Source organism: Nocardia sp. NPDC127606 (genome assembly GCF_042671725.1).
Lineage (GTDB): Bacteria > Actinomycetota > Actinomycetes > Mycobacteriales > Mycobacteriaceae > Nocardia.
Genome location: NZ_JBHXWQ010000001.1, coordinates 1110150 through 1165588, shown reverse-complemented (window position 1 = coordinate 1165588; position 55439 = coordinate 1110150). Strand labels below are relative to the sequence as shown.

General features: G+C 66.5%; 56 protein-coding genes (2 of these 56 cut by a window edge). 39 read left to right on the top strand and 17 right to left on the bottom strand.

Features of this window, described 5'->3' with window-relative positions; translation table 11 throughout:
* Positions 1–436, bottom strand: partial view of a TetR/AcrR family transcriptional regulator gene (locus ACFVJ5_RS05535; RefSeq protein WP_379218669.1) — the 5' portion only. The gene continues 233 nt to the left of window position 1, outside the view; the window shows 436 of its 669 coding nt (coding positions 1–436); it begins with the start codon at positions 434–436; the stop codon falls past the left edge of the window.
* A gap of 64 nt (positions 437–500) precedes the next feature.
* Between ACFVJ5_RS05535 and ACFVJ5_RS05530 the strand changes: the two genes are divergently transcribed.
* The 3 genes from ACFVJ5_RS05530 to ACFVJ5_RS05520 all read left to right on the top strand — a co-directional run bounded on the left by ACFVJ5_RS05530 (position 501) and on the right by ACFVJ5_RS05520 (position 1757).
* Positions 501–803 carry a hypothetical protein gene (locus tag ACFVJ5_RS05530; protein ID WP_379218668.1) on the top strand — a complete coding sequence of 101 codons (303 nt, stop codon included), beginning with the start codon at positions 501–503 and terminating at the stop codon, positions 801–803.
* Positions 800–1201: a hypothetical protein gene (locus ACFVJ5_RS05525; RefSeq protein WP_379218667.1), complete on the top strand. Its 402-nt coding sequence runs from the start codon at positions 800–802 to the stop codon at positions 1199–1201. Before ACFVJ5_RS05530 ends, ACFVJ5_RS05525 begins: the two co-directional genes overlap by 4 nt.
* Before the next feature lie 205 nt (positions 1202–1406).
* The gene (locus tag ACFVJ5_RS05520) at positions 1407–1757 is read left to right on the top strand and encodes an Lsr2 family protein (protein WP_379218666.1); all 351 of its coding nucleotides are present in this window, start codon (positions 1407–1409) and stop codon (positions 1755–1757) included.
* A 141-nt stretch (positions 1758–1898) separates the two neighbouring features.
* On the opposite strand, the gene ACFVJ5_RS05515 is transcribed toward ACFVJ5_RS05520, so the two are convergent.
* The 3 genes from ACFVJ5_RS05515 to ACFVJ5_RS05505 all read right to left on the bottom strand — a co-directional run bounded on the left by ACFVJ5_RS05515 (position 1899) and on the right by ACFVJ5_RS05505 (position 5109).
* A complete protein-coding gene (locus ACFVJ5_RS05515; RefSeq protein WP_379218665.1) occupies positions 1899–2504 on the bottom strand; it encodes a hypothetical protein in 606 nt (201 codons plus the stop codon).
* A gap of 230 nt (positions 2505–2734) precedes the next feature.
* Entirely contained in the window at positions 2735–3592 is an 858-nt protein-coding gene (locus ACFVJ5_RS05510) for an alpha/beta fold hydrolase (RefSeq protein ID WP_379218664.1), read from the bottom strand.
* A gap of 47 nt (positions 3593–3639) precedes the next feature.
* Positions 3640–5109 (bottom strand): long-chain fatty acid--CoA ligase, encoded by a 1470-nt coding sequence (locus ACFVJ5_RS05505; protein WP_379219789.1) that lies wholly within the window; start codon positions 5107–5109, stop codon positions 3640–3642.
* 140 nt (positions 5110–5249) lie between these two features.
* Between ACFVJ5_RS05505 and ACFVJ5_RS05500 the strand changes: the two genes are divergently transcribed.
* Complete coding sequence (locus ACFVJ5_RS05500; RefSeq protein WP_379218663.1) at positions 5250–6455, top strand: PucR family transcriptional regulator; 1206 nt, start codon at positions 5250–5252, stop codon at positions 6453–6455.
* A gap of 87 nt (positions 6456–6542) precedes the next feature.
* Here ACFVJ5_RS05500 and ACFVJ5_RS05495 read toward each other — a convergent pair whose 3' ends face one another.
* On the bottom strand, positions 6543–7112 hold the full coding sequence (locus ACFVJ5_RS05495) for a TetR/AcrR family transcriptional regulator (RefSeq protein WP_379218662.1): 570 nt from the start codon (positions 7110–7112) through the stop codon (positions 6543–6545).
* Positions 7113–7189: 77 nt separating this feature from the next.
* Between ACFVJ5_RS05495 and ACFVJ5_RS05490 the strand changes: the two genes are divergently transcribed.
* Entirely contained in the window at positions 7190–8170 is a 981-nt protein-coding gene (locus ACFVJ5_RS05490) for a zinc-dependent alcohol dehydrogenase family protein (protein WP_379218661.1), read from the top strand.
* A gap of 178 nt (positions 8171–8348) precedes the next feature.
* On the opposite strand, the gene ACFVJ5_RS05485 is transcribed toward ACFVJ5_RS05490, so the two are convergent.
* Positions 8349–8927, bottom strand: coding sequence for a TetR/AcrR family transcriptional regulator (locus ACFVJ5_RS05485; protein ID WP_379218660.1), 579 nt, complete (start codon positions 8925–8927; stop codon positions 8349–8351).
* A gap of 170 nt (positions 8928–9097) precedes the next feature.
* On the opposite strand from ACFVJ5_RS05485, the gene ACFVJ5_RS05480 reads away from it, so the two are divergent.
* The 5 genes from ACFVJ5_RS05480 (at position 9098) to ACFVJ5_RS05460 (ending at position 14571) form a co-directional block, all read left to right on the top strand.
* A complete protein-coding gene (locus tag ACFVJ5_RS05480) occupies positions 9098–10093 on the top strand; it encodes an alpha/beta fold hydrolase (RefSeq protein WP_379218659.1) in 996 nt (331 codons plus the stop codon).
* Complete coding sequence (locus ACFVJ5_RS05475) at positions 10090–10962, top strand: metal-dependent hydrolase (RefSeq protein WP_379218658.1); 873 nt, start codon at positions 10090–10092, stop codon at positions 10960–10962. The genes ACFVJ5_RS05480 and ACFVJ5_RS05475 overlap by 4 nt, the downstream gene beginning before the upstream one ends.
* A gap of 30 nt (positions 10963–10992) precedes the next feature.
* Positions 10993–12072, top strand: coding sequence for a PDR/VanB family oxidoreductase (locus ACFVJ5_RS05470; protein ID WP_379218657.1), 1080 nt, complete (start codon positions 10993–10995; stop codon positions 12070–12072).
* 86 nt (positions 12073–12158) lie between these two features.
* Entirely contained in the window at positions 12159–13571 is a 1413-nt protein-coding gene (locus ACFVJ5_RS05465) for a wax ester/triacylglycerol synthase family O-acyltransferase (RefSeq protein WP_379218656.1), read from the top strand.
* Between the two features lie 46 nt (positions 13572–13617).
* On the top strand, positions 13618–14571 hold the full coding sequence (locus ACFVJ5_RS05460; RefSeq protein ID WP_379218655.1) for an enoyl-CoA hydratase/isomerase family protein: 954 nt from the start codon (positions 13618–13620) through the stop codon (positions 14569–14571).
* Between the two features lie 309 nt (positions 14572–14880).
* Here ACFVJ5_RS05460 and ACFVJ5_RS05455 read toward each other — a convergent pair whose 3' ends face one another.
* Positions 14881–15504 carry an NADPH-dependent F420 reductase gene (locus ACFVJ5_RS05455; RefSeq protein WP_379218654.1) on the bottom strand — a complete coding sequence of 208 codons (624 nt, stop codon included), beginning with the start codon at positions 15502–15504 and terminating at the stop codon, positions 14881–14883.
* A gap of 113 nt (positions 15505–15617) precedes the next feature.
* On the bottom strand, positions 15618–16352 hold the full coding sequence (locus tag ACFVJ5_RS05450; protein WP_379218653.1) for an SDR family NAD(P)-dependent oxidoreductase: 735 nt from the start codon (positions 16350–16352) through the stop codon (positions 15618–15620).
* A 226-nt stretch (positions 16353–16578) separates the two neighbouring features.
* Between ACFVJ5_RS05450 and ACFVJ5_RS05445 the strand changes: the two genes are divergently transcribed.
* Entirely contained in the window at positions 16579–17490 is a 912-nt protein-coding gene (locus ACFVJ5_RS05445; RefSeq protein WP_379218652.1) for a LysR family transcriptional regulator, read from the top strand.
* Between the two features lie 498 nt (positions 17491–17988).
* Positions 17989–18381, top strand: coding sequence for a hypothetical protein (locus ACFVJ5_RS05440; protein ID WP_379218651.1), 393 nt, complete (start codon positions 17989–17991; stop codon positions 18379–18381).
* 93 nt (positions 18382–18474) lie between these two features.
* Here ACFVJ5_RS05440 and ACFVJ5_RS05435 read toward each other — a convergent pair whose 3' ends face one another.
* Together ACFVJ5_RS05435 and ACFVJ5_RS05430 are read right to left on the bottom strand one after the other, a co-directional pair.
* On the bottom strand, positions 18475–19446 hold the full coding sequence (locus tag ACFVJ5_RS05435) for a DUF6670 family protein (protein WP_379218650.1): 972 nt from the start codon (positions 19444–19446) through the stop codon (positions 18475–18477).
* A 1321-nt stretch (positions 19447–20767) separates the two neighbouring features.
* Positions 20768–22369, bottom strand: coding sequence for an MFS transporter (locus tag ACFVJ5_RS05430; protein ID WP_379218649.1), 1602 nt, complete (start codon positions 22367–22369; stop codon positions 20768–20770).
* A 109-nt stretch (positions 22370–22478) separates the two neighbouring features.
* On the opposite strand from ACFVJ5_RS05430, the gene ACFVJ5_RS05425 reads away from it, so the two are divergent.
* Positions 22479–23096: a TetR/AcrR family transcriptional regulator gene (locus tag ACFVJ5_RS05425; RefSeq protein ID WP_379218648.1), complete on the top strand. Its 618-nt coding sequence runs from the start codon at positions 22479–22481 to the stop codon at positions 23094–23096.
* Between the two features lie 17 nt (positions 23097–23113).
* Here the strand turns inward: ACFVJ5_RS05425 and ACFVJ5_RS05420 are convergent, their stop codons facing one another.
* Positions 23114–23710 carry a TetR/AcrR family transcriptional regulator gene (locus tag ACFVJ5_RS05420; RefSeq protein ID WP_379218647.1) on the bottom strand — a complete coding sequence of 199 codons (597 nt, stop codon included), beginning with the start codon at positions 23708–23710 and terminating at the stop codon, positions 23114–23116.
* A 262-nt stretch (positions 23711–23972) separates the two neighbouring features.
* Between ACFVJ5_RS05420 and ACFVJ5_RS05415 the strand changes: the two genes are divergently transcribed.
* Genes ACFVJ5_RS05415 through ACFVJ5_RS05375 form a run of 9 tightly spaced genes read left to right on the top strand, consistent with a single transcriptional unit; the run spans position 23973 to position 32254 of the window.
* Positions 23973–24767 (top strand): SDR family NAD(P)-dependent oxidoreductase, encoded by a 795-nt coding sequence (locus ACFVJ5_RS05415; protein WP_379218646.1) that lies wholly within the window; start codon positions 23973–23975, stop codon positions 24765–24767.
* Positions 24764–25351 (top strand): carboxymuconolactone decarboxylase family protein, encoded by a 588-nt coding sequence (locus tag ACFVJ5_RS05410; RefSeq protein ID WP_379218645.1) that lies wholly within the window; start codon positions 24764–24766, stop codon positions 25349–25351. Before ACFVJ5_RS05415 ends, ACFVJ5_RS05410 begins: the two co-directional genes overlap by 4 nt.
* Positions 25348–26655, top strand: a complete 1308-nt coding sequence (locus ACFVJ5_RS05405) for an aromatic ring-hydroxylating dioxygenase subunit alpha (RefSeq protein ID WP_379218644.1) — start codon at positions 25348–25350, stop codon at positions 26653–26655. The genes ACFVJ5_RS05410 and ACFVJ5_RS05405 overlap by 4 nt, the downstream gene beginning before the upstream one ends.
* On the top strand, positions 26652–26981 hold the full coding sequence (locus tag ACFVJ5_RS05400) for a hypothetical protein (RefSeq protein ID WP_379218643.1): 330 nt from the start codon (positions 26652–26654) through the stop codon (positions 26979–26981). Before ACFVJ5_RS05405 ends, ACFVJ5_RS05400 begins: the two co-directional genes overlap by 4 nt.
* A 7-nt stretch (positions 26982–26988) precedes the next feature.
* Positions 26989–27831 carry a TauD/TfdA dioxygenase family protein gene (locus tag ACFVJ5_RS05395; RefSeq protein ID WP_379219788.1) on the top strand — a complete coding sequence of 281 codons (843 nt, stop codon included), beginning with the start codon at positions 26989–26991 and terminating at the stop codon, positions 27829–27831.
* A gap of 11 nt (positions 27832–27842) precedes the next feature.
* Positions 27843–29114, top strand: a complete 1272-nt coding sequence (locus ACFVJ5_RS05390) for an aromatic ring-hydroxylating dioxygenase subunit alpha (RefSeq protein WP_379218642.1) — start codon at positions 27843–27845, stop codon at positions 29112–29114.
* Positions 29111–29446, top strand: coding sequence for a hypothetical protein (locus ACFVJ5_RS05385; protein ID WP_379218641.1), 336 nt, complete (start codon positions 29111–29113; stop codon positions 29444–29446). The genes ACFVJ5_RS05390 and ACFVJ5_RS05385 overlap by 4 nt, the downstream gene beginning before the upstream one ends.
* Positions 29443–30687, top strand: a complete 1245-nt coding sequence (locus ACFVJ5_RS05380) for an amidohydrolase family protein (protein WP_379218640.1) — start codon at positions 29443–29445, stop codon at positions 30685–30687. The genes ACFVJ5_RS05385 and ACFVJ5_RS05380 overlap by 4 nt, the downstream gene beginning before the upstream one ends.
* A 55-nt stretch (positions 30688–30742) precedes the next feature.
* Positions 30743–32254: an aldehyde dehydrogenase gene (locus tag ACFVJ5_RS05375; protein WP_379218639.1), complete on the top strand. Its 1512-nt coding sequence runs from the start codon at positions 30743–30745 to the stop codon at positions 32252–32254.
* Positions 32255–32271: 17 nt separating this feature from the next.
* Here the strand turns inward: ACFVJ5_RS05375 and ACFVJ5_RS05370 are convergent, their stop codons facing one another.
* Complete coding sequence (locus ACFVJ5_RS05370) at positions 32272–32874, bottom strand: TetR/AcrR family transcriptional regulator (RefSeq protein ID WP_379218638.1); 603 nt, start codon at positions 32872–32874, stop codon at positions 32272–32274.
* A gap of 169 nt (positions 32875–33043) precedes the next feature.
* Between ACFVJ5_RS05370 and ACFVJ5_RS05365 the strand changes: the two genes are divergently transcribed.
* The 14 genes from ACFVJ5_RS05365 (at position 33044) to ACFVJ5_RS05300 (ending at position 49198) form a co-directional block, all read left to right on the top strand.
* Positions 33044–34225: a spirocyclase AveC family protein gene (locus ACFVJ5_RS05365; RefSeq protein WP_379219787.1), complete on the top strand. Its 1182-nt coding sequence runs from the start codon at positions 33044–33046 to the stop codon at positions 34223–34225.
* Position 34226: 1 nt separating this feature from the next.
* The gene (locus ACFVJ5_RS05360) at positions 34227–35042 is read left to right on the top strand and encodes a CbbQ/NirQ/NorQ/GpvN family protein (protein WP_379218637.1); all 816 of its coding nucleotides are present in this window, start codon (positions 34227–34229) and stop codon (positions 35040–35042) included.
* On the top strand, positions 35039–36727 hold the full coding sequence (locus ACFVJ5_RS05355; protein ID WP_379218636.1) for a nitric oxide reductase activation protein NorD: 1689 nt from the start codon (positions 35039–35041) through the stop codon (positions 36725–36727). Before ACFVJ5_RS05360 ends, ACFVJ5_RS05355 begins: the two co-directional genes overlap by 4 nt.
* A gap of 28 nt (positions 36728–36755) precedes the next feature.
* A complete protein-coding gene (locus tag ACFVJ5_RS05350; RefSeq protein WP_379218635.1) occupies positions 36756–37595 on the top strand; it encodes an MlaE family ABC transporter permease in 840 nt (279 codons plus the stop codon).
* Complete coding sequence (locus ACFVJ5_RS05345) at positions 37595–38449, top strand: ABC transporter permease (protein WP_379218634.1); 855 nt, start codon at positions 37595–37597, stop codon at positions 38447–38449. The genes ACFVJ5_RS05350 and ACFVJ5_RS05345 overlap by 1 nt, the downstream gene beginning before the upstream one ends.
* Positions 38450–38453: 4 nt before the next feature.
* Entirely contained in the window at positions 38454–39680 is a 1227-nt protein-coding gene (locus ACFVJ5_RS05340; RefSeq protein WP_379218633.1) for an MCE family protein, read from the top strand.
* Positions 39677–40714 (top strand): MCE family protein, encoded by a 1038-nt coding sequence (locus tag ACFVJ5_RS05335; protein ID WP_379218632.1) that lies wholly within the window; start codon positions 39677–39679, stop codon positions 40712–40714. The genes ACFVJ5_RS05340 and ACFVJ5_RS05335 overlap by 4 nt, the downstream gene beginning before the upstream one ends.
* Before the next feature lie 4 nt (positions 40715–40718).
* Positions 40719–41780 carry an MCE family protein gene (locus ACFVJ5_RS05330; protein WP_379218631.1) on the top strand — a complete coding sequence of 354 codons (1062 nt, stop codon included), beginning with the start codon at positions 40719–40721 and terminating at the stop codon, positions 41778–41780.
* A complete protein-coding gene (locus ACFVJ5_RS05325) occupies positions 41777–42877 on the top strand; it encodes an MlaD family protein (RefSeq protein WP_379218630.1) in 1101 nt (366 codons plus the stop codon). The genes ACFVJ5_RS05330 and ACFVJ5_RS05325 overlap by 4 nt, the downstream gene beginning before the upstream one ends.
* Complete coding sequence (locus ACFVJ5_RS05320) at positions 42874–43968, top strand: MlaD family protein (protein ID WP_379218629.1); 1095 nt, start codon at positions 42874–42876, stop codon at positions 43966–43968. Before ACFVJ5_RS05325 ends, ACFVJ5_RS05320 begins: the two co-directional genes overlap by 4 nt.
* On the top strand, positions 43965–45230 hold the full coding sequence (locus tag ACFVJ5_RS05315; RefSeq protein ID WP_379218628.1) for an MlaD family protein: 1266 nt from the start codon (positions 43965–43967) through the stop codon (positions 45228–45230). Before ACFVJ5_RS05320 ends, ACFVJ5_RS05315 begins: the two co-directional genes overlap by 4 nt.
* A 185-nt stretch (positions 45231–45415) precedes the next feature.
* Entirely contained in the window at positions 45416–46945 is a 1530-nt protein-coding gene (locus ACFVJ5_RS05310) for an LVIVD repeat-containing protein (RefSeq protein ID WP_379218627.1), read from the top strand.
* Entirely contained in the window at positions 46942–47565 is a 624-nt protein-coding gene (locus ACFVJ5_RS05305; protein ID WP_379218626.1) for a DUF305 domain-containing protein, read from the top strand. The genes ACFVJ5_RS05310 and ACFVJ5_RS05305 overlap by 4 nt, the downstream gene beginning before the upstream one ends.
* 37 nt (positions 47566–47602) lie before the next feature.
* Positions 47603–49198, top strand: a complete 1596-nt coding sequence (locus ACFVJ5_RS05300; protein WP_379218625.1) for a GMC oxidoreductase — start codon at positions 47603–47605, stop codon at positions 49196–49198.
* 17 nt (positions 49199–49215) lie between these two features.
* Here the strand turns inward: ACFVJ5_RS05300 and ACFVJ5_RS05295 are convergent, their stop codons facing one another.
* Positions 49216–50034 carry an HpcH/HpaI aldolase/citrate lyase family protein gene (locus ACFVJ5_RS05295; RefSeq protein ID WP_379218624.1) on the bottom strand — a complete coding sequence of 273 codons (819 nt, stop codon included), beginning with the start codon at positions 50032–50034 and terminating at the stop codon, positions 49216–49218.
* Positions 50035–50272: 238 nt separating this feature from the next.
* On the opposite strand from ACFVJ5_RS05295, the gene ACFVJ5_RS05290 reads away from it, so the two are divergent.
* Positions 50273–51130, top strand: coding sequence for a hypothetical protein (locus ACFVJ5_RS05290; RefSeq protein WP_379218623.1), 858 nt, complete (start codon positions 50273–50275; stop codon positions 51128–51130).
* A gap of 34 nt (positions 51131–51164) precedes the next feature.
* Here the strand turns inward: ACFVJ5_RS05290 and ACFVJ5_RS05285 are convergent, their stop codons facing one another.
* Complete coding sequence (locus tag ACFVJ5_RS05285) at positions 51165–51557, bottom strand: DUF427 domain-containing protein (protein ID WP_379218622.1); 393 nt, start codon at positions 51555–51557, stop codon at positions 51165–51167.
* A 14-nt stretch (positions 51558–51571) separates the two neighbouring features.
* A complete protein-coding gene (locus tag ACFVJ5_RS05280) occupies positions 51572–52453 on the bottom strand; it encodes an acyl-CoA thioesterase (protein WP_379218621.1) in 882 nt (293 codons plus the stop codon).
* 61 nt (positions 52454–52514) lie between these two features.
* On the opposite strand from ACFVJ5_RS05280, the gene ACFVJ5_RS05275 reads away from it, so the two are divergent.
* Positions 52515–53321, top strand: coding sequence for an acyl-CoA thioesterase (locus tag ACFVJ5_RS05275; RefSeq protein WP_379218620.1), 807 nt, complete (start codon positions 52515–52517; stop codon positions 53319–53321).
* Positions 53322–53375: 54 nt separating this feature from the next.
* Here the strand turns inward: ACFVJ5_RS05275 and ACFVJ5_RS05270 are convergent, their stop codons facing one another.
* Positions 53376–53675: a hypothetical protein gene (locus tag ACFVJ5_RS05270; protein WP_379218619.1), complete on the bottom strand. Its 300-nt coding sequence runs from the start codon at positions 53673–53675 to the stop codon at positions 53376–53378.
* Between the two features lie 22 nt (positions 53676–53697).
* Complete coding sequence (locus ACFVJ5_RS05265) at positions 53698–55218, bottom strand: class I adenylate-forming enzyme family protein (RefSeq protein ID WP_379218618.1); 1521 nt, start codon at positions 55216–55218, stop codon at positions 53698–53700.
* A gap of 140 nt (positions 55219–55358) precedes the next feature.
* On the opposite strand from ACFVJ5_RS05265, the gene ACFVJ5_RS05260 reads away from it, so the two are divergent.
* Positions 55359–55439, top strand: partial view of an enoyl-CoA hydratase/isomerase family protein gene (locus tag ACFVJ5_RS05260; protein ID WP_379218617.1) — the 5' portion only. It continues 894 nt past the right edge of the window; the window shows 81 of its 975 coding nt (coding positions 1–81); it begins with the start codon at positions 55359–55361; the stop codon falls past the right edge of the window.

Below are 55439 nucleotides of genomic sequence, written 5' to 3'. Positions count from 1 at the left end.
TGATCTCAGCCCATACGCGCGCGCACGACGCGTCTGTCGTCGCCGCCTCGCGCAGCGCCAGGAAGATCGGCGCGAGGCGTTGCTGAATGGCGACCAGCGCGTCGGCATAGATCGCGATCTTGTCCTCGGCTCCGTTCGCCTCTCGGATCGCACGAACGTACTCGCGCTGCCGAGCCGGGATCGCATGATCGGTCCCGGAGAGAGCTGTCTCGACCAACTCTCGGAGCAGTACCGGCTTACGTCCGATCGATGCGTAGACCGTGTCGACGGAGACACCTGCGTGCGTGGCGATCTCGGCCACCGTGGTGGCGGCATAGCCCCGCGCCACGAACAGCGCTCGCGCGGCCGCGAGGATCGCGTGACGCGTATCCGCGGCCTGCGCGGCGCGCCGAGGGGCATTGTATCGACGCTTGTCCACCTTGACGTTCTCGTTCATCGGCGCCTATTCTACCAATATTCGTCCGATACTGATTCGGGTTAATTCAGGAAGGGATCCGGCCATGGTCTACGCCTACATTCAAGATGTCCCTATCGGCGAGGAGCTCTACAACCGGATCATCGAAGAACTGGGTCCGGAACCGCTCGACGGCTCGCTACTACACCTGTGCGTGCGCCGCGACGACGGCGGACTGCGCTACATCGACGTGTGGGAGTCCGAGGCCCATTGCGCTCACGCCTTCGACGAACGCATCCACCCCGCCGTCGACGCCGCCTTCGCGGGCACCCGCCCCGGAGAGCCGACGATTCAACACCTGGATGTCGTCCACGCGACAGGCTCGCTCCTGGTCGCGAAGGACACGTGACCAGCGCCGGCTTCGGCGCGTTGCGGCAGATCGCCGTGTGCGCTGTGGTCTGCGTTGCGGTCGGCTGCGGATCGGACTCTTCTGATGCGGTCACTACCGCAGAAACGTCCGCGGCGGCGATTCGGCCGACCGACGAAGCGTGCGGCGATACCGACCGTATCGAGGACGCCGTGTCAGAATTCGGTGTTACCGGTATCTCGATAGCCGGCCAATGCACCACTGTCGTCATCGCGACGACGCTGGCCGACGACTCGTCCGGCGCCGATACCGCGCACCGAATCTGCCGTGCCGCAGCAGCGGTCGCCTATACGAACGACATCACCAGCATCTCCGTCACAGCGGCCGACGGATCCGAACTCTCGGTGGGTATCGAGGGAGCATCCTGCATCGGGGATTGACCCAGCCCAGAAAAGACGTCATCGCCCATGGCTGCCGCACCGCCAACTCTGCGGTGCATCATGTCGGTCACGACAACAGAACCCACGCGCGTGGTCTCGGCGTCGCGCCCTTCTGCTGCCTGTGCGCTGGCACTGGGCGCGCTCGACACGCATTCGGCCACTACGATCCGTGGACACCTCTGCACCCGAATGAGTAAGGATTCCCATGGCGCGCAAAATCATTGTCAGCCTTATCGACGACTTCGACGGCACATCCGAAGCCGACGAAACCGTCACTTTCGGAATCGACGGAGTCGCCTACGAAATCGACCTGTCCGAGACCAACGCCACCAAGCTGCGCGAAACGTTCGACCAGTGGCTCCCCTATGCCCGCCGAATCGGACGCACCAAGACTTCCACCGGTCGACTCGCTGCGAAAACCCCTGCGAGCACGCCGATTCGACGCAACGATCTCACCGCCATTCGTGCTTGGGCCGGAAACAACGGCCACACTGTGTCGACTCGCGGACGGATCTCCGCAGACGTTATCGCCGCATATGACGCAGCGTCTGCATAAAGCAAGTCCGTGGGGTGAAGTCCGCTCGATCGGGCGGTGGAGCCAGATCTGATTCTCGAGGTCGGCGAAGCCGTGGACTTCGCTGTCGGCGACGAGGTGACCCGGGCACAGTCGAGCGTCCGGGTCCAACACCGTCCCCGTTCAGATCTCGGCGAGGACCGCGGCATCCACATACCGTGGATCGCGGGCGATCGCGGCGAATCTCGACTCACCGTCGGCGCCGACCGATTCCTGCACCTCGGCCAACCGGACGAGCAGATCGAAGTAGCTCGCCTCGGCCGGCCGCAACTGCGCGATCGTCGCCGTGAGATCGACATCGGCGGCGAACCGCGACCCGTCGATGCCCACCAACAGCGTCGCCAGCCACCCATCCGAGTCCGCCGCGAACATCGACCCGCTGGTCTCGGCCCAGAACAACACCGCGCTCGGCGCCACCTCGGAGCTCAACCGCCCCGCCGCGGCGAGCATCACCAGCGCGGTATAGATGTTCGACTCGCAGAATCCGAAGTGCATCAGATACGCCTCGAGTGCTCCCGCCCGATACCTCAGCACATAGGTCAGCCCACCGGTGTCCTCCCCGAAACAGTCGGCGAAGTACTCCCGAGGCGTCGTCCCCTCCTCGGCCTGCCGCCAATCGGGCGCCTTCCCATCCCAGAACCACCCGTCGAACATCGCGCCGTGATTCTCGATGGCCTCCGGCCCCGGCGCCGGTGTCTCCAGCCATTGCTCGAATGCCTGTCGCCCCATAGGAATTCGAGCGGCAACGACAAACGTGTCCGACACAACCGGCTCCTCATCGATCTCGACCGCGCCCACCATCTCGGGCCCACGCGCCATCCTAAGATCTCGCCCCTCTATTCCGGCGGCCTGCTCACCGAACGTCCCGCGCGGCCCGGACCTGGATTCTCGACGTGGCGGCCGAGTACGTCCCGGCCTGAGTCGTGGTGCCGTCGTCGTTCAGGTCGATGCGATGGCACCTAGATCGCCGGCACGCGGTCCCGTGCGATCCAGGCGATGAGGTCGTTCTCCACCTCGTCTCGGTTGATCTCGTTGAGGATTTCGTGGCGGGCGTTCGGGTAGACGCGGTAGGTGATGTCGGTGAGCCCGGCGTCGCGGTAGCGCTGCACCTGCAGATCACTCAGTCGCACACCGTCGTTGAGCGGGTCGCTGCCGCCGACCATGACATACAGCGGCAGGTCTGTCCTGATGCCGCGGGGCCGGGCGAGCCGTTCGTTGCCCAGCTTTGCCAGCAATGCCATGTTCACCGCATCGATCTCGAATCCGCACCATGGGTGGGCCAGGTAGGCATCGACCTGGGCCTCGTCGCGACTGAGCCAGTCGGCGGGTGTGCGGGTCGGCTGGAACTCCCGGTTGAACAGGGCGAGCAGATCGCCTTCGGCGGCGGCGATCTCGACGAACAGTTCATCCACCGCGGTGGTACCGCACAGGACCGCGGCATCGACCAGCGCGTCGTGATCGAGCAGGTACTGCTGAACCGCGAACGAGCCGAGGCTGTGCCCGAACAACACCACCTGCCGATCGGGATGGATCTCGCGCAGGATCGCGGTGAGCGCGGTCATGTCCTCGACGAGCAGATTCCAGCCGTTGTCGCCGAGGTCACCGGGCGCACCGGCCATGCTGTGCCCGTGTCCGCGATGGTCGGCGGCGTAGACGGCGTAGCCGAGCGCCACGAGACGTTCGGCGAGATGGCTGTAGCGCGCGGCATGTTCGCCCATGCCGTGCGCGATCTGGACCACGCCGGTGACGTCGCCGCCGGCGGGCAGCCAGGACCGGACGTGGAGAGTGGTGCCGTCACTGCTGGGGTAGCTGAACATGGATCACTCCTGTGTGATGTGCGGACAGTATTGTGCGACAGCGGATTTCACGGCCCGATGATGGCGCGTTTGAGGATCTTGCCGGTCGGTCCGGTCGGCAGGGCGTCGAGTAGCCACACCTGTCGCGGGTATTTGTAGGCGGCGACCCGGTCCCGGACGAATTCCTGGATCTGTTCGCCGGTCGTGGTCGCGCCGACGCGCAGGGCGACGGCGGCCACGATCTCCTCGCCCAGATGCGCGTCGGCGATGCCGATGACCGCGGCCTGGGTGATCTCGGGGTGCTCGTAGAGCACTTCTTCGATCTCGCGCGGATACACGTTGTAGCCGCCGCGGATGATCATGTCCTTCTTGCGGTCGACGATGTAGAGGTAGCCGTCCTCGTCGCGGCGGGCGAGGTCACCGGTGCGAAACCAGCCGTCGGGGATCGCCGTGGCGGTGTCGGCGGGGCGGCGCCAGTACCCCAGCATCACGTTGGGGCCACGCACCGCGATCTCGCCGATTCCGTCGATGTTGTCGACGAGTTCGACCTCGACGTCACGGATCGGCGTGCCGATCGAGCCCGGTTTGCGTGGCTGGCCCGCATGGTTGAACGCGACCACCGGACTGGTCTCCGACAACCCGTATCCTTCGAGAATCACACAGCTGAAACGCTTTTCGAAGCCGTGCAACAGTTCCACCGGCAGCGAGGCGCCGCCGGAGACACAACGGCGCAACGTCGAGACATCGGCCTCGGCGGCGCCCCGGTCGTGTAGCAGTGCCGAATACATCGTCGGCACACCGGCGAACACGGTGACACCATCGCGCGCGATCGCCTCGAAGACAGTCGCGGGCTCGAAGCGCGGTACCAGGGTCAGGCAGGCGCCGCTGCGGATCGCCGCGTTCATCGCGCAGGTCTGGCCGAAGGTGTGGAACAGCGGCAGGCAGCCGAGGATCACGTCGTCGGTGCCGATATCGAGCACGGTCGTGGAATAGATGTCGGCGTTGTGGGCCAACCCGGAATGCGACAGCGCGGCGCCTTTGGGCGTGCCGGTGGTGCCGGAGGTGTAGAGGATCACGGCCGGTTCCTCGGCGGTGATCGAGCGGTCGTCACGGCAGGGTTCATGCCCGGCGATCAACTCGGCCAAGAGGTCGGCGTCGATCGTGAGCGCCGCCGTGCCGGCTTCCCGCGCGCCATGCGGACCCTCACCCGGTCCATCGACCCAGTCGAACAGCAGCGCCGCCGCTGAATCCCGCAGGTAATAGGCCACCTCGCGCGATTTGAGCAGCGGGTTCATCGGCACGACCACGGCGCCCGATCGCAGGATGCCGTAGTACAGCACGACGAATTCCGGCACGTTCGGCAGCATCAGCGCCACCCGGTCCCCCGGCTCGATACCGCGCTCGCGCAGGAACGCGGCGACCCGAGCGGTGCGCTCCTCGAGCTCGTCATAGGTCAGCACGACCGAACCCGAGCGCAGCGCGGGCCGGTTCGGGTGGCGCAGCGCGGAGTGGAGCAGGTTCTCGCTCAGAGCGGGCATCGGCAGATCCTCGGGGACGAAAGCGGTCGACAACGCGAAAATCGTCGCACCGCTGTGACGGCGATCCCATGGATCGCCGGACAACATCGCCGCGAAAGCATTGTCCGCGGGAACAACCGCACCCCCGGTAAGCTGCGGAAATGGTCCGAACAACGCCACCGAGCCCGATCGTCGACGTCGCCGCGGCGCTGCTCGCGCGCATCGACGATCTCGGACTACAGCTGGCCCGGCGATTCGTCGACGAACTCGAGACCTACCGCAACGAGAACCAGGTGCCGTTCGACACGATCCGCACCTCCTGCACCCGCAATCTGACGCTGATGGTGCAGCACTTCACCACCGCCGAACCAGTGGATCCCGAGCCGCCGAAGGAAACCGGCAGGCTGCGCGCCCAGCAGGGTGTGCCGCTGGCCGAGACCCTGCACGCCTTCCGGATCGGATTCGAATTCCTGTGGTCGGAACTGGTCGCCGAAGCCAGACGGCACCCGGCGGTCACCGACGCCGTCCTGGTCGATCTGGCGGCCGAGGTGTGGGCGCTGGCGGGCGAGTACTCCGTCGCCGTCGCGGCCGCCTACCGGGAGATGAGCTCAGAACTCATGCTGCAGCGTGAACACGAGCGGTCGGTGCTGGTCGAGGCGTTGTTCACCGGCGTCATCGCCGACCCGGCCACCCTCGGCGAGGCCACGCGGGTGCTCGGGCTGCCGCCGCGTGGGCGCTACGTGGTGGTTGCCGCGGAGGTCAGCGCCGCGGGCCGGGAGGCGCTGCCCGGCATCGAGACCGAGCTGCGCCGTGCGCAGATCATCTCCGCCTGGCGACTGCGCCCGGATCAGCAGATCGGCGTTCTCGCGCTCCCGGCGAATCGGGAGTCCACCACACTGGCCACGCTGCGCAACTACCGGGCGCGCGTCGGCATGAGCCCACCGTACGAGTCACTCACCGACACCCCGCAGGCGCTGCATTTCGCCCGGCTCGCGGTGGTCGGCCTCGGCGATCACGCCTCCGGCGTCGCCCGATTCGACGACAATCCGCTGGGCATGGTGGTCGCGGCCGCACCACTGGAGGCGGCGCGCATGGTCGACCTGCGCCTACACGAGGTACTCGCCCTCCCCCACGACGACCGCCTCCGCCTCCTGGAAACCCTCGAAACCTGGTTCGCCGCAGGCGGTTCCGCGGCCACCACCGGCGAACGCCTCTACCTGCACGCCAACACAGTGCGCTACCGCCTACGCCACATCGAGAAACTCACCGGCCGCTCCCTCACCGACCCCGCCGCAGTACGCGATCTCGGTGCGGCACTACAGGCTTGGAAGGTATTGGCCACGGTGCGCGCGGATCGACGCCGGTGACCCGCGAACCTGGAGGTCCGTCTCACCCGTGCCGGCGATCCGTTCCAACCTTCGCACCACCTGTTATCCGCAGGGGGTTGGCGAGGGTCATGGTCGGCGTTCGAGGGCGCTCAGAAAGCTCTCGGCAGCATCCTGGACCCGGCTCCGGTCGCCGGTGGTGAGAAGGTCGAGCAGCAGTCCGCGAATCGTCGCGATCACCAATGTTGCTGTGCGAGCTGCGGTCTCGGGGTCGACGTCGGGCACTTGGGCCTCGCGCAATGAGGTCATCCAATCGGCGACGACGTGGTCGAGGAAGTCCGCGAACTGCTGGGGAGCTTGCAGGGCGCGTCCGTAGGCGGCGAAGAACAACCGGAACTCCGCCTGCATTCGCGGGTCGGAGGTTCGCGTCCAGACCGCGCGCGCTGCGGTCGCCAGGTCGGGATGCGGACCCGCGGCATCGCTGGTGGCGGCGAACATGCGCCGCCGTAACCGCTCGAGGACGACCTGGAGCATCTGCTCCTTGGTGCCGAAATGGTGCACCAGGGTGGTCGGCGAGACGCCGAGACCGGCGGCGACGGGCCGCCAGGACAGCTCGGAGAGCCCGTGCTCGACCATGTAATCCACTACTGCGTCCAGCAATTCGTCTCTGCGCTGATAGTCGACCGGACGTCCTGCCATCACTTGCCTCCCGATCCGCCACGATTGACATTCCTAGAACGACTGTACGAGAAATAGATGAGCGGTCAGGAGCCCCCATGTCACGAGTCGTCGTCTTCGATGAGACCGGCGCCCCCGAAGTCCTGCAGATCGTCGACGAACCGGTCGGGGACCCCGGCCCCGGCGAGGTGCGGATCAAGGTCGAAGCCATCGGTATCAATCGGCTCGACCAGATGATCCGCGCGGGCATGTCACCGCGACCGATCCGCCTGCCACACGCTCGCCTCGGCATCGAGGCGACCGGCACGATCGACGCCCTCGGCTCCGGAGTCGAAGGATGGGCCACCGGTGATGCGGTCATCGTCACGGCCGTGCCCGACATGGACACCAACGGAACCTACGCCGAACACCTCGTCCTTCCCGCCGACCGGGTCGTCGCCAGGCCCGCCGGACTGGACACCACCAGCGCGGCAGCGTTGTGGGTGGCGTATTCCACCGCCTACGGCGCGCTCGTCGAAAAGGCCGGGATGCAACCCGGCGACCATGTCCTGATCACCGCCGCCTCCAGCGGTGTCGGCCTGGCCGCCATCCAGGTCGCCAACCAGATCGGCGCCATCCCCCTCGCTGTCACCCGGAGCGCCACCAAGGAACACACCCTGCTGGCGGCCGGTGCCGCCGCCGTCATCGTCACCGACCGCGACGATGTCGTCGAGGCAACACACCGATACACCAACGGCACCGGCGCCGACATCATCCTGGACTCGGTCATGGGTCCCGGCCTGGCCGATCTTGCCAACGCGGCCAAGCGATTCAGCGGCAGGCTGATCACCGTCGGCTGGCTGGACCCCCGGCCGGCACCGTATCCCGCCAGCCCGATCACCATGATCCGGTACATGAGCTTCGAACACACCCTCGACCCGGCGGCCGTGCACCGCATCACCGCATTCCTGACCGCCGGCATCCGCACCGGCGCGCTGCGCCCCATCGTCGACACGGTGTTCACCCTCGACGACATCGTCGCCGCCCACCACTACCTGGAACAGGGCCACCACACCGGCAAAATCGTCGCCACCATCTGACGCCGACCCCGAGGCGCTGGGCGGCCTTGATCACGCGCGACACCGGTACTCAACCCTGATGTGGCAGTTGACCCTCTCGCCGCTCAATCGCTGTAGCAAGGGCGCACGCGCACGGTGTCCCGACCGGGCCGTCGCGGTCGAACGGTCTGCCCGCCGATCGGGTTGACGTCATCCGCCGCTACCGGTGACTGCCGCCCAGATGGAGGGAGACGAGTTCGGCGAGATTTACGCCGACTTCGTCGAGCGGACGCACCGATCGCGAGGAGAGGGAAAGGATGGCCGCGCCCTCGATCGCGCACACGGCGGTCGTGGCGAGCGACCTGGCGGCAGACTCCTCCACGCCCGTGCGCACGAGTTGCTCGACGAGCAGATTCGTCCAGTTGTCGAATACCTCGGCAGCGACGGCTGGCGCCAAGGGTGCTTCGGTGCCGCCGAGCGCGGCGGCGACGATCGGGCATCCGGCGGTGAAATCGCTGACTACCAGCATGTCTTTCCACATCTGGATGAACGCGGCAAGGCTGGCGGTCGGGTTGTCGCCCGCGGTGAATCCGCCGATGATCGAGCTCATCATCGCGCCCGCCGCCCGAGTGGATTCCTCGACCAGCTCCGCCTTCCCACCGGGGAAGTTCTGGTAGACCGAACGCCGCGCGGTATCGCTACGGGCCAGCAGATCAGTAATTCCGGTGCCGGCGACGCCGCGCTCGCGGATGAGCGCGATCGCACCGGTGATGAGCCGTTCGCGAGGACTCGGTGTCACGGCATTCCATTCTCTCGTCGAGCGACCACCCCTTGCGGTAGCACGATCAGTCTACTATGGTTGCACGAAAGGTGTAACCGATAGTTGCACATACATCTCCGAGCCGCGCCATCTCCTGGGATCGTCGTCCGCGGCGGCTGTTTCGATGACACCTCTGTGAAGGACCTCGCATGCCACCATTGAATCTGTCTTCGCGTCGCGCCGCGCCCACTACCGAACCTGGTCATCACGGCTCCCAGGCGATGACGACCGGCCGCGTGCTGACACGCTTCGTCGAGGCCTCGGACGGGGTGCAGCTGGCGGTACGCGAGCAGGGGAATCCGGACGCGCCGACAGTGTTGTGCGTGCACGGATTTCCCGACGATCAACAGGTCTGGATCGGCGTGGCAAGTGAACTCGACTCGACACTGCGCGTGGTGACCTACGACGTGCGGGGTTCGGGCGAATCCGGGCAGCCCACACGGATCAAGGACTACCGCCTGGACCAGCTCGCCGACGATATCGGCCGGGTCATCGATGCGGTCTCACCGGCGCGCCCGGTGCACCTGGTCGCACACGACTGGGGCTCGGTGCAGGCCTGGCACGCCACCACCGATCCGGCGCAGCGCTACCGCATAGCGTCGCTGACCTCGATCTCCGGTCCGTGCCTGGACCACGTGCCGTTCTGGATCAAGTCCCGGCTCGCTGCCGGACCCAGCGGCTGGAAAGACGTCCTCGGCATGTGGAAGTCCCCGTTCTACATGGGATTCTTCCAACTCCCCTGGCTCGCTCCGCTGGTGTGCCGACTCGGTCTGGTCGATGCCGCCATCGCGCTGGCCGCACGCCTGGAGGTCGGGGCACCTCCCGCGGATGCTTCCACGCATCGTGCCCGCGACAACCGTGCCGGGCTGAAGATCTACACCGCCAACCTGCTCCCGCGTCTGCTCCGCCCCGAACAACGCACCACCGATCGACCAGTTCAGGTAGTGACGCCACGCCGCGACATCTTCATCACCCCGGCCAGCCAGACCGATCTCGGTCGATGGGCCGCCGATTCGGCGATCCATGCGGTCGATGGTGGGCACTGGGCGCCCTTGTTCAATCCGGCAGCGGTGGCCGATCTCGTTCGAACCTTCGTCAGCGAACACGAGGCGAAGACCACCGACGCGAAGGGAGAACTCCGATGACCGCTCACACCGACATCGATAAGGTCGCGCTCGCCGCGCGCGACATGACCTGGGACTGGACCGGGTTGCCGATGCACTACTTCGACGGCAATCCGTTCGCGACGCACCTGGCCAACGGCATGAACATGCTCCTGCCCGAAGGCGAGGTGTTCTTCGTCGAGGTCTTCCGAAAAGCGTTGCCGCTGATCAAGGATGCCTCGGTCCGGGAGGACGTGATCGGGTTCATCGGCCAGGAAGCCACCCACTCCGCGGCGCATCAGTCGCTGCTCGAATACCTCGATGCCGAAGGACTCGACACCGAACCGTTCGTCGAACAGATCCGCTGGATGTTCACGGCGCTGCTCGGCGACCGCGACCTGACCGGCCGCAAAGCCCATTCCTGGCTGCTCGAACGCGTCGCCATCGTGGCCGCCCTCGAACACTTCACCTCCTACCTCGGCGACTGGGGACTCAACGCCCACGGCTGGGACAGCACCCTCGATCCGAAGGTGCTCGATCTGTTCCGCTGGCACCTGGCCGAAGAGGTAGAACACCGCCACGTAGCGTTCGATGTGTTCACCCATCTCGACGGTCGCTACCTTCGCCGGGTCCGCGCATGGCTGCTCGCCGCACCGATGCTCGCCGTGCTGTGGGTGCGCGGCATCCGCTACATGATGTCGGTGGACCCCGCTCTCGACGGCGGCAACCGGCGGATCGAGCTCCGTGATGTGCGCATGGCCGTGAACAAGGGCCTGATGCCGGGACCTTGGAGCCTGACGAAGATGTTCTTCGAGTATTTCCGGCCCGGATACCACCCCTCCAAGTACGGCTCGACCAGCCAAGCGGTCGCCTACCTCGCCGCCTCCCCGGCGGCCCGTGCCGGCGCCTGAAGTGCGCATCGTCCGATGTGGAGTCCCCTCATGACCGAAGACCGATCGCCGGTCCCACCGTCGCTGCGCCGCCCGGGCAAACGGGATCGGCTCTTCGCCGCACTACAACTCACCGCGCGCGGATACGTCGCGGTCACCAGCCGGGTGGGCATCATCGAACCCACCGAGGTCGACCGGGTGCTGCGTCTGGTGGTGGCGGACGCCCGCTCCGAGGCCGACGGTGTGCGCAGCCTGCGCCTGGAGGCCGCGGACGGATCCGTCCTGCGGCCGTGGCATCCGGGCGCGCATATCGACCTGACCTTGCCCTCGGGCAAGGTGCGCCAGTACTCACTCTGCGGCGACCGCACTGATCGGCGGAGCTACCGGATCGCGATCCGGCGCCTGCCCGACGGAGGCGGCGGGTCGATCGAGATCCACGATCGACTCCCCGTCGGCACTCGGGTCATCGCGGCCGGCCCGCGCAACGCCTTCCCCTTCGCGTACCCGCACCTGGCACGGGCCGACATCTCCCGAGTGGTGTTCGTCGCCGCGGGAATCGGCATCACGGCGATTCTGCCCATGGTGCGTGCGGCGCCGGCATCGGGTGTCGATTGGCATTTGACCTATCTCGGCCGTGACACCGCGACCATGCCATTTCTCGACGAGATCGGCGGACTCGATCCCGATCGGGTCCGGATCCTCACCGGTCCACGCCGTACCGCTGCCGAACTGCTGGCACACGCCGCGCCTCGCACGTCGGTCTATTTCTGCGGACCGCCCGCACTCCTCGCCGGTATCCGGACCGAATTCGACCGAACCGGCGCTGCCGGCCTTCATTTCGAGAGGTTCAGCCCCGAACCTGTTGTCGGTGGTCAGCCGTTCGAGATTCGTCTTGCCCGCACCACCGCATCGATCCACGTCGCCGCGGACGAATCCGCCCTCGCTGCTGTGCGGGGCGCGGTGCCCGATGTGGCGTACTCGTGCCAACAGGGATTCTGCGGCACCTGCCGAGTGCGGGTCGTCTCCGGTGACGTCGACCGCCGTGGACGATCACCGTTCCTGGATGAACCCGACACGATGCTCATCTGCACCGATCGCGCGAATTCCGCACAACTCACCCTCGACTTGTAACCCCCTCGGCGCGCCAAAACGCTGATTCCGATGTCCGCGCAACGAACCCCGCTCATCCCCAGAATTCTCGCCGGAGGCCACACCCCATGTCCACGAGCACGTTGAACCCGATCGATGTCGCATTTCTGTGGGGTGAATCCGACTCCAATCTGATGAACATCGCGCACCTGGACATCTTCCGGCTGCCACCGGAGGCGGGTCCGAACTTCGTCTCGGACCTGCTCGACGATCTACGCACCTACACGGTTGCGACCAGCCCCTTCGACCGCCGCCTCGACTCCGCCGTGATCGCTCGCGCGCTGCCGAGGTGGGTCAGCATCGACGCGCCGGATCTCGACTACCACCTCCAGCGTCATGTGCTGCCCGCGCCCGGCGGTCAGCGTGAGCTCGGCACGCTGGTCTCGCGCCTACACGGCATCCCGATGGATCGGTCGCACCCACTGTGGCAGCTACATGTCATCGAGGGCCTCGACGACGGTCGCCTAGCGCTGTACATCAAGGGCCATCACGCCCTGCTCGACGGCGTTGCCACTGTGCGGCTCGCGCGCAAGGTGATGTCGAACGATCCCGACGAGCGCGGTAGACCTGCGATCTGGGCCTACCGGAAACCCGGGAAGGGTCGAACGCGTCGCGACCCGGAATCGGGGGGCTCAGGTCGGCCCGCGATCCCGTCGCTCCTACGACTACTGACCGCTCCGATCCGAGGGGTCGCCGATCAGCTCACGGGCTTGCAGGCGATCTCGCGCATGTACAGCGGACTGACCGAATCCGATATGGCCCTGATCAAGCCGTACACCGCACCGCCGTCGATCCTCAACGGCCCGATCACTGCCGAACGCCGGATCGCCACGCAATCGTTCGACATGAACCGGATCAGCACGTTGGCGCAGCGATGCGGGGGGACGATCAACGACGTCATCCTGGCTATCTGTGCCGGTGGATTGCGCCGCTACCTCGCCGAGATCGACGAGTTGCCGGAGGACTCACTGATCGCAGGCATGCCGATGTCGTTTCGCCCCAAGGACAGCGACGATGCCGAGGGCAACGCGACGACTATGGCGCTGGCCACCCTGGCCACCGATATCGACGATGTGCGGGAACGGATTTCGGCGATCGTCGCATCAACGGTCGAAGCCAAGGAGCACATGAGCCGGATGTCGAGCGCCGCGGTCATGGCGTATACGGCGATGCTCATGGCACCTTTCGGCGCGAGCCTGGTTCTGGGCGTGAGCAGTCGGATCAAGCCGATGTTCAATGTCGTCATCTCGAACATGCCGGGGCCGAAAGAGCAGCTGCATTACAACGGTATGACCTTGGAAGAGTGGCACGCGGTGTCGATCCCGCTCGATGGTCAGGCACTCAACATTACGATCCTGTCCTACGCGAACCGTCTCAATCTGTGCGTGACCGCCTGCGCGACCTCGCTCCCTCACGTCCAACGGGTCGCACCGTACTGCGCAGACGCACTGGCCGAGCTGGAACGTGCCTATCTGCGATAGCGACAACCTCAGCGCCCATCAGCTTCCACAGTCGAAAGGCACTCGTATGCAGTTTCTCCGCACAGACCGGCACGGTCCGGTGCAAACCATCTGGTTGAACAATCCGCCCTACAACTTCCTCACCGATGTGGTGATGGGCGAATTGCTCGACCTCCTTCGCGCCATCGACCGCGACGACGAAGTCCGCGCGGTCGTGCTCACCAGCGCCGTCGAGGGGGTCTTCGTCAGCCACTACTCGGTGTCGGAGATCTTGGACGGCGTCGAAGCCGCACCGGTGACCCTGAACTCACGAACAGCGGGGGCCGCGCTGCGGATGAGCACGCTGGCCGACCACGTTCCCGGCGGACAGGCGGGCCTGGCCCGTGCCGGTGCCGGCGGTGTCGCGAATCTGCGTCGCTATCACGAGGCGTGCCGACTGATGCGGGAGTCGAGCACCGTGTTCATCGCCGCGCTCAACGGCCGTGCACTCGGCGGCGGTTGCGAGTTGTCGCTGGCCTGCGATCTGCGTCTGATGGCCGATGGCCCCTTCGAAATCGGGCAACCCGAAATCCTGGTCGGCATCATCCCCGGGGGTGGCGGCACACAGATGCTGACTCGGGTGCTCGGTGCGGGTCGAGCACTGGAACTGTGCCTCGAGGGGGCTCCGATCAGCCCGAGCCGAGCGCTCGAGATCGGACTCGTGCACAGATTGATCGATCCCGACGAGCTGCTGACCGAAGCGCAGACGACTGCCGCACGGTTGGCGAAGCGCTCGCCCACTGCGGTCCGTGGCATCAAACATGCTGTCTACCAAGGCGGTTCGACATCCTTGGAGAAGGGCCTGCACATCGAACGCGCCCAGTTCCTCACCGCGGCGTCCACACCGTCGGCGAAACGAGCGATGGCGACCTACCTCGCCGATGTCGAATCCACCATCGATCAAGGCCGCGACATGTCCGACTTCGTCGCCGACAGTCTGCCGGGTTGGATCGACGGTACGAAGGTCGACTTCACCGAGTAGCGAAGCGGCCGTCCCGCAGCCGCGGTCTCCGGCGCGGCTGCGGGATGACATTGTGGGCCGCCGTTTCGGGTGCGGTTCGACCGCACTACGCCTCACCCTTTGACCGTCGACAGTTACCGCCGACCACTACGGGCAACACGACCGCGAGCTGAACTCGCACCACGAATCACACTTGCCGTTCCCGCGCGGACCACGTCTCGGATTTCCACGTCAGCGGCAGCAGGTCGGTCGAGTTGCTGTCACCCGATCGTGCAGCAGCCCCTTGTGATCAGGCTCCCTGCCAGGCGAAGCAATGCGGTGCGAACGCACTCAGTCGGCGATGTCGACGCTGAGGGCGACATCGAAGCTCCCCACGCCGTGGCGGGCCAGGCCCATCAGCAGCGGACCGACCCCTTCCAGCCAGCGAGCCATCTCGAGTCCGCCGACATCGAGGGGACGCAGTCCGAGGCTCTCGACGAAAGCCGACACGCTGGCCTTTGCCCGCGCGTCATCTCCGGCGAAGAACACGTCCAACGGACGGCCCTGAGCCATGACGTGCCCGAACACGGTGTTGAACGCCTTCACGACGTGCGCGCTCGCGGGGGCGACCTTGGCGATCTCCTGCGCACCGGACGTGCCGTCCGGAGTGACAAGCCCGGTGGCGTCGGCGTTGAAGGTATTGGTGATGTCGATGATGACCTTGCCGGCCAGTGCGTCCCCGTAACGGGCGACGACCGACACCGCGCGGGTGTACGGCACGGCGAGGACGACGACGTCGCCGGCAGGGACCGTGCCGAATGTCCCAACCGTGGCACCGCCGCCGAGCGCGGCAGCCAGGTCCTCGGCCTTGGCGGAGTCGCGGCCCATGACCTCGACGGTATTGCTGCCCGCTACCGCGAGCGTGCCGATGGTACGAGCCATGTTCCCCGTACCGATGAGGGTGATGCTGCTCATGAGGTGTGCCCTCTCACTGTTCTATGGGTGTCGCTGTGTCTCGTTCGTGCCGGGTCGGGCGCAGGGGCATCGGCCACTACGTTCTCGAGCCGGCGGCATTGCTGGTGTGTGGTTCAGATGGCGGTGGTGCCGCCGTCGGAGACCAGTTCCAGACCGTTGACATAGCTGGAGTCGTCGGACGCGAGAAAGAGGGCGACGGTAGCGATTTCTTCTGGGCGGCCCATTTTCCCGCGGGGAATGAGCGACTCGAATTCAGCCCTGGTGGCCTCGTCGAACAATTCTTCTTGTTTGGCGGTGGCGACCTGGCCGGGGGTTAGGACGTTGACTCGGATCTTGCGGTCACGCAATTCGTTGAGCCAGACGCGGGCCCAGGCCTGTTGGACGGCTTTGCTTCCGGCGTAGAGGCTCCAGCCGGGGAAGGCTCCGAGGGAGGCGTTGGATCCGGTCATGAAGATCGAGCCGTTGTCGTTGATCAGCGGCAGTGCCTTCTGCACCGTGAACAGGGTGCCGCGCGCATTGAGCCAGAAGGAGCGGTGGAACTGTTCCTCGGTGATCTCGCCGAGGACGGCGGGTTCGCCCGTCCCGGCGCTGGCCCACAGCACGTCGATCGAGCCCTTTTCCCGCTTGACGGTGTCGTACAGGCGGTCCAGGTCGTCCAGATCGGACGCATCACCCTGGACGGCGGTGACGCTGCGGCCGATCAACTCGACGGCGGCGTCCAGTGCTTCCTGCCGCCGGGCCTGGATGAAGACGTGCGCTCCTTCCTCGACGAACAGTTTGGCGCCGGCCAGTGCCATGCCGGTGGATCCGCCGGTGATTACCGCTACCTTGCCATCGAGCTTTCCCACGATAACTCCGTTGAATTGTTGGGTATCCGAAACAGTTCGGTTGTTTGTCGCGCTCGTCAATGCCGTCGAATGACGCGATGGAGGGGACCGATTATTGACGTGCGAATTCTGGTTCAATTCCGAATTCGCTTGCGCCCCATGAACGATGCCACTGAGTCGAGTTGGCGTCCAAGGCCCATTTCAGCCGTGGTGATACCTTGGAGGCATCACCGGACCAGGAGGCGCCATGGATCTGGATCTGCGCAAGTTGCGCTACTTCGCCGCCGTCGCCGACAGGCTGCATTTCGGCCGCGCCGCCGATGAGCTGCACATCGCGCAGCCGGCGCTCAGTCGGCAGATCCGTGCGCTGGAACACGATCTCGGCGCAGCGCTGTTCACCAGAGATCGCCACGGCGTAGCGCTGACCGACGCGGGCCGACAACTGCTGGCCGACGCCGGTCCGCTGCTCGCCTCCGCGCACGCGGTCCGGCGCCGGGTGGCCGTCGCCGCCCGCGGCAGCCATCGGCTGGTGGTCGGCTTTCGGGCCGGCATCCCGGTCATCCCAGCGGCGCGGGCGTTCGAGGCTCAGCATCCGGACGTGGTCGTGGATGTGCAGCGAATGGAATGGGACGACCAGGCCCCGATGCTGCTCGACGGCCGCGTCGACGTCGGCTATGTGCGGCTGCCCATCAACGAGACCGGCCTGCGCCTGACTCAGCTCTACACCGAGCCGCTCATGGTGGTGCTGCCCGCCGATCACCGATTGGCAGGCAAGGAGGAGGTCTCCGAGGCCGACCTGGCCGGTGAGCCGCTGATCTGGCATGCCGACCCGAGCACGCAGCCCACCACGCGCCCGCTCCCCGACTCCGGGCTCCGGGTGCGCGGCGTGGAGGAGAAGCTCGAGCACGTCGCGGCCGGCCGCGGAATCTCGTTCGTGGGGCGTTCGGAGACCGTGTTCTACTCACGTCCGGACATCAGCTACGTGCCCGTCCCGGATCTGGCGCCCGACCAGGTGTACCTCGCGATGGCGGCATCGCGCACCTCGCCGCTGGCCGACGACTTCTTCACCGCAGCTCAGGCGACGGCTGAGATCACGGCGGAATGCGGGAACTATGAAATGTGGCGGCTTCAAAGCGATGCGGTTTCACAGCACGGCTGAGCAGTCGCGTGCGCCCGGCTACTGGTGGTCCGACGGCCCACCTCGCACCCCTCTCCGACTGGCGAACTCGACCTTCAGTCGCACGTTTACCTGCGTTGTCCCAGTCGTGACGAAGGCGCTCCACTCAGATCGTCTCGGTAGCGGTAGAAGTTCCCCTCGATCTCAGTCAACATGACCCACTCGAAAAGCCGGTACCGGTGGGCGATCTCCTCGTCGACATCGACTCGCATCGCCGGCAAGAGATCGAGGTCGTTGCCCCTCCTGCAATCGCACGACATAGATCTCGTAGTCGACTGCTGTTTCCCACCGCACTCCCCCTCGAATCTCCACGCCCGATCAGGTTCGACTGACTGTCATCCGAAATTCTCACGGCAGCGTAGAGGGGAATCACACATTTCGAAGCACGATTGCGACTCGGAACCTCCGTCGTGGCGAAGTCGTCGTTTCGCGAGGACACTGAGGAACGGAGCACCCAACTCGTCCCCAGGAGCAGATGCGATGGCTACCAATGACCCTTTCGGCATCGATCCGCAAGATTTCGAACGTGCACTGCGCGAGGCAGGAACCGAACTCCGCGACCTGCTCGGAAAAGCTGGTGGCTATCTGAGCAGCGTAGATCGTGCCGACGTCGGTTCACTGACGTCGCTATTCGGTCAGTTCTTCCAGCCGGAGCAGCCACGTCCACCGATGCCAGAGGGCGAGACCACCGGTGACACCGGCAGCGGGGTGTGGGCGATCTTCAGCATCGACGACACCGGCCAGGCCAGCGTCGACCAGGTATTTCCGACCGAGCTCGAGGCCTTACGCGCACATCGCGACAACACCGACGATCGCCGACGGGTGCGGTTTCTGCCCTACGGGGTTCCGGCCAGCGTGTTGGACGCGCCCTGAGGGAGCGAACAGCTCCACGGCGTCGAGTGACGCCGTGGATGCCGATTCGCGCTGAACAGTTCGGGTCGAGACAACAGTGCCCGGGTGCTGGCGTCACTGCCCCGATTCGCAGTCGATCCACTCCAGGTAGCCGCTTCCCGTGACCGAACGTCGGCCCTGCCAGGTTCCTCGGTAGGTGTAGGCGCCGACATAGCCGCGGCCGTGCCCGTAGCGGAGCGGGCTGTCGACTTCCGCGTCGAATGTCAGGATCTGCGCACCCTTCGCATCGCGTACCTGCCAGCGCAGTTGTTGCGGAACACGCATCGAACGGCCGCGAGGATCGACCAGCGGTTTCGGCTGATAGGACACGACCGTCATGGCGACATCGTCGTACACGCGCGTCGTCCCGTCGAGGCACCGCACATGCGCGAGTCGGCACGCGACCGCGCCGGCGGCGCGAACCTCGGTCAGCAGCACCTGTGTCGAGCTGTCCAGGTTGATGATCTGGTAGGTGAAGAAGTCGACGGGGAGCTTGCGTTGTGTCGGGAGTGCCTGTGCCGTAACCGATTGCGGCGACATGCAACGGGCGTATTCGAACGTGCACAACGTCTGCTCGATGGCGACGGTGCCGGCCTTGTCGGTCAGGGTTCCGGTGGCGGTCGCGAACAGACTGAGGTGGTCGTAGAAGGGTGTGCGGACGAACCACGAAACCTGTTCTGTCGCTCGGATATCGAGGCTCACGTCGAAATCGTCGTAGTGACCGCGGACGTGGAAGTAGGGGTATGCCCCGGTAATGCTGAGGTCGCGGCCCCAGTCGAGGCGGGAGCCGTCGTCGGCGAAAGAGCAGTCGCGTCCGGTGTCGTAGGCGCGGTAATGGTGATGCCCCTCGGAGGCCGTGGACGACAGGACAGTGGCCGTGTCGCGGGCGTCATCGGCAGCGAGGTAGTCGTTGTCGAAAGCCAGTGCACCCGTCGCGCCGATGAACGTCATCGTGTTCAGGTAGCGGTGCGGGCCGGGTAGCTCAGGGAGGAACACCCCATAGTGCGTCCATGCCCATCGCCGGGACTCGGCGTGCGGTCGCATCATCTCCGGCGTCCTGAACGGCCTGGTCGAATCCAGGACGCGCGAGTCGATGCGCGGCAGGACTGCGTCCACTATCGGGCGGGCGAGACGATCGAGTATGCGCGATCGACGGTCGGCTGCGGGGGACTGAGAGAGTGCCGTGGGGTGTTCCATGAGCGCCATTGCTCCTTTGCTGGACGGCCGGGCTCGCGCCTGTCGGTGCGAGCCACATGTGTGTGTTACCGATAGTCACGGATAGATTTGACTGGTTGGTAAATTACGCTCGGGGCTCCGGGCAGTCAAGAGCGGCCGAACGTTTTCCGTCGACTTCCGAACCCGGCAGGCGGTCTAGTTACACGTCGCGGCGGCGGGGATGCAGCATGCGGTTGACACCTGCCTCCTGCTTGTGGGCTTGGTGACGAGCGAGTGCCTTGCTCACTATTTCTGGTGTTCCCGCAGCGTGGTCGCGGTACGGATCAACTCTGTTGTCGGGGTGTGGCTTCGTCGCGAGTTCGGTGACGAGGCGGCGGCCGCGGCTCAGGCTGTCCGCTCGTTGTCGACAGGCAGCCGATCACCTCCCAACATTCAACTCATCACAGCTATCCCGAATCTAGACCCCGAGCCCGCGCCGAAGTTGGACCCAGGACTCGACTGATGTAGCGGCTACCGGATCCCCCGCCGGTCGCCATTATGCGACAATTCGTATATTTGCGCCTGCGGTGGTTGTGGGGCTGCGAACCACCGATTTTGCCGTGTAGCAAGAGAATTGGTGGCGAACTCCACTGAATTCGGGTCCCTAAAGAATGAAGGCAGTAATTCGGCGTGCAATGATCTTACGTCAAATCTCCGAATGCAACGAGACCCCCTCCGGCCGAGGCCAGAGGGGGTCTCATCGTCGAGCTGACAGGATTTGAACCTGCGACCACCTGGCGCGCGCTCCAGTTGCCAAGACGCTACCCATCAGTTCCCAATTATGCTCAGCGCCAGAATTTTTCGCGAAACGACTCTTCGCAGCGATTCGCATGAATTCTCGGTTCGACGCCACCCATACGGCTCGAACCCCTCGTACCCCAGTCCCTTCAGTGCATCGTGTAATGCACGAAGCAGCCAACAACCTGGGTCAGTTGAAGCACTTGAAGTTCATGAGGCAATGCGGCTCGCCTCGAACGAGCCAGCCAGCCAAGCTGAGCCCTCCCTGTGTATCCAGATGCCGCCGCGTAGCGAGGCAAGATCGCCCCTGGTCGATTCAGTAGTTCGAGCACCGGAGGCGCGCCAACTCCATAGTGGCGAAGCCAGCTTCGCGTAAATCGAGGTCAACTTCGGCCGCGACAAAACAGGACACGATTCATCTCGTCTCCGAACTCGAGGACCCGCTGTGCGCTCCGGTCTCGGCCGTGACCGCTCGGCGTGAATCGCCCGGTTCTGTAGTGGAAGTCGGGGATGCGCGGCGTCGGCCTGGTGCCCATACGGCAAGGAGTACGGCGGCGCCGATAGTCAGACAGCCCAGCACGGTCGCGGACTGGTGCATCCCGTGGATGAACGCGGCCTTCGCGAAATCGGCCAGTGGCTGCGCTGGTGGACCTGCGCGCTCCGCTACCTGCAGTGCCGCCGCGAGTGAGTCGCCGACCGGTTCGCGTGCCGCCTCGGGGAGGTTGGGTAGCGCGGGGGCGATGCGCTGACCGTATCCCGCCGCGAGCACACTGCCCGCGATCGCGATGCCGATCGCGGCGCCGACTTCGCGGGCGGCGTCGTTGACCGCCGCCGCGACGCCGTGCTTCTCCACCGGGGTGCCCTCGACTATCGCCGCGGTGGCCGGGGCGGTGCACAACCCGATCCCCGCACTCATCAGCAGGAGCGGGCCGAGTAGATCCAGATAGGAGGACCCGGCGTCGACTTGCGCGATCATGAGCAGTCCGCCCCCGATCGCCGACAATCCCGCGAAGGCGGGGATTCGCAATCCGACCCGTTCTGCCAGCCAGGGTGCGAACGCGGAGATCGCCACCATCGGAATACCCATCGGGGCGAGCGCCAGCGCCGAGACCAGTGGCCGGTAGCCCAGGATGAGCTGAAGGTACTGCACGATCAGCAAGAACAGGCCGAAGGTCACCAGGAACTGCACCGTCACGATCGCCGTGCCACTGCCGAAGCCGCGGTCGGCGAAGAGCCGGATATCGATCAGCGGATGCGCGACCCGCTTCTCGATGACAACGAACGCGAGGGCGAAACTCAGCCCGATCACGGTCGCGCCGATCACGATCGGATCCAGCCAGCCACGCGCGGGCGCTTCGATCGCGGCGACCACGATCGCGCCGATCGCCAGGGCGCTGGTGACCGCGCCGAGCGGGTCCATTGCGGGCCTGGACGTGTCAACCGATTCGGGCACGGTGAAAGCTGCCACCGTGAGCATCGCGCCGACAACGGCCATCCCCACGAAAATCGAGACCCAGGACCACCTTTCGATCAGAATGCCGGAGCCGAGGATGCCCAGGATCGCGCCGACGCCCGAGACACCGGCCCACAGTCCGATCGCGCTGCCTCGCCGTTCCACCGGGAATCCAGCGGTGAGCAGCGACAGCGTCGACGGCATCACCAGCGCGGCGCCGACCCCCGTCAGGGCCCGCGCGGCGATCAGCCAGATCGGGGTGTCGAGGATCAGCGGCGCCGCCGAAGCGATCGAGAAGAGGAACAGTCCGACGATGAGGACCACTCGCCTGCCGTACCGGTCGCCCAGCGCACCCGCGGGTAGAACGAGGCAGGCCAGCGCCAGGGTGTATCCGTCGACAATCCAGGTGAGTTCGGCTTGACTGGCGCCCGTGGCGGTCGCGATCTCCGGTAGTGCCGTGTACAGCGCCGCCATCGAGGCCGTGACGAGAACGACGGCCAGACACGACAGTGTCAGTAGCCAGCGTTGGGCCGCGGACAATCGCGCACGTCCGGTGGGATCCATCGAGGGCCTCCGATACTATTAGTATTGCTACGCTACAACTTGTAGCACAAGCGTGCAGCCGGAGACAGGCCGATGAGATGATCTGCCGGACAGAGGAATACTGGGCTCCATGAGCGGATCTGACGACGTCGAGGCCGACCCACGCAAGGCACGCTCGCGCGCCCGCCTACTCGATGCCGCAGCCGACCTGTTGCAGGCCGGCGGATTGGAAGCGGTGACCATCGAGGGCGTCACCAAATTGTCAAAAGTCGCCAGAACCACCTTGTACCGGCATTTCGACAATGCGATGCAACTCCGCGCGGCCACCATCGAACGTTTGCTGCCACCGGTGCTGGAGACGCCGCCGGAAGGCCCGCTGCGGGACCGGTTGATCACCCTGCTGGAACGGCAGGCCGACGCGATTCGCGATGCGCCACTGCAGGTGTCGACATTGGCATGGCTGGCGACCGGCTCGGACCGCAACGTCGACAACCCGGCCATAACCTCGCTCAGCCAGCGCATCATCGACCAGTATCGGGTGCCGTTCGACCAGGTGCTCGATACCCCCGATGCCCGTCGGCAACTGGGCGAATTCGACACCTATTTCGTGCTGTCGCAATTGGTCGGTCCGCTTGTTTTCGCGAAGCTCATCGGCTTGCGAGCGTCGACGCCGCAAGATTGCGCCCGCATCGTCGACGACTTCCTCGCGGCACGTAGCGCGACTTCGCCGCAGGAACGGCGGGCGTAGCGCCAGCTCGTCAACCGCTATTGCTCGACGCTCCGTTCGCCTTCCACCTCGCGGAGGAAGGATTCGATGAGGCCGATGACGTCGGCGTGGCCGGTGTCGACGTCGAAGGCTTCCTCCATGCGCAGGAAACGGGACACACTCGACATGAGTAGGACCAGGGCACCGGGGGTGTAACCAGCTGCGCTGGTGCCATATTCAGCGAGCGCCGCGGTCGCGGCACCGAGCTGGAGCGCGCGGAATCGCCGGGAGGATTCCGATATCTCGGCGCGAATCGCCTTGCGGTGGTTGGCCAGCGCGACGAATTCCATCGTCAGGGCGGTGTGCGACTGGTCGTGGATGGCTTCCCACAACGCCCACAGCGGCTGGGCGGATTTCAAGGCCAGTAGTTGACGTTCGTAGCTGCGGTCGGCGCCTCGACGGAACAGCTCGACGAACAGGTTGTCCATGTTCCCGAAGTAGTAGTAGACCAGCGCGGGGTTGGCCTCTGCCCGGGTGGCGATGCGCCGGGAGCTGACGGCCGCGTAGCCCTCCTCCAACATGATGTGCTGGGCCGCGTCGAGAAGTGCGGATCGGGTGCTGGAGTCCTCGGTGCCTGCGCTGCGCTCGGGCTTCACACGGAGACCTTTCGGTTGCCCAGCAGGCGCGAGGCCTGCCGTAGGGATCGGATCGACTCTTGACAGCCGTGAGCGCCGTCACGTATATCTTAATCACTCGCTCAATTTGAGCAGTCGATTAAGGCCTCTGAGCAGGCCTCGAACGGTCATCCAGGGCCGGCACAGGCATGTCCGTTGCTGCCGCCCACTCCCCCGAAGCACACGCTGACGCCAGCCGGACCCTCTCCCAGCGGCGGGGATCGACGAGCAGAGGAATACCGACATGAACGGCACAGCTGTCACGAAAACCGAACCGGCACAGGGTCGGTCGACACAGTCAAGGGTTGCGGTCGTCAGCGGTGGCGCGTCCGGGATGGGCCTGTCGATCTGTGCGGCACTCGCCGAAGCAGGGCATCGGGTCGCGGTTCTCGATATCGACGGCACCGCCGCGCAACGCGCAGCCGAACAGTTGCGAGCAGAGGGCGCGACAGCGATGGCCTGCGCGGTCGATGTCACCGATCGCGACGCGGTTCGCGAGGCAGTGCACAAGGTTCGCGTCGAGTTCGGGGCGATCGAAATCCTGGTCACCAGTGCGGGATTGGTCGATTTCGCGCCGTTCACCGACATCACCGTGGCGGCCTGGAACCGGGTCGTCGCGGTGAATCTGGACGGGGTTTTCCACTGCGCGCAGGCCGTTGTGCCGGACATGCTCGCCGCCGGATGGGGTCGGATCGTCACGATCTCGTCGTCGAGCGCGCAGCGCGGGTCGCCGGGCATGGTGCACTACACCGCGTCCAAGGGCGCGGTCCTGGCGATGACCAAAGCATTGGCGCGCGAATACGCCGCCGCCGGAATCACAGTCAATACGATTCCGCCATCGGGGATCGACACGCCGATGTCGCGCCGGTCGCAGGCGGCCGGGCACCTGCCCGACAGCGCCGTCATGGCCAAGGCGATTCCCGTCGGGCATCTGGGCACCGGTGACGATATCGCCGCCGCCTGCGCGTTCCTGTGTTCGGAGCAGGCCGGCTACATCACCGGACAGGTGCTCGGCGTGAACGGCGGATCGGTGATATGACCGAATCCGCCGGCCCTCGCCTGGCGCCGCTACCGGTGCACGAGTGGGACGAACCGACCAGGGCGATGTTGCGCGGGCATGTGAAAACCGCCGATCAGTACCTGTCCGGCGCGCCCGACGCCCCGGCGATGCCGGGCATCCTCGGCGTGCTCGCCCACCACACCGAACTGGCGGGCGCGTGGCTGGCCTACAACGGTCTGCTGCTCGATCGTCCCCTGCTCGACCCGCGCGATCGCGAGCTGGTGATCCTGCGGGTGGCCTGGCGCAGCGAGTCGGATTACGAATGGGCACAACATGTTCGGATGGCGCGGGCGCTCGGCGTGACCGACGAACAGGTCGAGGCGGTCCGGCTCGGGCCGCAGGCCCCGGTGTGGTCGCTCGTGCAGCGATCGCTGATGGCCATGACCGACCAGCTGCTGGATCAGCATCGCGTCGACGACACCACGTGGGCCCTGCTGGAACGCCATTTCGACAAGCGGCAGCTGCTCGAGCTGCTCTTCGTCGCCGGCTCGTATCTGTGCCTGGCGATGGTTCTCAACAGTGTTGCGCTGCAACCGGACCCGGAATCGGAGGAACGACCGTGAGCAAATCTGTGAACGCACCGGCCACCCCACACCAATGGCCGCGGCCCGCCGAGGGCAGTTGGACCCAGCACTATCCCGAGCTGGGCACCTCGATGATGTCGTTCGAGGATTCGGTCTCGCCGGAGTTCTTCGAACTCGAGCGCGAGGCGATCTTCCGGCGGGCGTGGCTGAATGTGGGGCGGATCGAGCAGGTACCGCGCACCGGTAGCTATTTCACCAAGGAACTCGATGTCGCGCGCACGTCGATCATTGTGGTGCGTGATCGCGACGGTGCGATCAACGCATTCCACAATGTGTGTCGCCATCGCGGGAACAAGCTCGTCTGGAACGAGTTTCCCAAGGAGGAGACCTCGGGAATATGTCGCCAGTTCACCTGCAAATACCACGGCTGGCGCTACGGGCTCGACGGTTCGCTGGCGTTCGTGCAGCAGGAAGGCGAGTTCTTCGACCTCGACAAGAAGGACTTGGGACTCGCGCCGGTGCACTGCGAGGTGTGGGCCGGATTCATCTTCGTCAACCTCGATGCCGAGCCCCGGCAGACCCTGCGGGAATTCCTCGGCCCCATGATCACCGATCTGGACGGCTACCCGTTCGACAAGATGACCGAGTGGTACGAATTCAAGGCCGACAATCAGAGCAACTGGAAGCTGTTCGCTGACGCGTTCCAGGAGTATTACCACGTCCCGGCCCTGCACACCCAACAGGTGCCGAGTGCGGTGCGCACCCCTGGCAAGGGTTTCGAATGCGCGCATTTCCAGCTCGACGGACCGCACCGGTTGGTCTCCACCGGCGGTGCGCGACGCTGGACGTTGCCGCCGGAGTTCATGTATCCGATCGAACGGCTCACCCGCAGTGGCCTGGTGGGGCCATGGGAATCGCCGGAGATCGGCGAAACGCCCAAGGGACTCAATCCCGGCCGGGTCGAACCGTGGGGCATCGACAACTTCCAGATCTTTCCCAATATCGAGATCCTCGTCTATCGCGGCTGGTATCTGCTGTACCGGTATTGGCCGACTTCCTACAACTCCCACCGGTTCGAAGGCATGTTGTGCTTCCAGCCGGCGCGCACGGTCCGTGAACGGGTCGAACACGAAGTGGCCTCGGTGGTGTTCAAGGAATTCGCGCTCCAGGACGCGGGCATGCTCACCGGCACGCAAACCGCGCTCGAGTCGGCGTACCGGACCGCCGGTCTGACGCATTTCCCGGTCAACGACCAGGAAATTCTGGTGCGCCATTTCCACAAGGCCGTCGCCGACTGGGTCGATGAGTACCGTCGCGATCTCGCCGGGACCGGTGCGCGATGACCATGTTGCCGCCTGCCTTCGCCGATCTCGAGCGTTTCGCCGAAACATGGTGTCTGGCAACCGAATCCGAGCGCTACGCCCGCCGGCTGAACAGTTCCATGCAGGAGCTGCTCACCTTCTACAACGCGTGTTTTCCCCGTGTCGAGGACGCACTCGCCTACTGCGACAAGTTTCCGCTCGACGAACTTCCCGAGGACGCCGTACACCTGCTGCACCTGGTGTATTCGCTGGTGATGGTCGCGATGGCGGTGGAGATCTTCCAGCAGCCCAAGCCCGTCGACAGCGCCGATGCCGAGCTCGAACGCATCGCACAGCCCTGGCCGTAAAGGAACCATCATGACGATTACGATCGACAAGATCGGCGACACCGTCGGAGCCGAGATCATCGGCGTGACAAGCGAACAGCTGCTCGCCGACGACACCGTGGCCGAGGCCATCATGACCGCTCTCGAAGCCAACGGGGTACTGGTTTTCCGCAACCTGCGGTTGGACCCGGAAACCCAGGTGGCGTTCTGCCGCACACTCGGCCAGGTCGACACCTCGCCGGGCCATCATCCGACCGAGGGGATCTACCGGGTCAGCCTCGACACCGCCAAGAACTCGTCGGCGAGTTATCTGCGCGCCACCTTCGACTGGCACATCGACGGCTGCACCCCGGAGGACGACGCCTACCCGCAGATGGCCACGGTACTCACCGCCAAGGCCGTCGCCGCCAGCGGTGGGGAAACCGAATTCGCCAGCACCTACCGGGCTTTCGATGATCTGAGCGCCGAGGAACAGCGATATCTCGCACCGTTGCGGGTGGTGCATTCACTCGAGGCATCGCAACGCGGGGTCACCCCGGATCCGACGCCGGAGCAACTCGCGGTGTGGCGACGGCGGCCCAGCAAGGAACATCCGCTGATCTGGACCCACAAATCCGGGCGGCGATCGCTGGTACTCGGCGCCTCGACCGACCATGTCGTCGGGATTCCCGCGGCGGAGAGCCGGGAGCTACTCGACGACCTGCTGCGCCGCTGCACCGCGCCCGACCGCGTCTACCGACACACCTGGGCGGTCGGCGACACGGTGATCTGGGACAACCGTGGCGTCATCCATCGTGCCGCACCCTATCCGGCGGGTTCGCCGCGAGAGATGTTGCGCACCACCGTGCTCGGTGAAGAACCGATCGAATAGGAGAACACCCCATGCCTCGTTGGCCCAAGCCAGCCGAGGGTAGCTGGACACAGCACTACCCCGAACTCGGCACCGCACCGATGTCCTACGAAGACTCGATCTCCCCGGAGTTCTTCGCCCTCGAACGCGACGCCATCTTCAAACGCGCCTGGCTCAATGTCGGCCGCCTCGAACAACTTCCGCGCACCGGCAGTTACTTCACCAAGGAGATCAACGCCGCGCACACCTCGATCATCGTGGTCCGTGACCGCGACGGCAGTGTGAACGCCTTCCACAACATCTGCCGGCATCGCGGAAACAAGCTGGTGTGGAACGAATTCCCGCGCGAGGAAACCTCGGGGACGTGTCGCCAGTTCACCTGCAAATATCATGGCTGGCGCTACGGACTCGACGGTTCACTGGCCTTCGTGCAGCAGGAGAGCGAGTTCTTCGACCTCGACAAGAACACTCTCGGTCTGGTGCGCGTGCATTGCGAAGTCTGGGCGGGATTCATCTTCGTCAATCTGGCCGCCGAACCGCGTCAGTCCCTGCGCGAGTTCCTCGGCCCGATGGTGACCGGCCTGGAGGGATACCCGTTCGACAAGCTCACCGAACGCTATTCCTACCGGGCCGAAGTCGGTGCCAACTGGAAGCTCTACCTGGACGCTTTCCAGGAGTTCTATCACGCGCCGATCCTGCACGGGAAGCAGACGCCGGACAACTTCTCCGTCGCCGCCCAGCAGGCCGGATTCGAGGCACCGCACTATCAGCTCGACGGCCCACACCGGCTGGTCAGCACCTCCGGCGTGGTCACCTGGGAACTCGACCCCACCATGCGCAAACCGATGGAGGACATCACCCGCAGCGGACTGTTCGGTCCGTGGGACGTGCCCGATCTGGGGCCGATGCCGACCGGACTCAATCCGGCGGGCTGCGACCCCTGGGGCCTGGATTCGTTCCAGCTGTGGCCGAATTTCAGCATTCTGATCTGGTCCGGTGGCTGGTATCTGACCTATCAGTACTGGCCGACCTCCCACAACACCCACATCTTCGAAGGCAATCTGTACTTCACGCCCGCGCGCTCGCCGCGCGACCGTGTCGCCCACGAAATGGCCGCGGTCACCTTCAAAGAGTATGGGCTGCAGGACTCTTCGACGCTCGAGGCGACGCAGATGATGCTCGAATCCCGAGCGGTCACCAACTTCCAGCTCAACGATCAGGAGATCCTGCTTCGGCACCTGCACAAGGTCGCCGCGGACTGGGTCGGCGACTATCAGCGCGAACGTGCGGAGGCCGGGCGATGAGTGCACCACTGCTGCCTGTCGAATTCGCCGATCTCGAGCAGTTCGCCCCGGTGTGGTGCCTGCCCACCGAAACCGAACGCTACGACCGGCGCCTCGGCTCGACCATGACCGAGATGCAACGGTTCTACGACGCGATCGCCCCACGCGCCGAGGACGCGCTCGCCTATTGCGACAAGTTCACGATCGACGATGTCCCCGACGATGCGAAAAACCTGATGTATCTGCTGTATTCGATGATTCAGGTGTCCTTCCCGGTCGAGGTGTGGAGCCAGCCGCGCATCCCCGATACCGGGTCGGCGTCGCTCACCTGTGTGATCGAGCCGAGCCTGTGAGCGGGCAGGTCGTCGTGCTGCGCGCCGCGGCCTGGGTCGACGTCGAGACCGGGCAGCGGCACACACCGGCGGTGATCGTCGTGGCAGACAACCGGATCGCCGCGATCGATCCGGTCGAGGTGCCCGCGGGTGCGCGGGTCATCGAGCTGGGTTCGCTCACGCTGCTGCCCGGGTTGATGGATATGGAGGTCAACCTGCTCATCGGCGGCCCCGACAACCCCTCGGGGCTGCCGAATCCGATGCACGGTGTGCAGGACGACCCGGTGTACCGGACCTTGCGGGCGACCGTGAACGCCAGGACCACCCTGCACGCCGGTTTCACCACCGTCCGCAATCTCGGGCTGATGGTGAAAACCGGTGGCTATCTGCTCGATGTGGATCTGCACCGCGCCATCGAGCAGGGCTGGCTCGAGGGTCCGCGCATCGTCGCGGCCGGGCACGCGATCACGCCGACCGGCGGCCACCTCGACCCGACGATGTTCCAGCGCCTGGCCCCGCACATCATGCCGATCACGGTGGAGGAGGGCCGCGCCAACGGGGTGCCGCAGGTCCGCGAATGTGTGCGCTACCAGATCAAATACGGTGCCGAGGTCATCAAGGTCTCGGCCTCGGGCGGGGTGATGTCGCACGGCACGCTCGCCGGTGCCCAGCAGTACTCCGACGAGGAGCTGGCCGCGATCGTCGACGAGGCGCATCGCGCCGGAGTGCCCGTCGCCGCGCACGCCCACGGCGACGCCGGCATTCGGGCCTGCATCCGCGCAGGCGTCGACTGCATCGAACACGGTTCGCTGGCCGAGGACGACACCATCGCCCTGATGGTCGAGCGCGGCACATTCTTGGTGCCGACCAGCTACCTCTCCGAAGGTCTCGACGTGTCCAAAGCGGCACCGGCACTGCAGAAGAAGGCCGCCGAGGTCTTTCCCCGGGCGCGGGAAACGCTGCGCAAGGCGATCGCGGCCGGGGTCAAGATCGCCTGTGGCACCGATGCGCCCGCGGTCCCGCACGGGCAGAACGCGAAGGAACTGTGGGCGCTGGTCGACCGCGGGATGACACCCGCGCAGGCCTTGCGAGCGGCCACTGTCACCAGCGCCGAACTGATCGGCATCGACGATCGCGGGCGCCTGGCACCCGGGCTGCTGGCCGACATCATCGCCGTGCCGGGCGACCCCACCGTCGACATCACCACCATCGAGGACGTGCGGTTCGTGATGAAAGACGGTCGCGTCCACAAGCAACCGTAGTCAGCGAAACCCGTTCGCCCGCAACCCGAATGCGCGCATCAGATCCGAGGTAGCAATGTCGCCACGTCAGCAGCTCTATATCGGCGGGCACTGGGTCGAGCCCGCCACCAGCGCAACGATCGAGGTGATCTCGCCGCACACCGAGCAGGTGATCGCGCGGGTCGCCGACCCGGCACCCGACGATGTCGATCGCGCGGTCGCGGCGGCACGTAGCGCATTCGACGCGGGCCCGTGGCCGCGTACCGATCCGCAGCAGCGCGTGGCGATCATCCGCGAGCTGGCCGCGTGCTACCGCGCACGAGAAGACGAACTAGCCCAGCTGATCACCACCGAAATGGGTGCGCCGATCACCTTCTCGCACTCGGCGCACGCGAAACTGCCCGGCGTCATGATGCGCGCATTCGCCGAGACCGCCGCCGGATTCCGCTGGCAGGAGACCAGAACAGGATTCCTCGGCGGTGACGTCGTCGTCGGGCACGAACCCGTCGGGGTCGTGGCCGCGATCGTTCCATGGAACATGCCGATGTTCCTGATGGTGGCGAAGCTGATTCCCGCGCTGCTCGCCGGCTGCGCGGTCGTGCTCAAGCCGTCGCCGGAGACACCCCTGGACGCGCACCACCTGGCGGAGCTGCTCGACCAGGTCGGATTGCCGCCCGGGGTGGTCAGCATCCTGCCCGGTGGGCGCGAAGTCGGCAGGCACCTGGTCGCTCACCCTGGCGTGGACAAGGTCTCGTTCACCGGTTCCACCGCGGCGGGCAGGCAGGTGGCCGAGGTCTGCGGTGGCGCGCTCCGCCGGGTCAGCCTCGAACTCGGCGGCAAGTCCGCCGCGGTGGTGCTCGACGACGCCGATCCCGAGGCCGTCGCCACCGGCATGATGGTGGCCGGGCTGATGAACGGCGGCCAGGCCTGTGTCGCCCAAACCCGGGTGCTTGTCCCCCAGCACCGCTGGCACGAATTCGTCGACGCGCTGGTGAGTGCGATCGAAAACCTCACTGTCGGAGACCCGTTCGATCCCGCGACGCGCATCGGCCCGATGGTCTCGCGCCGCCAGCAGCAACGGGTTCGCGACTACATCGACCTGGGCCGACGCGAAGGAGCCCGCCTGCTCGTCGGCGGCACGGAGCTGCCCGCGGGCATCGAGTGCGGCTGGTATATCCGGCCGACTCTCTTCGCCGACGTGAACAATGCCATGCGGATCGCGCAGGAAGAGATCTTCGGTCCCGTACTGAGCGTGATCGCCTACACCGACGACGACCACGCGGTCCACCTCGCCAACGACAGCGAATACGGGCTCTCCGGCTCGGTGTGGTCACCTGACATCGCGCGCGCGACCGCGATCGCCCGCCGTGTGCGTTCGGGCACCGTCGGTGTCAACGAGCCCTACAGCATGGATCCGGTCGCGCCGTTCGGCGGAGTCAAGAACAGCGGCATCGGCCGCGAGTTCGGCGCCGAGGGCCTGGCGGGCTATCTCGACACCGTCTCGCTATCGATTCGCCGGGGCGTCGTGAATTCCACTGCACCGCAAGGTATTACGGCGGACACACCGAGCGAAATCCGCGGCGCATGAGCAGCCCGGCTGTGCGCTCAGGGCAGTTTGATCGCCGACATGTACATCTCGAGGATCGGTCCATAGAGGTCGACCCCGTCGAGTTCGGTGCCGAGCACGACCGACGGCGTCGTGTGGATGAGTACCCGCGCCATGGTCATTGGCGGAATCAGCGAGGTCGCGCCGAGACGGTCCAGATTCTCGATGATGAACTGCCCCAGGGCTTCCACCGCCTCCTCCCGCCGGGCGGCGACCCGTTCCCGCACCTCGGGGTTACGCAGCAGATACAGCGTGAACTCCATCCCGAGCGCGGCGTGCTCGGTACCGCGGTCGGCGCCGAGCCGGCGCCACAGCTCGCCGACCCGGTCCAGCTCTTCGGTGCCCATACTCGATACCGCCGCCAGCACCTCGGCGAACATGTCGAAGTACCGCTGCAGGTATCGATCGTTCACCTCGAGGAAGAGCTCTTCCTTGGTGGCGAAGTGCTTGTAGATCGCGCCCTTGGTGTAGCCGGCGGCATGCGCGATGTCATCGAGTGTTGCCGCCGCGAAACCCTTTTCGGCGAATACCTCTTCGGCAGCATCCAGGAGCAGTCCCCTGGTGCGCTCGAGTCTGCGCTCCCGCGTCCAACGCTCAGCCATGTCAGCGATTATGGCACGAATCCAAGAAACCCCCGGGAATCTGAGATCCCCAGTGGTATATTTCTGTTGGTACAGATACCCCAGGAGCGTGACCGATGACTCCCTCATCGAATTCCACGGCCATCGCCGATTCCGCCCGGACCGCGACTATTCATCGAGGAGGTGCGCTGTGAGCGGACCCTCGGAGCCGAAAAAGGGAACTACTCTCACTGAGCCACTCAGTAAGGTGGCCACCCTCGGCGCACAAGTTCAATCCACCAGCAACGCCGTCAAGATCTGGGCGACTCTCGGTGGCCTGATTCTCGTCTTCCAGATATATGTGTGGTTGCGCTGGATCACCGGCCCCAATTTCGAGCGCGTGCCCACCGGGCCGAGCGATCCGCCGACTTTCATGAAGGTGATTCTCACTGTCTGGACCGCGGTGATCCTGCTCGGCCTGCCGGTCGGCATCTATTTCTTCATCATCCGGCCCTGGCGGCGGGAACGGCGCATAACCCTAGACGGCATGCTGTTCGTGGCCTGCGGCCTGATGTTCTTCCAGGATCCCTTGCTGAACTACTTCAATACGTGGAGTACGTACAACACCTGGATGTTCAATATGGGCTCGTGGGTGCAGGACGTGCCGGGCTGGCAATCCTATGGCGAACCGGGCGCCATGATGGCCGAACCGATCCTGATGAACGCACCGGGCTACTCCTACGGCGTGCTGCTGTGCACGATCCTCGGCTGCTGGGTGATGCGAAAGACCAAGCAGCGCCTCCCCAATATCAGCACGATGGGGCTGATCGGTGTGCTGCTCGTCTGGACGTTCTTCTTCGATCTCGTCATCGAAGGGTTGTTCCTGATGCCGATGGGCCTTTTCACCTACCCGGGCGCACTCCAGGGCTGGTCGATCAACGCAGGCACCTATTACCAGTGGCCGCTGTACGAAGGGCTCATGTGGGGCGGTGTTCAGGCCGGCCTCTGCTCGCTGCGCTATTTCACCGACGACCGTGGCCGGACCGTTGTCGAACGTGGTCTCGATCAGATTCAGGGCGGATTCGTCAAACAGCAGTTCACCCGTTTCCTAGCGATCTTCGCGGCGGTCAGCACATTCTTCTTCGTCGGCTACAACCTGCCCGCGCAGTTCTTCGCCCTGCACACCGATCCGTGGCCCGAGGATATCCAGAAGCGTTCGTATTTCAATATGGGTATCTGCGGTGAAGGGACCGATCGGCTCTGCCCGCATCCCGATCTACCGGTCCCGTTCCGCAACAGCGGCTATATCGATTCGAACGGGCGACTCATTCTGCCCGACGGTGCGGAGCTGCCGAAGATCATTCCCTTCGCCGACACCGACAAAGGAAACTGACATGACCAGTCGATCCAGCGCTGTACTCGACGTTCCGCCCGCACCGTTCTACCGCGCGGTCGGCGACGAAGTGGCAGTCTTTCGCGCGGCGGCCGTCGGCGGCCTGCCGCTGCTGCTCAAGGGCCCCACCGGTTGCGGCAAGACCCGCTTCGTGGAGACCATGGCCGCCGAACTCGGCCGGGAGTTGATCACCGTCGCCGGCCACGAGGACATGACCTCGGCGGATCTGGTGGGCCGTTTCCTGCTCAAGGGCGGCGAAACCGTGTGGGTGGACGGGCCGTTGACGCGGGCCGTGCGGGCAGGCGCCATTTTCTATCTGGACGAGGTCGTCGAGGCGCGCCAGGACACCACCGTGGTGATCCATCCGCTCGCCGATCACCGCCGCGAACTCCCGGTCGACCGGCTCGGGGTGACCTTGCCGGCGGCGCCCGGGTTCCAGCTGGTGATCTCCTACAACCCCGGCTATCAGAGCGTGCTCAAGAACCTCAAGGAGTCGACTCGGCAGCGGTTCGTCGCCATCGAACTCGGCTTCCCGCCGCCCGAGATCGAACGCGAGGTGGTGGCGCACGAAGCCGGGGTCGACGCCGAGACCGCGCGGGCGCTGGTCAGGGTCGGCAGTGCCATCCGCAACCTGGACAACTCGCCACTGCGCGAGGTGTCCTCCACCCGGATGCTGATCCTGGCCGGTGGTCTCGTCGCGGGCGGGCTGAATCTGCGCACTGCCGTGCAATCGGCCGTCGTGCAGGCGCTCTCGGATGACGCGGATATCGTTGCCGCCCTCGGTGAACTCGTCGACGCCGTCCTGCCGCAGCCATGACCGCCGACGATCCGAACGGGCCGGAGAAGTTCCATCTCCTCGCCACCCACCTCGCGGGCAGGTCTGTGGGAATCGCAGAACTGCCCGCGGGTGTGGCCCCGTATACGAACGGCCGGATCGTCTTCGTTTCGGGCGGCGGTACCGAGCAGCGGCGCGAAGTACTCGTGCAGAGCGCGCTGCTCGGTGCCGGGAGCCTGGATCCGGCACTGGTGCGGTCACTGCGGGGGCGTCCCTCGGCGGCGCGCCGCTACCTCGCCCTCGAAGGCCACCGCGTCCTCACCGAACTCGCCCAACGCCTTCCGCTCGCTGCCGGGCTCGGGCTCGACGGCGAACCGAGAACCGCGACCGCCGCGGATTCACTCGCGGCGGCCAAGGGAAGAATGCCGGTCGACGAACCACCGGAGTGGTTCGGCACCATCAAACCCTCCCAGTTGGTGGCGTCGGATCCCGGCCCGGGCGGGCGGGCGACCGATCGAGAATTGCGCTTGGAATTAGACCTCAGCGAGATACCGGAAGCCGGCGAGGAGCTCGAGGACAGCGTCGAGAAGTCCGAGGAGAGCAAGATTCTCAAACTCTTCGAGAATCCGCTCTTCAGCGGCAAGTCGGTGATGGAATTCCTCCGCAAGGCGGCGGGCAGTGCACGGTCCGACGGGGACGGGTCCGCGGGCGCCGAAGCGCCGGTCAGTGCGGTGCGGCGGGCGCGGACGGTCGGACCGGAGGCCCGGCCACTGCCCACCCGGATCAAGTTCACCGATGCCGACAAGCCCGGCGCTGCCGCCGGAATCGGCGGCGCGCTCTATCCGGAGTGGGATGTTTTCAACAGCCGGTACAAACCGGATTGGTGCCGGGTCGTCGATTTTCCGCTGACGGTTCCCGCCGATATCTCGGCCGCGCGGGTTCCCGACGACGATGTGCTCCGGCGGCGGCTGGCTCGGGTAGGACTGGGCCCCAAGGTGTTACGCGGGCGCGCCGACGGCAACGAGCTCGATATCGAGGCGCTCATCGATCTGTTCGTCGATCTGCGTTCGGGCTATTCGCGGCCGGAGAACGTGTACCTCGAACACCGCAGGCTCGAACGCAATCTCGGCGTGCTGATCCTGCTCGATGCCTCCGGCTCCGCCACCGACGCCGACCCCGAGGGCTTGTCCGTGCACGAACATCAGCGGCGCGCGGCCGCCACCCTGGCCGTGACGCTCGAAGAGCTCGGTGACCGGGTCGCGGTGTACGCGTTCCGCTCCGAGGGCCGCCACGCGGTGTACCTGCCTGCGATCAAAACCTTCGATCAGCGGTTCGGCGCTGTCGGGCGAGCCCGGCTCAATCAGCTGCAGCCCTCGAACTACACGCGGCTGGGCGCGGGCATCCGCGGTGCGGGCGAGATCCTGAAAAGTGCAGCGGGAACACAGAATCGGCTATTGGTGGTGCTGTCGGACGGCTGTCCCTACGACGGTGGGTACGAAGGCCGCTACGCCGAGGCCGATGCCGCCAAGGCACTCGAGGAACTGCGCGCCGAGGGTGTGGCCTGTCTGTGCCTGTCCATCGGCACCGCCACGCCCGCCGACGCACTCGAACGCGTCTTCGGCGCCGCCAGTCACGCGGGCGCGGCGACCCTGAGCGAACTGAGCCCGCGCATGGACGAACTGTTCCTGTCCTCGCTGCGCGAACTCGCCGCGCCCACACCGCGGTAGCCATCGAACCGGGAAGAGAAGGCGCGCAATGGAACCCAGCACATCCGCGGTCACCGAGATCAAGGACTGGTCCAAGCAGTACAACCGGCGGCACCCGGTCGCCTCGCTACAGACCGTCGGACGACAGGTCGTGCTCGGACGGGACGCGTTTCGCTACCTCGTCACCGATATCGCGGTGCGGCGCTTTCCCTTCGACGAATTCGTCTCCCAGGCGGTGTTCATGGTGAAGACCTCGCTGCTGCCGACGGTGGCGGTCGCGCTACCCATCAGTGCCACGCTGTCCATCCAGTTCGGTTTGCTGGCCGGGCAGGTCGGGGCCGGTTCACTGGCCGGTGCGGCGAGCGGGCTGGCGGTGATCCGCCAATCGGCGCCCCTGGTCACCGCCATTCTCCTTGCGGCAGCGGTCGGTTCGGCGCTGTGTGCCGATCTGGGTTCGCGCAAGATCCGCGAGGAGATCGACGCCATGGAGGTCATGGGTGTGTCGGTGCTGCGCAAGCTCGTGGTGCCGCGATTGGCCGCGGGAATTCTCATCGCGATGGCGCTCACCAGTGTCAGCTGCTTTGTCGGATTCCTCGCCGGCTACCTGTTCAATGTCTATGTCCAGGACGGGACTCCGGGCAGTTACATGGCGACGTTCTCCTCGTTCGCGACCGCGGGTGACCTGTATCTGGCGATGGTCAAGGCGGCGGTGTTCGGGGTGATCGTGGTCGTGGTCGCCTGCGAGAAGGGACTCAATACCCGGGGTGGGCCTGGTGGTGTGGCGAACTCGGTCAATGCGGCCGTGGTGGCCTCCATCGTCGTGCTCATGGTGGTCAATCTCGGTTTCACCCAGATCTACACCATGCTGTTCCCGAGGACGACACTGTAATGGCCGCCACCTACCTCCCACCGGGTGTCCGGACGGTCATGATCGCGGTGGCCGTGCCGTGGCGTGCCGTCATCAGGTTCGGGCATATGTTCACGTTCTTCGTGCGTGCGGTGGTCTCGATACCGGTGGCGCTGCGGCAGTACAGCCGCGAATCGCTGCGCATCCTGTCCGATGTGACGTGGGGCAACGGCTCGCTGATCGTCGGTGGCGGAACAGCGGGGGTGATGATCATCCTCGGCGCCTCCGCGGGCGGCATCGTCGGCATCGAGGGTTTCAACGCGTTGAAGCTGCTCGGCATGGAACCCGCGACCGGGATGATCGCCGCGACCGCAGCCACCCGCGAACTCGCGCCGATCATGGCCTCGATCGCCTTCGCGGCGCAGGCGGGGTGCCGGTTCACCGCGCAGCTGGGCGCGATGCGGATCGCCGAGGAGATCGACGCGCTCGACGCCATCGCGATCCGGCCTGTCCCCTTCCTCGTCTCGACGCGGCTGATCGCGGCGATCGTGGCGGTGATTCCGTTGTATCTGGCCGCGCTGGCCGCGGACTATCTCGCCGTCGAGTTGTTCGTCGGGTTGGTCGGCGGGCAATCGTTCGGGACCTACGCGCACTATTTCGACCTGGTACTCGGCGGCACCGACATCGTGTTCTCGCTGCTGAAGGCCATTGTCTTCGTCACCATCACCACGACGATCCAGTGCTACTACGGCTATTACGCACGCGGCGGGCCGCAAGGCGTCGGGGTCGCGGCCGGGCGGGCGATGCGCGCGAGTATCACCGTGATGATCTCGGTGAATCTGCTGATGACGTTGGCGCTGTGGGGTTTCGACGCCGGCTCCAGGATCAGTGGGTAGTGCGATGGCGATAGTGTTCGAATCCGACGACCGGCGCCTGTCGAACGGCAAGCTGTTCGTGCGCGGGGTGGCGGCGCTCGCGGTGGTCGCCGCCGCAGTGACAGCGATGATCGCCAGGTCCGAAGGCGCGTTCGCGCAGACCGTCGAGGTAACCGCGATGCTGGTCGATGTCGGCGACGGGCTCCCGAAGCGCTCCGATGTCAAATACCGTGGGGTGCTGGTCGGCAGCGTGGCGGAAGTGGTTCCCGCGTCGGGCGGGCGCCCCACCAAGGTTCGCATCGACCTGGTCCCCGGGCACGCGGCGGGAATTCCGGCGACCGTGACGGCCCGGGTGGTCCCTAGCAACGTGTTCGCGGTGCCCTCGATCCAGCTCATCGACAACGGTCCAGGGCCGGTCCTGTCGGCGGGCGCGTCGATTCCCGAGGATCACAGCCGGGCCAGTGTGCAGCTACAGACCTCGCTGACGGCATTGAGCCGGATCGCCGCCGCGGTCGCCCGGCCCGGCACCGATCCCACCGTCGGGATCTTCGAGACCGTCGAGCGGGCCACCCGGGGCCGGGGTGACGACGCGTTGGCGGCCGCGTCCCAGCTCGAGCGAATTGTGCGCGCCTACAACGCCGAAGCGGTCTCCGGCGGCGAGCTGCCCCTCATCACCGGGCTCGCCGAGGGCGTTCAGGGGTTGCAGCAGTCCGCCCCTGACCTGCTCGCCGCGCTGCACGCTTCGGTCGGACCCATGCGCAGTATCGCCGAACAGCGAGATCGGTTGGCGCAGTTGCTGACCGGTGCCGTCGCGACCTCCGGAACGGTCGGTACGGCGATGACCAATCGGACCGGGACACTGATCGATCTCAACTCCCGGCTCGGCCCGGTCCTGCAGGTGCTCGCGGCGGGCAGCGACAACTTCGTGCAGATGACGACCTCGCAGACCCGGATCGCCAGCGTGTTCGCCCGCGACTTCTGGCAGGTCGGCACCCAGAGTGGCACCGCCAAGGTCATCGTCGAACTCACCCCGCACAAGGTCTACACCCGGACCGACTGCCCCCGCTACGGCGAACTCGCCGGGGCGAGCTGCCACAACGGCCCAGCGGCGGGCGCACCCGTCATCGGCGACGCCGACCAAGTGGTCACGAAACTCGAGCCCCAGCAAGAGATCGCCGAACGCCTCGGCCTACCAGTCGGGTTCGCCGAACTGTTCGGCCTGGCCGCACCGACGGCGGGAGCACCGCGATGAAGCGCCGACGCGAACTCGCCGGACTGACCGCGTTCCTGCTCGTCGCCGCGCTCTTGCTGTGGATGGTCCGGGTGACCCTGCAACGCGATGTCGCCGGTGATACGCATACCTATTCCGCGGTGTTCAGCGATGTTTCGGGGCTGCGCGCCGGTGACGACGTCCGGGTCGCCGGGGTGCAGGTGGGGCGGGTCGACACCATCGCGATCCACGGACCGCACGCGAAAGTCACCTTCCGGCTGCACCAGGATCAGCCGGTCTACGGCAACACCCGCGCCGCGATCATTTACCAGAATCTGATCGGCCAGCGCTACCTCGGACTCAGTTTGGCCGATTTCGGCGACCCGGCTCGGCTGGCGCCGGGCGCGGTGATCCCGCTCGAACACACCGAGCCCTCTTTCGATCTTTCCGGTCTGCTCAACGGTTTTCAGCCTTTGTTCAGCACCCTCGACCCGAGCGATGTCGACAATCTGACCTCCGCGTTGATCCGGGCACTGCAGGGTGATGACGGCGCGGTCGCCGCGTTGATCACCGAAACCGCCACGCTGGCACAGTCTTTCGCCGGGCCGGACCAGATCCTCGGCGCGCTCATCGACAATCTCACGGTCGTCATGACCACGCTGGCCGGGCAGAGCGACGGGATGCGGGCGACGATCGCCCAGACGCGCAAGATCTTCGACGGGCTCGCGGGCAAGCGCGATGCGCTGATGGACCAGACCGGCCGGATCGCCACCGTGCTCGCCGATGCCGCGACCGTCGTCGATGGTGCGAGTCCGGCGCTGAACGAGTTCATGCGTCGCGAGCCCGGCTTCGCGAGCCATTTCGTCGACGGCAGAGAGCGTTTCGCCTATCTCGGTTTCAATCTTCCGCAGCTGCTGAAGTCGATGGTGCGGGCGACCGACAGCGGCGCGTTCGTCAACGCCTATGTCTGCGACATCACCTTCAGCATCGTGCCGGGGATCGATCCGGTGATCTCGCAGATCCTGGCAGCCGCCTCGCCGACCGGCCGTCCCCAGAACTCCGCGATCTGCAGGTAGGACCATGATGAAGACACCGCGCGCCCTCGTCCGCCTGCTGCCGCGTCCCGGCCGTGGCGTTTCCGATACGGATCAGTCGCTGCGCATCGGTCTCATCGCGGTCCTCACGATGGTGCTGGTGCTGGTCGCGATGGTCACCGTCAATTCGCTCCAGCTCGGAACACGGACCTGGTGTGCGGAATTCGCGCAGGCCGCGGGGATCGGTGCAGGCGATTCGGTGACCTGGGCCGGCATCCCGGTGGGGACGGTGACCAGCACAGAGCTCGTCGGTGACCTCGTGGAGGTGACGATGAAGATCGACGACGAGGTCACCTTGGGGGCCGACACGGCGGCCGCGATCAAGTTGACCACGCTGCTGGGATCGCGCTATGTGGAGCTGCGCTCGAACGGTGTCGGCGCGCTACCCGGCAATCGTATTCCGTTGTCGCACACCGCTGTTCCGTACGATCTCGAGACCGCGCTGCAGGATGCCACCACCACGTTCGATCAGCTCGACGCCGACCAGATCGCCCAGTCCATGACGGCGCTCTCGCAGGGACTCGACGGTGTCCCCGCCCTGGTCCCCGGCATCCTGCGCGACGTGCGATCGCTGTCGACCGTCATCGCTACCCGCCGCCAGCAGATCGGCGACCTGCTCACCACGACCGGCCAGGTCAGCACCGTCATCCGTACGCAACAGGCCGAACTCGGCGCGGTCATCGGTGAGGGCAGCGCCGTGCTGGGGCGCATCGTCGCCCGCCAGGACGCGCTGCGCCGGCTGCTCGACGCGGTCACCACCCTGGTCCGGCGACTCGAACCGATCGTGGTCGGCGAGGCGACCGAGATCGAACAGCTGCTGACCGATCTGCGCGAGATGACCGCGATGCTGGCCGGCCACGACGACCTGCTCCGCAACATCCTGCAGATCCTGCCGGTGCCGTGGCGGATGTTCGCCAATGCCACCGGCACCGGCGCGGAACTCAACGCCAATGCCCCCGACGGCGCGTTCATCGACTCCTGGATGTGCGCGTTGAGTACCACCGCTGTCGCCGCGGGCCGAGCCCCCTACCTCCAGGACTGCCGATGAGCGTCACCCTGTCCACCTTCAAGCTGGCCGTCGTCAGCCTGACCGCCGCCTGTCTGGCCGGATGTTCTTCCGGCGCGGACACATCCACCACCATCACCGCCCACTTCGCCAACGCCAACGGGCTCTACGAGGGCAACGTGGTCTCGGTGCTCGGGATGCGGGTGGGCCGGATCGTGCGCATCGACGCCCGCGGCGGCGCGGTCGAAGTCCAGATGCGCGTCGACGGCGGCATTCGGCTGCCCGCCGACGTGCAGGCGGTCACGATCTCGGACTCGATCCTCACCGACCGCCACGTCGAACTCACCCCGGTCTACCGCGGCGGGCCCACTCTGCGTTCGGGTGCGGTGCTGGACACGGCACACACGAAATCGCCGGTCGAGTTCGATGCCCTGCTGTCGATGGCCCAGCAGCTGTCCGGCTCGCTCGGCGGCGACGGCAACGGCTCGGGGCCGATCGCGGACCTGATGAACCTGGGGTCCGCGGCGACCAGCGGCAACGGCGAGGACATGCGCGCCGCGCTCGGCGAACTCTCGCGCGCGCTGCAACTGGGCGAGGATCACGGTGCTGCCACCCGCGACGCGATCACCACCGTCGTCGGCAACCTCGACGCACTGACCGCCGCGGCCGCGCGCAACGACACGACGTTGCGTGAATTCGGCGGCGCCGTAGCACAACTCAGCGATTTCCTGGCCGAGCAGCAACTGGGTACCGGCGCGACCGGGGCCGCGATGAACAGAATCATCGTGGCGGTGACCGACCTGCTCCGACGCCACCAGGGCACCATCGCCGGCCTGACGACCGATGCCAACACCCTCACCGGTTCCCTGGCCGCCTACGACTACAACCTCGCCGCGTTCCTCGACGTATTCCCGATGGTTGTCGACAACGCCTACCACTCCGTCGACCAGAAGGTCGGCGCGCTGCGTGCCTCGGTCGACATCAACCGGCTGCTGCTAGACGGCCAGATGGTCAAGGAGGTCTGCAATCTGCTGCAGCTGCGCAATCTCGGCTGCGACACCGGGACCATGCGCGACATGGGCCCGGATTTCGGCATAACCGCCATCCTGGCGGGCCTCGCGGAGAAGAACGGCCGATGACTACCAAGGTGATTCGGACCGTCGCCACCGCCGCCACGCTCGCCCTATCGGCCACCGGATGCGCCGTGGGACTGGACCGGCTACCGCTGCCCGCACCGGGACTCGGTGGTGACACCTACACCCTCACCGCGACGTTCTCCAACGCCCTCAATCTCCCGACCAAAGCCAAGGTGAAGCTGCACGGCGCCGATATCGGCCAGGTCGAAGCCATGTCCGCGCGCGACTACACCGCGATGGTCACCCTGCGGATCACCTCGACCGTCCGGCTGCCGCTCGGCACGTCGGCAGAGCTGCGGTCGGCCACCCCGATGGGCGATGTCTTCGTCGCGATGAAACCGCCGCGGATCGTCGAGCCCGGCACCGGTGTGCTCGACGACGGCAGCGCGATCATGCTGGAATCGACCTCGGCCGCGTCGACGATCGAGGAAATGCTCACTCGCGCATCACTTCTGGTCAGCGGCGGCACCATCGAATACCTCACCACCGTGATCTCCGCACTCAGCGAGCACGTCGGCGGACGCGGTGAGCGCCTCGCCGAACTGCTCGCCGAGACCCGCACGCTGCTCGGCTCACTGTCGGCCCGGTCGGGACAGATCAACGAACTCCTGCACTCCGCCGCCGATCTCAGCGCGACCGTCGCCGCCGGGCAGGGCACCCTGTCCGATACCGTCGCCGCGGCCGGACCGGCGATGCAGGTGCTGGCCGAGAACACCGGTTCGATCGTCACCCTGGTGGAGCGCATCGACACCATCGCCACGCAGCTCGCCCGGTTCCCGAGTATCCAGGGCACCAACTCCACGAGTATGGCCGCCAATATCAACCGGCTCGCCGCCGGTCTCAATGCCGCGGCCACCAACCCCGACGCAGACCTCGGCGAGATCAACACCATGCTCGGCATCGTCATCAAAATGATCAGTGGGCCCAACGGTCACGTCAAAGCCGACGTGACCGGGATCGCGATCCCCGATCCCGTGTTCCCCGCCACCTCCGGTGCCAGACCGCCCGATCTCACCGACTGGACGGCGTTCGTCGGCTCGCTCCAGCACATGCTCGCCCGGCTGGGCAACCGTCTGGAAGGCACGCCACGATGACCTCGCGCCGCAGCGTCTGGGATGGACCCGCCGCCCTGCTCGTCGGCGGTGTCCGCCACGCACACCGGTATCGGGCAGCGGTCTCACTACTCGGCCTGCTCGCGATTCTCGGTGGTGCCTGTGGGCATCTGATCTTCAACACCCTCGGCATCGATCCGCTGAGCAGGCCCTATCAGGTCCGCGTCGAACTGGACCGATCCGGCGGGCTACTGCCCGGACAGGAAGTCACCTTGCGCGGGGTTCGGGTGGGGCGCATCGATTCCGTCGCGGTCGCCGGCGAGGCCGTGGTTGTCGTCGCCGCGATCGACGAGCATGTTCGAATTCCGGCTTCCGGCAAGGTCCGGGCCGCGGCCCTGTCCGCAGCCGGCGAGCAGTACCTGGATTTCGTTCCGGCCGGTGACGACGGGCCCTATCTGACCGACGGAGCGCTGATCACCGCCGATCGCACATCCACGCCGGTGCCGATGTCGGACATGCTCGAAAGCCTCAGTGGCACACTGTCTCAGATCGATCCGGCCCGGCTCGCGGCGATCTCCGCGGAACTGGGTGTCGGCCAGGCGGGCCCGGACAAGCTGGCGGCGATCATCGACGGTGGGACGTTCCTGATCTCGACCCTGGACACGACACTGCCGCACACGGTGAACCTGCTCCGCAACAGCAGAGTCGTGCTGACCACGCTGTACGACGGTCAAAACGCGCTGCGGTCCACCTCGGCGAACCTGTCGGCCACGCTCGGCGGTGTGTCCTCGATGACCGGCGGATTCGAACAGCTCGTCGCGCAGACCCCACCGCTGCTGTCCACTCTCGACATCATCCTCGCGGAGAACTCACCGACGATGGTTCAACTGCTGGGCAACCTGGTCACCGTCTCCCAGGTTGCCTACTCCCGGATCCCCGCCCTCAACGAATTCTTCTTCCCCCAGCAACGCGCCGGATCGGCCCTCGACGCGGTGACCTCGGCCTTTCACGACGGCGGTGTGTGGGCGCTGGCGAGCATCTACCCCCGCTACGCCTGCGACTACAACGTGCCGCGAAGGGCCGGTTCCATCCCGGACTACGCCGATCCGTACGTGAACGCGGACTGCACCGATCCCGATCCGACCCTGATGCCGCGCGGTGCGCGCAACGCTCCCCGCCCCACCAATGACCCCGTGCGGCCGCCGCCGGTCGGCGATCCCTTGCAGACCGCCGATCCCGCGCCGACCGGGCCACTCACCGTCCCGACTCCCTACGGCGGCCCCTACGCCCCGGTCCCACGCTGAAAGATTCCGCACGCAGGATCCAATACCGTCGAATCCGTTCCCCCACCGTCTCCTGGGTGGTAGCGTCGCGCCATCAGTAACACAGTTACTCATGGATGCGGCAGACGCTGGCTGTGTCCGAATACCTCAGTGGCACAACAGCTTCCAGGAAAGGCGGCCTCGCACATCGGGGTCGAATCCAACCCATGAATTCCTTGTTCACACGGACGGCGCGACGCTGCGCCGCCGTCGCGGCGGTAACGCTGCTGATGCCGCTCGGTGCGGCGACTATCCAGCCCGCCGCAGGCGCACCGGCCGGGCAGGCCGAGTGCCTACCCGGCTCCCTCCCGGAAACCGGACTGCAGGGCGATGTGCCCGCCGCAGACCGTGACAGCGGCCGCACCCGGGACGGATTCCGGTGCAATATGCGCCTGCTCGGCAGTTCGGCAGGCCGTGGCGGCGGCATCACCTCCGTGACCTACAACCACTGCGCCTACATCGGCACCTTCTTTCCCGGCAACCTGCTCGGCCCCGACACCGGTGTGCGCGTGCTCGATGTCGCCGATCCGACCGCCCCGGTACAGACCGCTACGCTGAACGAACCCGCCATGCTGGCCGGGACGTGGGAGAGCCTGAAGGTGAACGCGGCGCGAAAACTGCTGGTGGGCGCGGGCGTTCCCGCACTGACCGGCGCCGGGCTGCTGTCGGTCTACGACATCTCCGACTGCGCACACCCGCGCCTGCTCAATCCGGGTCCCGGCACCGACCTGGCACTGCCAGTGCCGATCACCGCCCATGAGGGCGGCTTCTCCCCCGACGGGCGAACCTACTGGGCATCAGGAACAGCACCGGGGCTGCTCAGCGCCGTCGATCTCACCGATCCGGCGAACCCCCGCGTGATCTGGCAAGGTCTGGCCGGGTTGTCGATGCACGGATTCGGCCTCTCCCCCGACGGCAATCGGATGTATCTGGCCAACAACATCGGCGGGATGAAGATCCTCGATGTGAGCGCGGTGCAGCGGCGCGATCCCGAACCACGCGTGCAGGAACTGGCCGATATGCCCTGGACCGACGGCTGGGCCACCCAGCACACCGTTCCCGTGAGCTACCGGGGTGTGCCGTATGTCTTCGCCGTCGACGAAGCCGGATCAGGTGGGGTCAAGCTCATCGACGTCTCCGACGATCGTCGGCCCCGGCTGGCGCAGTCGATCAAACTCGCGATCAACCTGCCGGAGAACCAGGACAGCATGATCGCCTCGGCCTCGGGCGGCTCGCTGTTCGCCTACGACGCGCACTATTGCGCCGCCGATCGGCCGACCGACCCCACCGCGCTGGCCTGCAGCTGGACCTCGTCGGGTATCCGGGTGTTCGATGTGCGCGATCCCGGGGCAGTTCGCGAGATCGCCTACTTCAATCCGCCCGCGCGGACGGGCGAGAACGCCGAGCTGTGGAACTCGCCGCACGCGCTCGCCTCGATCATCGGGCCGCCGCTGCTCGCGGCGCCGACCGTGGCCCAGGCGATGCTGCAAGGGCAGTTCGATCCGCAGCAGGCACTCAGTTCACGCACCGGCACACTGACTTTCGGTGATCTGTCCACGGATTGGTGCTTCTCGCCACCCGAATGGCGCGGGAACCAGCTGTGGACCACCTGCGCCGACAACGGATTCCTGGCGCTCGAGCTCGCACCGACGGTGTACACCCCGCCCGCCGGTCAGGCATCGACCACCGGATCATGACCCAGCACAACCTCTTTCGTGCAGCGCTGCTGGCCGGCCTCGCCCTCCTGCTGCTGGCGATGGGCATGGCTTTGCGGCCGGTACTGATCCCCGGCGACGCCGCGCGGGACCCGTTGCTGAACGCGACCGAGATCGGTTTCGTGCAGGACATGGTCGCGCATCACAGTCAGGCCTTGCTGCTGGTGCAGCGACTCGATCGCGGTGTGGAGCCGTCGGTGGCGGCATTGGCCGACCAGATAGCCGACACCCAGCGCGCCGAACTCGGAATGCTGCTCGGCTGGTTGCGGTTGGCGAACGCACCGGTCACCGCCGAGCGGCCGATGGCCTGGATGGCGCAGTCCGCGACTCACCGACACCGGGCCGCGTCGCCTGATTCGGCAATGCCGGGAATGGCGACAACCGCCGAACTCGACCAGCTCGCCGCTGCCCGCGCCGGGCAGGCCGAGGTCCTGTTCCTGCAGCTCATGCGCCGCCACCACTACGGCGGAGTCGAGATGGCCGCCGACGCCGACGCACTGCTCACCGGCGGCGAAGTCGAACGCACCGCGCGCGGCATGGTGACCGAGCAGGGCCGCGAAGCCGGACTGCTCGACCTACTCCTCGCTCGACGTGGTGTCTGAACCGCTCCTGTATCCCCGAACTACGAAAGTTGCTGACATGTCCGAGTTCACCCGCCGCTCACTACTGACCGGTGCCGCGGCCGCAGGGCTCGCCTTGGCCGCGACGCGTACCGCCTCGGCACACACCGGCATAGCGGTGCGCACCGGCGGTGTGCCGCTCACCAGGCACGAACGCCGGGCCGTCGTGATCGGTTCCGGATTCGGCGGCGGCGTCACCGCGCTGCGGCTGGCGCAGGCCGGCGTCGACGTGCTGATGCTCGAACGCGGCAGGCGCTGGGAAACCGGCCCCAACTCCGAAACCTTCCCGCGCGCCTCAGCGCCCGACAAACGCCTGCTCTGGCACCGCTCCAACCCGGTATTGTTCGGCCGCCCACTGCTATTCGAGCCGTACACCGGCCTGGTGGAGGCGGTGGCCGGTGCCGGGATGACCGCACTGTGCGCCGCGGGCCTCGGCGGTGGCTCGCTGGTCTACCAGGGCATGTCGCTACAGCCCAGCCGCGAGGTGTTCGAAACCCATCTGCCGACCGAGCTCGACTGGGGGCTGATGGACCGGGTCCACTACCCCCGCGTCGCCCGCATGCTCGGCCTCGCCACCGCGCCTGACGAGCTGGTCGAGCACGAGAACTACCAGGCAGCACGGATTTTCGCCGATCGAGTGCGCGCCGCGGGGATGCCGCTGTCGAAGATCCCGATGCCGATCGACTGGAACTACGCGCTGGCCGAACTGCGCGGGGAGATGAAGCCGTCCTACACCAACGGCGACGGCGCGATGGGCGTGAACAACGGCGGCAAGAACTCCGTCGACGTCACCTACGTGGAAGCGGCCGAGGCCACCGGACGGGTCGACGTGCAGACCCTGCACGAGGTCACCGATATCGAACGCGCCCCCGACGGGCGCTGGGTGGTGCGCGTCGACCGGCTCGACACCGCGGGCACCGTACTCGAGAACAAGATCATCACCACCCCGACGCTGGTGCTCGCGGCAGGCAGCCTCAACACCACCCGGCTGCTCGTGCGGGCGGGCGCCAAGGGCCAGATCCCCGACCTGCCCGACGGGCTCGGCGGCGGCTGGGGCACCAACGCGGACCGAATCTATGTGTGGCGCAACCCTTCCGCCGGATTCGGCACCGCCCAGGGCGGGCCCGTGGTGTACGGCAGCAAGAACTGGGACGACCCGAACTCGGCGTTCACCGTTGTCCAAGCCTCGATTCCACCGCTGGCCGTCGACCCGGGTAGCACCATGCTGGTCGGTTACGGCGTGAGCAGCGGGCGCGGCGAGTTCGTCTACGAGTCGGGCACCGACAGCGCGACCCTGCGCTGGCCCGGCGACGGCGACCGGGCGATCCAGGACGGCCACATCGACCCGGCCGTGCGCCGCATCGCCGGACCCGACAGCATGCTCCTCGACACCAACGCGGTGTTCCCGTCCACCTGGCATCCGCTGGGCGGCGCGAATATGGGCACGGTCTGCGATCTGGACGGGCGAGTACTCGGCCAGCGCGGCCTCTACGTCCTCGACGGCGCCCTCATGCCCGGCAACACCGCCGCGTGCAATCCGTCGATGACGATCGCGGCGGTCGCCGAACGCGCACTCGACAATCTCGTCCGCACCGATGTCGGGACGGTGATCTGAGCCGTCGACACGATTCGCTACCGACCGGTGGTGGCCGCGCGGGCGACGATCCGGCGAGCATGGCTCAGGATCGGCGCGTCCACCATCCGGCCGTCGACGGCGAAGACTCCCCGCGAGTGCTCCGCCGCGTCCAATACGCGGCGCGCCCAGTCGAATTCGCCGGCGTCGGGGCGGTAAGCGTCGGCGATGACCGTGACCTGCGTGGGATGCAAGGCCACTTTGATGTCGAAGCCGGAGGCGACGGCGTCGGCGGATTCGGCGGCCAGCCCGTCGAGATCGGGGATGTCGAGATAGACCCCGTCGACAGCGAGCTTGCCGTGGGCTTTCGCCGCGAGCAGCGTGGCCGAGCGCAAATGCTTGGCGACATCGCGGTAGATGCCGTTCGGGTGCCGGGACGAGCTGCCGCCGAGGGCGGCGACGAGGTCTTCGGCACCCCACATCACGGCGATCACCGTGGGCGAAGACGCGATGTCGTCGAGCCGGCGGACACCGGCCGGGGTCTCGACCAGGGCGACGATGTCGTAGCCGGCCAGCATCGGCGGGATGTCGCCGGTTTCAGCTTTCGGGAGCATGAGCCTGCGGTAGGGGGTGCGCTCGATGACGCCGAGGTCGAGCTCGACCTGCGCCGAACCGAGTGGGTTGATCCGGATGATCGTCCGGGCCGGATCCAGTGCGCAGTCCCGGATCGCCTCGCGCGCGGCGGCTTTCGCCTCCTCGCCGACACCGTCCTCCAGGTCGAGGATCACCGTGTCCGCGCACGCCGCCGCCTTGGCGAACCGCTCGGGCCGATCCGCCGGACAGAACAGCCATACCGGGCCGTCCGATTCCCCGCTCATCGCCTACCTCCGCACGCCGTCATGCGCTGGTCACTTCGTCCCTCGATACACCTTCTCATGACGTTGACGATAACGTCATTCTCGCTTGTAACTCAACATATATCGGCCATGTTGATCGTCACAGATCCGTCGGAATCAGATACGATGGAAATGCGATTCTCGTCACTGCCGAGAGATTTGGAACGTCTATGACCGCGCATCACGCCACTCTCGACGTCCGGCCGTCGACGGTGCCGGCATGACGAGCCTGCCCGAGCACGGGCTCACCCGATCCGGACATGCCGGCCACGCGGCGCCGGGCACTCGGCTCGTCGCCGCCGTCCGCGTCCTGCACGAACTGGCGGTGTCGCCTGCCGACTCCGGTCAGATCCACCGGAGGCTGAGTGCGCTGGAACGCACCGGCCGGACCGAACGAGCGTGCGCAGACCACCGACTGTGCACGCTGGTCGACTATTCGATCGAGCACATGGAGCTCGCGGCCGAAGTCGCCCGGGTCCACGAGGTGATCGCCGTGGTGCCGGAGCTGGCGGAGATCCTCTGGATCACGTCCGCCTGCGCGTGCCGACTGGCGGTCGACCTCGCCGTTCCGCGGCCACCGCTGGCCTCGGCCGGCGTCCCCGGACTCGTTCGCGACGCCGAGAACGCGACGGCGCGCATGCTGGCCCGCTGGCGGCGATCGAGCGGATTCGATACCGCCCAGCGCGAACTCGGACTCGAACTGGAAACGGTCCTGCGTTCCTTCGAACGTATCGAACGTGCGCTGGCGCACGCTGACCACACAGAAACGGACATCATGGGAACACACACCACGGGCGACACCGCCGCACGACGCACCGGGGCGCCCCGGACCGCGGATGTCCGGTGGCGGCGGCCCGATGTCACCACTGCGCCACCGCAGCCCCCGGAGCAGCCTCGCTCGCAAGTGGTGCACCAGGTTCTCGACTTCTTCGAGAAGTGCCCGGACTGCGGCTATCCCGCGGAGGCCACCGAGACGCTGCGTGTGTTCGCCGACGGCCGCACGGACACGACGCTGCAGCCGACCTGCGGACTGCCGTGCGGATGGCGGGGAGCACCGCGCGAGAACCGCGGCCGATGAGCGCGTCGGCACCGGAACGTCCGGTGCCGACGGCTCAGTGCCCGCTGACGGCAGGCGTGGCGGCACCGACGCGCAGGGTCACCCGATCCTGGTAGAACGCCACGTGTCCGCGTAGCCGCGCGACCTGCGGGGCCGGGTCCTCGTAGCCCCACACCAGGGGCTCGTCGCCGTCGCCGTCGAAGCGCCAGTAGGTGGCCTCGCCTTTGAACGGGCATGTCGTGCGGTAGTTTTCGGCTCGGTGCAGCGAGACGCCGATGTCCTCGCGGGGTAGATAGAAGACGAGTCCGTGATCCTGCTCGTCGACCAGTAGGGCCCGCTCCGAATCCGCGACCAGCAGCTCGCCGAAGTGGACGGTGACGCGGTTGCGGCGGGCGTGGATGTCGACCCGGTAGTCCGGGCGAGTCACGAAGCCTGAGCGATCGGTCATCGAATCTCCTTCTGTCACAGCCGCGCCCGCGCGGGCACCGCGGCCTCGTCGGCACGCGGTCGGCGAATCATGGCTTCCTGGGTGAACGAGGCGAGCAAGCGGCCGCTCTCGGTGTGCACCAGTCCGCGAACGCACGACATTCCGGCGCCGATCTGGATGCTCTCATGGGAGTACAGCAGCCAGCCCGTCCACTCGACCGGCTCGTGGAACCGCACCGAGACGGTCATGACCGCGGTGGACAAACCGTGGTGCGCCTGCGCCGTGCCGATCCCGGGATGCGCGCGCAGGGCGGTGGACACCGACAGGTGCCCGGTGAAGTGGGCCAAGAGTGCCTTGCCCAGATCGTCGCGTTCGGGGACCGGGTCGTAGTGCAGCCAGGCGTGCAGTTCCGGCGGGCCCACTTCGTCGGGGTCGTTCACGTCGGCCACTCCGACGATCCGCAGATCCCGGCCGATCATGGGCATATTCGCGGGCAGTGCGGCCGTTGGACCAGGCACCTCGGGCCGCGGGACATGGTGGCGCACAACGTCTTCGGACGGTGCATCGGCCAGCACCGACACAGTGGCGCACCGTCGGCCCGCCTGCTCCACAGCCACCACCGTGCTCGCCATGGAACGGCCACAGTGGGTCACCTCCACGGTGAACCGCACCGGCGACGCGGCGTCGACCGCGCGGCTGAACACCGCGTGCGCCGACCGAACGACCTTGTCCGGCAATGTCTTCGCGGTGGCGACCAGCGACTGCGCCAGCAGCTGGGTACCGTCGACGACCTGTCGCGCGCCGCCGTCGCTGGTGCCGAGGAAGCAGCCAGGACCGTCGGGCTCGACGTCGAAGATTCGCAGCATCTCCGCGACGGACGACATCGCCGACTTCCGCTGATCCGGTGTGATCGCCATCTGACCTCCAGCGCGCGAGAGTCTCATTCTCTCATTCGAGAATGTATATTACACTCACACCATGCCCGACATGTGGAACGACCTGCTCGCGTGCCTGGAATTGAAGCCGGCGGCGAGCACCGGCACCATCGCCTACGAGGCCGCGAACCAGACCCTGCCCTACCACCGGGTCTTCGGTGGTCAGGTCCTCGGGCAGCTGGTGGTGGCCGCCCGGCTCGCCGTCCCCGACAAGAGCGTGAAGTCGCTGCACACGGTCTTCACCCGAGAAGGACAGTCGGACATACCGATCCGGTACGAGGCGAACGTCCAGCACGAAGGCCGTTCCTTCGCCACCGCCACCCTCCTCGCCTACCAGGGCGATCAGGTGATCGCGACGGCCGTTGCCTCGCTCCACACTCCCGAGGACGGCCCGCGGCGCCAGAGCCTGCCCGCTGTCGACGAACCGCTCGGCCCTGAGCACGCGGTGTCGTTTCCCTTGCTGCCGTGGGAGGCCCGCTCCACCGACGACCTCGACAGCACCGCGGCCGGTCCGCCGACCTACACGATGTGGATGCGCACCCCACCGGTCGCACCGGAACTGGGCGCCCCGCTGACCGCCTACGCCACCGACCTGACCCTGATCGGCACCGCGCTGCGCCCCGAGGACGGGATCAGCCACACCGGCAACGGCACCCGATTCCTGTCCGCCGTCACCTCGCACACGCTGTGGTTCCATCGCCCGGTGCGCAGCGATGCCTGGCAGGTCCTGCGCCAGCACAGCCCGATCCTCGCGCAGGGCCGCGTCTTCGGCCGCGGCGATGTGCTCACCGAGGACGGCGAACTGGTGGCGTCCTACGCCCAGGAGGCGATGTTCCGGATGCGCCCGTGACGCGGACCGGGCCGCCGACGCCATCGCGTCGGCGGCCCGGTCGCCCTTGCAGGGTCAATCGCTGGCCGGTAGCGGCGCCGCACCTTTCAACGCCAGCGGCTCGGTGCCCACGCTGAGGGTGCCCGCGCCCGCCTTCGTCACCAGGACCTCGGCCCCGGATTCGTCGACATAGCGCTTGCCGAGCACGTTCCCGTCGGCGAAAGCCGGGTCGGGCTCGTCCCCGGTCCGCTCGCCCCCGAGCGGAACCATCGGCACACCGCCCGCCCGCAAATCGTCGAGGCTGCTGCCCGCCTTCACCACGATGACTTCGGTGTCACACACCTGGCTGCGCAGCCGCGCACCGTTGTTGACCATTCGCGCTCTCTCCTTCTGCTGACTATCCGGCCGCGGTGCCACCGGGCACCGGTTGTGGGCTGTACTCCGCGATCAGGTCGCGGCGCAGGATCTTCCCGGTCGGCGTCGCGGGCAAGCTGTTCCGGAAGACGACCCGGTCCGGCGTGCGTGAGCCGCGCAGGCTCGCGCGGACGAAATCACGCAACTGCTCCGGGTCCGGGTCGCCATCGGGCACCACCACCGCGACGATGATCTGACCCCACTGCGGATCATCGATCCCGATGACGACGACCTCGCGTACCTGGGGGTGCTCCACCAGCACGTCTTCGATTTCGGCCGGCGCGATGTTCTCCCCGCCGCGGATGATGGTGTCGTCGGAACGTCCACCGATGTAGAGGAATCCGTCGGCGTCGAGCGCCGCCACATCCTTGGTCGCGAACCAGCCGTCGGCGTCGAGCACCGAGCCGATGCCGGCGTAGCGACCCGATACCTGGGCCCCGCGCACGTATAGCTCCCCCGTCGCGCCCGCAGGTAGGACGGCGCCGCTCTCGTCGCGGATCTGCAGCTCGATGCCGGGGACCGGATTGCCGACCGAACCGAGCCTGCGCGCGGCCGCCGGGTCGTCGGAGGTCAGCGCGGCACGGTGCTCGTCGGGCCCGAGAACAGCGATGGTGGAACTGGTTTCGGTCAGGCCGTAGGCGTTGACGAAACCGACCTCGGGCAGCAGGTCCAGCGCTGTCCGCAGCAGCGGCAGGGCGACCTTGGAGCCACCGTAGGCGAGGGTCTGTAGCGAGGGCAGTGTCGCGCCGGTGCGTTGCAGCTCGGCGACGACGCGGGCGAGCATCGTGGGCACGACGGTGGCGGTGGTGACCGACTCGCGGGTGACCGCGGTGATCCATTCGGTCGCGTCGAACGCGCGCAGGTACACCACTTTTCGTCCGGCGTACAGGTGCGACATGGCCGCACCGATACCGGCGATGTGATAGGGCGGTACGCACACCAGCGCCGCGTCCTGCGTTGCGGCGGAATCGAATTCGATGGTGCCGGTGATGTAGCTGACCAGGTTGTTGTGGGTGAGCTCGACCGCTTTCGGCGTCGAGGTGGTGCCGGAGGTGAACAGCACGACGGCCACCTGTTCCGGGTCCACGTCCACCGAGACCGGCTCGGCGACCGCGGCCTGTTCGAGGAACTGCGCCGAACGCATCACGGCCACTGCGGAATCCGGCACTTCGCGCGCGACGATCTCGTGGAACTCGTCGTCGCAGACGAGCAGCGGGGTGTCGAGTCGGGCGATGAGCGCGCCGAGGGCGTCGGCGCCGAGCCGGTAGTTCAGCGGAGTGAACGGCACCGACGCTTCCGCGGCGGCGAAAAGCAGCAGCGGTAGGAGGTGTCCGCCAGTTCCGACATAGACGAGACTGCGTGCGCCGGAGCCCGCCAGCACACCGGCCCCGCCCTGCGCCAGCGCCTTCAGCTCGGCCACGGTCCAGTGCACGTGTTCGCAGACCACCGCCCGCCGGTCCGGGTTACTCGACGCCGCCATGTCGAGCAGCAGCGAAATGCTCATGTCGCACCCTCTCCACCCGCACCGTTCGGCGGCACACTGCGGGCCGTCAAGGCAACCGGTGCCGTGATATTGCATTCTCTACAGAAGAGAATACCATATTCACTCACTGTGACTGCGAGCCGAAAGGGCGGACGAAACCCGTGATCCGTGTGGTCGATGTGTCAGCCGAACCGGATTTCGACGCCGGGGCGACGCCTGCGGGCGTTGTCATCGCGGTGGCC

What these genes read in the sequence shown, in the direction of transcription:
- ACFVJ5_RS05315 (WP_379218628.1), top strand. Translation starts at nt 43,965, where the DNA reads ATGACCTCGCGCCGCAGCGTCTGGGATGGACCCGCCGCCCTGCTCGTC.
- ACFVJ5_RS05435 (WP_379218650.1), bottom strand. Translation starts at nt 19,446, where the DNA reads ATGATGCGACCGCACGCCGAGTCCCGGCGATGGGCATGGACGCACTAT.
- ACFVJ5_RS05440 (WP_379218651.1), top strand. Translation starts at nt 17,989, where the DNA reads ATGGCTACCAATGACCCTTTCGGCATCGATCCGCAAGATTTCGAACGT.
- ACFVJ5_RS05410 (WP_379218645.1), top strand. Translation starts at nt 24,764, where the DNA reads ATGACCGAATCCGCCGGCCCTCGCCTGGCGCCGCTACCGGTGCACGAG.
- ACFVJ5_RS05400 (WP_379218643.1), top strand. Translation starts at nt 26,652, where the DNA reads ATGACCATGTTGCCGCCTGCCTTCGCCGATCTCGAGCGTTTCGCCGAA.
- ACFVJ5_RS05390 (WP_379218642.1), top strand. Translation starts at nt 27,843, where the DNA reads ATGCCTCGTTGGCCCAAGCCAGCCGAGGGTAGCTGGACACAGCACTAC.
- ACFVJ5_RS05340 (WP_379218633.1), top strand. Translation starts at nt 38,454, where the DNA reads ATGGCGATAGTGTTCGAATCCGACGACCGGCGCCTGTCGAACGGCAAG.
- ACFVJ5_RS05325 (WP_379218630.1), top strand. Translation starts at nt 41,777, where the DNA reads ATGAGCGTCACCCTGTCCACCTTCAAGCTGGCCGTCGTCAGCCTGACC.
- ACFVJ5_RS05515 (WP_379218665.1), bottom strand. Translation starts at nt 2,504, where the DNA reads ATGGGGCGACAGGCATTCGAGCAATGGCTGGAGACACCGGCGCCGGGG.
- ACFVJ5_RS05475 (WP_379218658.1), top strand. Translation starts at nt 10,090, where the DNA reads ATGACCGCTCACACCGACATCGATAAGGTCGCGCTCGCCGCGCGCGAC.
- ACFVJ5_RS05445 (WP_379218652.1), top strand. Translation starts at nt 16,579, where the DNA reads ATGGATCTGGATCTGCGCAAGTTGCGCTACTTCGCCGCCGTCGCCGAC.
- ACFVJ5_RS05360 (WP_379218637.1), top strand. Translation starts at nt 34,227, where the DNA reads ATGACCAGTCGATCCAGCGCTGTACTCGACGTTCCGCCCGCACCGTTC.
- ACFVJ5_RS05490 (WP_379218661.1), top strand. Translation starts at nt 7,190, where the DNA reads ATGTCACGAGTCGTCGTCTTCGATGAGACCGGCGCCCCCGAAGTCCTG.
- ACFVJ5_RS05530 (WP_379218668.1), top strand. Translation starts at nt 501, where the DNA reads ATGGTCTACGCCTACATTCAAGATGTCCCTATCGGCGAGGAGCTCTAC.
- ACFVJ5_RS05305 (WP_379218626.1), top strand. Translation starts at nt 46,942, where the DNA reads ATGACCCAGCACAACCTCTTTCGTGCAGCGCTGCTGGCCGGCCTCGCC.
- ACFVJ5_RS05465 (WP_379218656.1), top strand. Translation starts at nt 12,159, where the DNA reads ATGTCCACGAGCACGTTGAACCCGATCGATGTCGCATTTCTGTGGGGT.
- ACFVJ5_RS05370 (WP_379218638.1), bottom strand. Translation starts at nt 32,874, where the DNA reads ATGGCTGAGCGTTGGACGCGGGAGCGCAGACTCGAGCGCACCAGGGGA.
- ACFVJ5_RS05350 (WP_379218635.1), top strand. Translation starts at nt 36,756, where the DNA reads ATGGAACCCAGCACATCCGCGGTCACCGAGATCAAGGACTGGTCCAAG.
- ACFVJ5_RS05505 (WP_379219789.1), bottom strand. Translation starts at nt 5,109, where the DNA reads ATGCCCGCTCTGAGCGAGAACCTGCTCCACTCCGCGCTGCGCCACCCG.
- ACFVJ5_RS05295 (WP_379218624.1), bottom strand. Translation starts at nt 50,034, where the DNA reads ATGAGCGGGGAATCGGACGGCCCGGTATGGCTGTTCTGTCCGGCGGAT.
- ACFVJ5_RS05375 (WP_379218639.1), top strand. Translation starts at nt 30,743, where the DNA reads ATGTCGCCACGTCAGCAGCTCTATATCGGCGGGCACTGGGTCGAGCCC.
- ACFVJ5_RS05385 (WP_379218641.1), top strand. Translation starts at nt 29,111, where the DNA reads ATGAGTGCACCACTGCTGCCTGTCGAATTCGCCGATCTCGAGCAGTTC.
- ACFVJ5_RS05280 (WP_379218621.1), bottom strand. Translation starts at nt 52,453, where the DNA reads ATGGCGATCACACCGGATCAGCGGAAGTCGGCGATGTCGTCCGTCGCG.
- ACFVJ5_RS05270 (WP_379218619.1), bottom strand. Translation starts at nt 53,675, where the DNA reads ATGGTCAACAACGGTGCGCGGCTGCGCAGCCAGGTGTGTGACACCGAA.
- ACFVJ5_RS05310 (WP_379218627.1), top strand. Translation starts at nt 45,416, where the DNA reads ATGAATTCCTTGTTCACACGGACGGCGCGACGCTGCGCCGCCGTCGCG.
- ACFVJ5_RS05285 (WP_379218622.1), bottom strand. Translation starts at nt 51,557, where the DNA reads ATGACCGATCGCTCAGGCTTCGTGACTCGCCCGGACTACCGGGTCGAC.
- ACFVJ5_RS05510 (WP_379218664.1), bottom strand. Translation starts at nt 3,592, where the DNA reads ATGTTCAGCTACCCCAGCAGTGACGGCACCACTCTCCACGTCCGGTCC.
- ACFVJ5_RS05330 (WP_379218631.1), top strand. Translation starts at nt 40,719, where the DNA reads ATGATGAAGACACCGCGCGCCCTCGTCCGCCTGCTGCCGCGTCCCGGC.
- ACFVJ5_RS05500 (WP_379218663.1), top strand. Translation starts at nt 5,250, where the DNA reads ATGGTCCGAACAACGCCACCGAGCCCGATCGTCGACGTCGCCGCGGCG.
- ACFVJ5_RS05320 (WP_379218629.1), top strand. Translation starts at nt 42,874, where the DNA reads ATGACTACCAAGGTGATTCGGACCGTCGCCACCGCCGCCACGCTCGCC.
- ACFVJ5_RS05290 (WP_379218623.1), top strand. Translation starts at nt 50,273, where the DNA reads ATGACGAGCCTGCCCGAGCACGGGCTCACCCGATCCGGACATGCCGGC.
- ACFVJ5_RS05335 (WP_379218632.1), top strand. Translation starts at nt 39,677, where the DNA reads ATGAAGCGCCGACGCGAACTCGCCGGACTGACCGCGTTCCTGCTCGTC.
- ACFVJ5_RS05265 (WP_379218618.1), bottom strand. Translation starts at nt 55,218, where the DNA reads ATGAGCATTTCGCTGCTGCTCGACATGGCGGCGTCGAGTAACCCGGAC.
- ACFVJ5_RS05415 (WP_379218646.1), top strand. Translation starts at nt 23,973, where the DNA reads ATGAACGGCACAGCTGTCACGAAAACCGAACCGGCACAGGGTCGGTCG.
- ACFVJ5_RS05430 (WP_379218649.1), bottom strand. Translation starts at nt 22,369, where the DNA reads ATGGATCCCACCGGACGTGCGCGATTGTCCGCGGCCCAACGCTGGCTA.
- ACFVJ5_RS05425 (WP_379218648.1), top strand. Translation starts at nt 22,479, where the DNA reads ATGAGCGGATCTGACGACGTCGAGGCCGACCCACGCAAGGCACGCTCG.
- ACFVJ5_RS05460 (WP_379218655.1), top strand. Translation starts at nt 13,618, where the DNA reads ATGCAGTTTCTCCGCACAGACCGGCACGGTCCGGTGCAAACCATCTGG.
- ACFVJ5_RS05480 (WP_379218659.1), top strand. Translation starts at nt 9,098, where the DNA reads ATGCCACCATTGAATCTGTCTTCGCGTCGCGCCGCGCCCACTACCGAA.
- ACFVJ5_RS05495 (WP_379218662.1), bottom strand. Translation starts at nt 7,112, where the DNA reads ATGGCAGGACGTCCGGTCGACTATCAGCGCAGAGACGAATTGCTGGAC.
- ACFVJ5_RS05300 (WP_379218625.1), top strand. Translation starts at nt 47,603, where the DNA reads ATGTCCGAGTTCACCCGCCGCTCACTACTGACCGGTGCCGCGGCCGCA.
- ACFVJ5_RS05275 (WP_379218620.1), top strand. Translation starts at nt 52,515, where the DNA reads ATGCCCGACATGTGGAACGACCTGCTCGCGTGCCTGGAATTGAAGCCG.
- ACFVJ5_RS05455 (WP_379218654.1), bottom strand. Translation starts at nt 15,504, where the DNA reads ATGAGCAGCATCACCCTCATCGGTACGGGGAACATGGCTCGTACCATC.
- ACFVJ5_RS05520 (WP_379218666.1), top strand. Translation starts at nt 1,407, where the DNA reads ATGGCGCGCAAAATCATTGTCAGCCTTATCGACGACTTCGACGGCACA.
- ACFVJ5_RS05345 (WP_379218634.1), top strand. Translation starts at nt 37,595, where the DNA reads ATGGCCGCCACCTACCTCCCACCGGGTGTCCGGACGGTCATGATCGCG.
- ACFVJ5_RS05355 (WP_379218636.1), top strand. Translation starts at nt 35,039, where the DNA reads ATGACCGCCGACGATCCGAACGGGCCGGAGAAGTTCCATCTCCTCGCC.
- ACFVJ5_RS05470 (WP_379218657.1), top strand. Translation starts at nt 10,993, where the DNA reads ATGACCGAAGACCGATCGCCGGTCCCACCGTCGCTGCGCCGCCCGGGC.